This is a genomic window from Coriobacteriaceae bacterium, from assembly GCA_025757745.1.
Lineage (GTDB): Bacteria > Actinomycetota > Coriobacteriia > Coriobacteriales > Coriobacteriaceae > Collinsella.
In genome coordinates, this window is the sequence record CP107217.1 from 1,843,729 (window position 1) to 1,901,399 (window position 57,671).

Consider the following 57,671-nt stretch of genomic DNA (forward strand, 5'->3'; position numbering starts at 1 on the left):
TCTACCACATGCGGAAGCTTAGCCAGCGCCTGCTCCATATAGGCGCCAACCTTGGCAGCATGCTCGGCATAATCGCCGTGCACAAGCGCGGAGAGCGTCGCGGCACACGCCGCGATGGCCAAGCAGCTGCCACCGAAGGTCGAACCATGATCGCCGGGCTTAAAGACGTCGGCGATTTCCTTCTTTGCCACCACGGCACCCATAGGCACACCGTCGGCAATGCCCTTGGCAAGGCTCATGATGTCGGGCTCCACGCCATAGGTCTGGAACGCAAACGGCTTACCCGTACGAAAGATTCCGCACTGGACCTCGTCGGCAATAAGCACGGCACCCACCTCGTGCGCCAAGTCGCGCGCCGTAGCCATAAACTCCTCGGTCATGGGGTGCACACCGCTCTCGCCCTGAATCGGCTCGAGCATCACGGCGCAAATTTCACTGCCCAACTGCTTAAAAATTGCACGCAGTTCATCTACATCGTTGGGTGTGCAGGCCACAAAGCCACCCGGCAGCGGACGGAAACTGTCCTGTAGCCAATCCTGCATGGTGGCGGCAATGGTCTCGAGCGTACGGCCGTGGAAGCCGCCACGCATGCATACGATGGTGTTGCCGCCGTTACCAGCACGCTTGGCGTACAGACGCGCAAGCTTCATCGAGCCCTCGTTGGCTTCGGCACCAGAATTGGCAAAGAACGTCTCCCACACCTGCTCGTCCGCAGCCGGGGCACCGAGCGCAGCGGCCGTGGTCTCATCGCCGGCGACAATGGCATCGGCCAGCACGCACGCACCATCTACGTCGTCGTTGGCAAGCTTGGACAGCAGCGCCGCGACCTGTCCACGCCGCTCGATGTAGAAGTAGTTAGACACATGCAGAAGCTTTTTGGTCTGAGCCTCGAGCGCCGACAGCACTGCCGGGTTGCCGTGGCCCAGGCTGCACACGCCGATGCCGGCAAGAAAATCGAGGTATTCGCGGCCATCGTCGCCGGTGAGCTTCATGCCGCGGCCTTCGACAAACTCGACCGGAGAGCGACCGAAGGTGTGCATGACGTAGTAGGATTCGAGCGATTGTTGTGCTGCAAGTGACATGAGATACCTTTCGTTAAGCGCCAAGTAGCGCGGAGTTTGGGCGTAATGGCGTAGCAATTTTGAGCCGGCTAGACCGTTTGAAGCTTCTCGACCTCGTCGAGATTCTCGGTCAGGCGCGCCGCAAAGGTCGAAAGCGGGTGCGGGTGCGTATCGAACTCGTAGGCCGTCTCGGTAGAATGGATCACGGTGCCGACGCCGGCATCGGTCAACAGCTCAAGCAGCAGCGAATGCGGCGTGGTACCGTTAATGATATGGGCGCGGAACACGCCACCGGCAAGCGCGTCGACGGCCGCACGTAGCTTGGGAATCATGCCCTTATCGACCTCGCCACCGTAGAGCATCTCGTTAACCTCGTCGAGCGTTAGGTTAGAGATAAGCGAATCCTTATCGCTAAAGTCCTTGTACAGGCCATCGACGTCGGTCAAAAAGATCGCCTTATGCGCGTGAAGCGCTGCCGCGACGGCACCGGCGGCGGTATCGGCATTGATGTTGAAGAAACCGCCGTCCTCCCCCGCCGCGACGGTAGCGATGACGGGGATGTACTCGCTATCGAGCAAACGCTCGATATAGTCCGTGTTGACGTTCGTCACTTTGCCCACGCGACCGAGCTCGGGGTCGAGCGGCTCGGCGATGAGCGTGCCGGCATCGCTGCCCGACACGCCCACGGCCAGGTTGCCGTGGTGGTTGATAGCAGCAACCAGCTCCTGGTTAACCTTGCCGCCCAGCACCTCGCGCACGATATCCATAGTCGCCGGCGTAGTCACGCGCTGGCCGTTCTTAAACTCGACGGGAATATCGTAATGGCTCAACGCCTCGTTGATGGCCTTGCCGCCGCCATGCACGATGACGGGGCGCATGCCGATAATCTTGAGCAAAACGATGTCGCTCATCACGTCGCGGCGCAGTTGCTCATCGACCATGGCGGCTCCGCCATATTTGATAACGACCGTCTTGCCGGTCAGGTTTTTAATCCACGGCAGCGCTTCGAACAGCAGCTGCGCGGTTGCTTCGTTGGATTCGCTCGAACGACAGTCGCGTGCGAATTTCATAATCTGCCTCATCTTTCGTATCGTTATCACGCCGTGCTTCGCTGTCCGCAATGCGGCAAGATGCGCAGCGTGCCTGGAATCTAGGAACGGTAGTCGCCGTTGATGGAGATGTACTCGTGCGTGAGGTCGCAGGTCCACACGGTCGTTGCCGCGTCGCCTGCACCCAGGTCGGCCGAGATCACGATCTCGGACGCCTCAAAACGTCGCAGAGCCTCGTCCTCGTCAAAGGGAACAGTCAGACCGTCGCGGCAGACCGGCATGCCCATCATGTCGATGGAAACGTCTTCCTGATGAAACTTCACGCCGCACTTGCCGAGCGCCATGGCGACGCGGCCCCAGTTGCAGTCGTGACCGGCGATGCAGGTCTTGACGAGCGGCGAGTTGGCGACGGCACGGGCGGCGATATCGGCTTCCTCGTCGGTGGCGGCGCCGGTAACGTTAACCGTCACGAGCTTTGACGCGCCCTCGCCATCGGCCGCGATGTTGCGCGCCAGGCTCTCGCACACCTCGTGCACGGCAAAGGACAGTTCGTCAAAGGCATCAGTGCCCTCGACGATAGCCTCGGTATCAGCGGCAGCAGCGCCAGAAGCAAGCACGATGCAGGTGTCGTTGGTCGAGGTATCGGAATCGACCGTCACCTTATTAAAGGTCTGCTTAGCGATCGAGAGCAGTAGGGTGTGGAGCGCCTCCGGCTCGACGGGGGCATCGGTAGTAATGACCGCGATCATGGTAGCCATATTGGGCATGATCATGCCCGAGCCCTTGCACATGCCGCCCACCGTATAAGCGTTGCCCGCATGGCCCGCAGCCTCGCTGCGATAGCGAACGGCATACTCCTTGGAATGCGTATCGGTCGTCATGATGGCACGGGCCGCATCGGCACCGCCATGGGCAGAGAGCGCCTCGTAGGCGGACGGGACGGCTGCCTCAAACGTGTCGATCGGCAAAATCTGTCCGATCACACCCGTCGAGGCAACCAGGATCTGCTGGGGCTCGCAGCCAATAACCTGCGAGGCGATGTTGCACGTCTCGCGCGCGCAGGCTAGGCCGGTCTCGCCCGTGGCAGCGTTCGCGTTGCCGGAGTTGATTGAAACGCCGGCGATGATGCCATAGCCCTTGTCCGCACCGCCCAGGTTGGCACGGCTCACCTGCACGGGCGCCGCGCAAAAGCGGTTGGTCGTAAACACGCCGGCGCCTGGACAGGGCTTATCGGGCACGACGAGCGCATAGTCCAAGCGCTCGGGATTCTTCCGGAATCCTGCATGGATGCCTGCGGCCTTAAAGCCGGCCGCTGCCGTAACGCCACCCTCGACGGCGCGTATCTTGATATCAATCAGGTCGGTATTCATCGTCCCTACGACTCCTTATATCAGACAAAAAAGCGGGCATCGGCTGGCACGCCATACCGGTCACAACTACTAGACCAGCTTGAAAGCGGCGCCCAACTCGATACCCGACCACCAAATCGTTAACAATCGAATGTGCTACACCGGGCACGCCACTGTGGGCAAGCCTCGTCGCTCGTCAAAGCCAAAAACGATGTTGGCGCACTGGACCGCCTGGCCTGCTGCACCCTTGCACAAATTGTCGATAGCACCCGTCACCACCAGCACGCCCGCACGCTTGTTGAGCGCAAGGCCAATCTGGGCAGCGTTGGTGCCGACGACCGAAGCCGTCTTGGGCTGCTGGCCGACATCGAGCACGCGCACAAAGGTGCGACCGGCGTAGAACTTCTTGTAATGGTCGACGACGTCCTCAAGGGCCAACGTGTCGAGAGTCTGCGGCGCGAGCGGCATCGTCACCGTGGAAAGCAGGCCGCGCTTGAGCGGTGCCAAGTGCGGAGTAAAGACGACGCGATCGGTCAGGTCCAGGATCTGCTCAATCTCGGGCGTATGGCGATGTTTGCCTACGCCATAGGCCTCCAGGTTCTCGTCCGCGCTACAAAAATGGGTGCGAGCGTTGCAGGACTTACCGGCGCCCGTCACGCCACTAATGGCATCGACGATTACGGGGCCGTTCTCTGCCACCCAGCCCGCACGCACGGCAGGAGCGGCAGCGAGGCTCGTTGCGGTGGGATAGCAGCCGGCGCAAGCGACCAAAACGGGCTTTCCGGCGGCATGGCTGGAAGCAGCGGTCTCTAAGTCCTGGCAGAACAGCTCGGGCAGGCCAAAAGCGCGGGTCTTGAGCAGCTCGGGGCTCGTGTGCTCGGCGGCATACCATGCCTCAAAGACGGACGGGTCGCTCAGACGGTAATCGGCCGAAAGATCGAAGCAGGAAACGCCCGCGGCAAGGAGCGCGGGCACCTGCGCCATGGCAGCCGTGTGCGGCACGGCAAGAAAAACCGCATCGCAGCTTTTGAGCTCGGGGGCGTCATGCGTGGTGAAAACCAGATTGCTTACGCCAGCAAAGCTCGGATACACTGCGGACAGCGGCTGGCCGGCATCGGCGTTGGACGTAATGGCAACAAGTTCAAACTCGGGATGGCCGAGTACGAGGCGAATGAGCTCGGCTCCGGCATATCCAGCCGCGCCGACGATTCCAACCTTCAAAGACATATCAGACTCCTTGTCTGCGATTTATGCACCGATGCGCATTTCGCAGCGGTCATTATGAGGTGGGTTGAAACTTTAGCACCAAAAGATGCATGAATACGTAAATAGCTTGCATGTTCATGCATTGAAACATTCCCGACACATTCGCTTGAAGGAATTGACAAATAGAGCGGGCCCCGTATTGACCGGCACTCCTTACGGTGCCGGGCAACACGGGGTCCGCCCATGCGAAAACTAAGTTGTTAGGATGAGCCAGCTGGCTAGAGCTCAACCGGCACCCATTCGTCATGATTGCAGATAAATGCCTCAGGATCCTCGACGCTAAAGAAGACGAGCGCGGGGTCGTTAGGCCCCTCATAGTGCTCGCTCAAGCGCTCAAGATGCTTCCATCCGGCCTCGCGCATTTCGCTCGAAGCCCGGTCTTCCAGCCCCGCACGCCCGCGCAGGATCAACCAACCATGGCCCGGCCACCAACTCGTGACCTCAAAGCGCTGGTTTTGCAGCAGCTCCTGCCACACATCTTTGGTGCGCGCTGTCACAAACCACAGCTTGCCGTCCTGAATCTGCGCAAACGAGAACGGACGCACATGCGGCTGCCCGCCCACGCTCGTCGCCAGATACCACGCCGGCACCGACGTCAGATACTCCAGCACCGTATTCAATCCGTCCACGTTTCCTCCTGTCGCCTGACCAGTCTTTTTGGAATGGGTAGTCAATTTGGGAAATTAGAGCTCGAGGCGCTCTTCGCTGCCGTCGATATCGCAGAACCGTGCGGCGATGTTGCGGACCGAGAAGAATGCAAGGCGACCATCGTTGGCGCTATCGTGTTGCTCGCCAATGCCCACCATGTGCTTAAAGCCCGCTTGGCGCACCTTGTCGCTCACGAATGCATCGTCCTCGAGCGCGGCCTCGCCAGTTAACACGATCCAGCACTCCCCCGGCTTCCAGCCCGATACCTCAAACTTGGGATTCGCGCTCAACTCCGCCCACACGTCCTTGTCGCGCGACGTGCAAAACCACAGCTTGCCATCATCGACCATGGCAAACGAAAACGGCCTCACGCGGGGCTGATGCCCGTCGCTCGCATCGGTCGTGGCAAGATACCACGCCGGAATGCGCCTGAGATACGAGCAGGCGCGCTCGAGCTGAGCCGTGCGATCGGTGTCGGTCATAGAGACCCCTTTCTTGCGCTCGAATCGAGCTTAGACGAGTTGAAGATTGATAACGACAACGCATGTCACCAGCAGCGCCATCGCCAGCGCTGCCAGTACATCCCCCCGGCCAAACGCAAGCGCATGCAGACGCGTGCGTCCCTGCTCGCCGTGATAACAGCGCGCATCCATGGCGGCCGAAAGCGTCTCGGCATGACGGAACACGCCGGTGAACAGCGGAATCGCCACACTGCCGAGCATGCGCACACCGCCGAGCGGACCGCCCGTCACGCGCGCGCCGCGACTTGCCTGTGCATCGGCCGTCTGTTTCATCTCGGTGGCAAATTGCGGCATAAACCGCAGCGCGATACCCATAATCATGCCGAGCTCGTGCGCCGGAAGCCCCACGCGCGCAAATGGTGCGAGCAGACGTTCAAAGCCCGCGGTGAGGTCGAGCGTCGGCGTGGTGAGTGTAACGGCGCTCATGCCGGCCATCATCAACGTCAGGCGGCACGCCACAAACGCCGCAGAACGCAGCGAGCCCTCGCTCACCTGCAAAAAGCCAAGCTGCCACAGGATGCGGCCACTCTGGTCGGAAAACAGGTTGAGCACCGCGACCACCACGACAATCGCCAGCAATGGTGCCATCGATGATAGGACCCGGCGCAACGGCACCCGGGCTGCGAGATAGACCAGCACGACAAAAAATGCGACCGGAACCAGCCCGCAAAAGCTTCCGACGGTGAGCACGGTGACCAGAAATGCAAAACCTAGGAGCAACTTAGTACGCGGATCCAGGCGATGCACCGCGCTATCCCCGGGATAGTAGCTGCCAAATGAGAACGCCTCCATTAGCAGCCCTCCTCTCGCGTGGGCGCCTTGGAACCAGCCTGACACGGAACCCTCAAAGGCACGTCCGCGCAGCCCAGCAGCAAGCCGGCCAACTCGTCGGCTAGCGCCTCAACCGTATAAAGCTTGTCGCAGCGGAGCGGCACACCGGCTTGTGCAAGCGCCAGCGCCATGCGCTGGGCGGCAGGAACGCCCAGGCCGATCGATTTGAGCTCGTCCGCGTGCGCAAACACCTGCGCGGGCGTTCCCTCGGCAAACACGGCGCCCTCGTTCATCACAACGATACGGTCACAACAATTTGCCAGGTCATCCATGCTATGCGAAACCATGACAACAGTCAGGCCCTCGCGATGGAGTCGATCGATGAGCCCCAGGAAATCCCCGCGCGCAGCCGGATCGAGCCCCGCCATGGGCTCGTCGAGCACCAGCACCTCGGGCTCCATGGCGAGCACGCCGGCAAACGCCACGCGGCGCTGCTGGCCGCCCGAAAGCTCAAAGGGGTTCTTGTCGCCTATCGCGGCAAGGTCGAGGCCCACGCGCGCAAGCGATGATGCGACACGGCGTGCAACCTCGTCTTCTGGCAGGCCAAGGTTGCGCGGGCCAAACGCCACGTCCTGCGCCACGGTCTCGGCAAATAGCTGGCGCTCGGGATACTGAAACACCACGCCGACCTTGGCCTTAACCGCAGCGGCGTCTTTCTTGCTTGATAGGTCGAGCCCCAGCGCGCAAACGCTTCCCTCCTGCGGACGAATCAACCCGTTGAGATGCTGAACCAGCGTCGATTTACCCGAGCCGGTATGACCCGCCAATCCCAGAAACTCGCCGCGGCGCACCGTCAGCGAAACATCACGTAGCGCCCAGGGGCTGTTTGGATCGTTGCCCCAAAGAGCCTGTTTGCTCGATGCGTCCGCAGTGGTCGAGCGCTTGCGCCATCGACGGCGCTCGCGGGCGCTCAGCGAGTAACTATGCGAGAGGTGCGAAATCTCGATAACGGGCTCCGATGCGGCCGCCTCGTTAGTCGCGAAGAATGCATTGTCGAGCATACGAGAATCGGATGCAGAAGGCTGCACTGCGACGTCCGCCCCGCCCCGCTCGGCGTAAACCCGCGCAATCTCGGCGACCATATCTGCCTCGCGCACCTGCGCGCAAACGGGCACGCCCTTCTCACGAAGTGCCCTACCTAGGCAGCACGACGCCGGCATATCCAGGTTGAGCTGCGCAAGTTCGTCCGCCCGCGTCAAGATTTCCTCGGGCGTACCGATCATGGCAACGCGGCCCGCTTGGAAGACAGCAACGCGATCGGCCTCGGCGGCCTCTTCCATAAAGTGCGTAATCATCACGATGGTCATGCCGCGATCATGCAACGCACGGCAAGCCTTCATGAGGCCCTTGCGTCCACGCGGATCGAGCATCGAGGAAGCCTCGTCCAATATGAGCACGCGCGGTTCCATGGCGAGCACGCCGGCAAGCGCCACGCGCTGCTTTTGGCCGCCCGAAAGCGCGTGGGTCTCGTGGCGCTCAAAGCCCACCAGGCCCACGCCCTTCAGTGCCTCGCGTACGCGCTGCGCAATTTGCGCCGATGGCACGCCAAGGTTTTCAGGACCAAACGCAACGTCATCTTCGACAAGCGTTGCTACCAGCTGATCATCGGGATTCTGGAATACCATGCCCGCGGTCGAACGAATGTCGTAGACCAGCTCGGGGTCGGACGCATCCATGCCGTTGACGCGTACCGTGCCCGCATCGGGCTGCAACAGTGCATTCAGATGCTTGGTAAACGTCGACTTGCCCGACCCATTGCCACCGAGGATGCAGAAAAACTCGCCATCCTCGATGTTCAGATCGACGCCGTCGAGTGCCGGTGCGGCACCGTCATAGCTAAAGGAAACGCCCCGACACTCAATCATGCGCGGCCTTTGACCTGGTCCTTTTTAGGCGTGATGAGGTTGGAGACCGCTTTGTACACTGCAAGCGTCAACACCGAGTTAAGCACGGTCTTGATAAGGTTGAACGGCAGCACGGCAGGAATCATGAGCGGGGCGATCACATCGACCGAGCCATACCAGAACCATACGCCAATGGTAAGGTTTGCGACCATAGACAACGCCGTAGCAGCAATAACGCCGAGCACCAGGCCAATCACGGCACCCTTATAGGTATGCATCTTCTGGTAGACGATAGCCGCGGGCAGAATGTAGCCCAGCGTGGCAACCAGGTTCATAAGCGCGCCGACCCAGTCACCCGTGGTGAGTGCATGGATAACGATCGCCATGGCGGCAACGGCGGTACCGGCACCGGGGCCATATGCAAACCCACACACCATCGCCGGCACCAGCGACGGATCATAGGTCAAAAACGGCGCCGAAGGAAGAATGGGCAGCTGCACATACATAAACAGGGCGCCCAAGGCGCACATCAACGCCATGGTAACGAGCTGTTTGGTGCTCCACCTATTCGTGTTCTCAAAATGGATATGCTGCGACTGTTCAGACATAAGATCACCTGCCTCTTTCATCCGGACTCTAACCGTTGGTACTGGGGTCTCACCAGTTCAGCCGGCATGCGAACCAACACACGCACGGGTCGCGGACTCATCGGCTCGGTCGCAGACGCCTCGTCTGCGCCACGGCACCCCTTTGGCACCGCCCGATTTACCGCCAGTGGGGAATTCCACCCCGCCCTGAAACAGCAATTGCAAGTGTAGCACCAGCAGGCTTTTGCGCAAGTATGCCAAGGGTAATTTATGGCGGGGACCAGTTGCCGCAACTACCACGTTCCCCATCCATCCCAAAGTAGCGCGCCTTTCGCGGCAAAGCCGCGAAACAGCGACCGGGACACGTATCCCCATCAGCCACGATCTCCGCCCACGCCGACCTCAAGGCCGTAAACGCAGGGAATCCGGGGGCGTGACGGGGCTTCTCTCCGGAATATTCCGCAGGACGCAAAGAGGCTCCGCAGCGCGAAGCGCGATGCGGAGCCTCTTTGCATGTCCGAGGACGTTCCGGAGAGAAGCCCCGTCACGCCCCCGGATTCCCGGTGGGAGTTCTAGACCTTGTCGGCCTTAGTACATACCGCCACCCTGCTGACCAGCGGTAGCAGCAGCGATAGCGTCCTCAAGCTGAGTGTTCTTGGGCACATCGGAGACGGTGGCCTCGGTGATGAGGATCAGGCTGGCGACAGAAGCAGCGTTCTGCAGGGTGACGCGGCTTACCTTGACGGGGTCGAGGACGCCCATCTCGATCATGTCGCCCCACTCGCCGTTGGCAGAGTTGAGACCCTGGCCGGCGGGCAGCTCGGCAACCTTGTCGACCACGACAGCGCCCTCAAAGCCAGCGTTCTTGGCGATGGTAGCGACCGGAGCGGTCAGAGCCTTCTTGACGATGTCGACGCCGATCTTCTCCTCGGGGTCGTCGATCTCGACAGCATCGAGCGCAGGAACAGCGTCCATGAAGGCGACGCCGCCGCCAGCGACAATGCCCTCCTCGACAGCAGCGCGGGTAGCCTGCAGGGCGTCCTCGACGCGATGCTTGATCTCCTTGAGCTCGGACTCGGTAGCAGCGCCGACCTTGATGACGGCAACGCCACCGGAGAGCTTGGCCAGGCGCTCCTGGAGCTTCTCGCGGTCGAAGTCAGAGGTGGTGTTCTCCATCTCGCCCTTGATCTGAGCGATGCGGGCGTCGATGGCCTCCTTGGAACCAGCGCCGCCAACGACGACGGTGTTGTCCTTGGAGATGGTGACGGACTTAGCGGTACCGAGCATATCGGCGGTGATGTCAGCGACCTTCACGCCCAGCTCGTCCAGAGCGGCCTGGCCACCGGTAAGGACGGCGATGTCCTCGAGGATGCGCTTGCGGCGATCGCCGTAGCCCGGAGCCTTGACGGCGCAGACGTTGAGAGCGCCACGGATCTTGTTGAGGACGAGGGTGGGCAGGGCCTCGCCGTCGATGTCCTCAGCGATGATGAGCAGGCCACGGCCGGCGCGCTGGACAGCCTCGAGAACAGGCATGATGTCCTGAACGCTGGAGATCTTCTGGTCGGTGATGAGGATGTACGGATCCTTCATCACGGCCTCCATGCGGTCGTTATCCGTGACGAAGTAAGCGGAGACATAGCCCTTGTCGAACTGCATGCCCTCGACGGTGTCGATGGTGATGTCGAACGTCTGGGAATCCTCGACGGTGATGACGCCGTCCTTGCCCACGACCTCCATGGCCTCGGCGATCTTCTCGCCGACCTCGGGGTCACCGGCGGAGATGGTACCGACGGAAGCAATCTGCTCCTTGGTCTCGACCGGCTTGGCCTGCTTCTTCATCTCGGCGACGGCGGCGTTGACGGCCTTGTCGATGCCGCGACGGATGGCCAGCGGGTTGGCGCCAGCGGCGACGTTGCGCAGACCGTCGTTGACGATGGCCTGAGCGAGCAGGGTTGCGGTGGTGGTGCCGTCACCCACGGTGTCGTTGGTCTTGGTGGCGACCTCCTTCACCAGCTGGGCGCCCATGTTCTCGATGTTGTCCTCGAGCTCGATCTCCTTAGCGACGGAAACGCCGTCGTTGGTGATGGTCGGGGCACCGAACGTGCGCTGCAGCGCAACGTAGCGGCCCTTGGGGCCCATGGTGACGGTAACGGCGTCGGCCAGGGTGTTGACGCCCTTGGCGAGCTTAGCGCGGGCATCGGTGTTGAACGTAATGTTCTTTGCCATAGTGGGTAATCCTCCAAAAGAAATGTGACTCGCGTCGCCGCTTCCGAGTCCTATGCGACGAGCGCGTTCAAAGACGAATCAGAGATTCTGACGAGACTAGGCCTCGACGACAGCGTAGATGTCATCGGCGCGCATGAGCAGATACTTCTCGCCGTCGACCTTAACCTCGTTGCCACCGAACTTACCGTAGATGACAACGTCACCGACCTTGACGTCCATGGGAATGCGCTCACCCTTGTCGTTGACCTTGCCGGCACCAACGGCAACAATGGTGCCGCGCTGCGGCTTCTCCTGAGCGTTGCTGGCGATATACAGACCAGAAGCGGTCTTCTGCTCGGCCTCGTCGGGCTTGACCAGAACACGATCTGCAAGCGGCTTCAAAGACGACATGCTTGTCTCCTCCTTTTTGGGCCGCGCGGTTATACCACGCGAATTAACCCTTTTTGTTTGCGTACGCGTTGAATGGTACCCACGAATGGCGGGTTATACAACACGGAGTCAAAAAATCTTATTTTTTGGCACTTAGATTTTCTGAATGCCGGGGGATAACTTAGCGGTGGCTCCCGGGGCGGACCGGAGGGCATGAAGTTTACTGCTCTACAGTCCTGCGCAAGACGGAAAGCACATTAAGTGCTTTCCTTTGCGTGCGGAACTCGCGACAAACTTCATGCCCTCCGGTCCGCCCTGGGAGCCAGGTTGACTAACTAGGGCCCGGCATTCAGAAAAGTCAGTGCAGCAAAATGGCGATGCGGATGGTGCGAATAAGAAAGGGGCACGTTGCTGAAACGTGCCCCCTATGAGTGAGGTATGAGGCTAGCGCTCGTAGATTACGTTACCTGCCAGGTAGGTGACCTGGACCTTGGTGGCTTGGAGCTCTTGGGGGTCGATGGTGAGCGGGTTTTGGTCCAGGACTACCAGGTCGGCGTACTTGCCAGGCTCCAAGCTGCCGAGGTTTTGCTCGTCGCCCGCTGCATAGGCGCTGCCCAGGGTGTAGTTGCGCAGAGCCGTTGCTGCATCGATGCGCTCGCTCGGCAACCAGCCGCCCTCGGGCCAGTGGCTTTTGGGGTCCTGGCGCGTGATAGCCGTGTAGAGCACGTTCATGCTGGTAACGGGCGTGATAGGGCTGTCGGTACCGAAGGCTTGGCGAATGCCGCGCTGCTTATAGGTTGCGAACGGCCACATGATGCGGCTGCGCTCCAGGCCCAGATCGCGCTCCGGTCCACCCGGATCGAGCGTAATATGGCAGGGCTGGCTCGAGGCGACCACGTTGAGCTTGCGCAGGCGGTCGATGTCCTCGGGCAGAAGGTTCTCTAGGTGCTCGAGCGTGTTATGGCCGTGCTGGGGCAGGCCGTACAGGTCGGCCGCTTCCTCGAAGATATCCAGCGCGGCATGAATCGCACCGTCACCAATAACGTGGATGCGTACGGTATGACCGCGCTCCGCGGCCGCCAGAACCAGTTTGCGCATGCGCTCAGCCGGGACCGTCAGACGGCCCCGGTCGCCCGGGAAGCGCGGATTGGTATAGGGCTCGGTGAGATATGCCGTGTGTTCGCTCGACACGCCATCGAAGAACTGCTTAAAACCTGGCGCCGAAAGCAGCGCGTTGTTCGCGTAACGTACCTGGAGCTCTTCTAGACGCGACTGGTCATCCAGCAGCGTGGGGAACAGATGGGCACGAATGCCCAGCTTGCCGGTCGTCTGCAGCTTGTCGTAGACATCGTCGCGGATAAAATCACAGCCCAGCATGGGCATGAGCGACATATCGCAGATCGAGGTGATGCCCTGCTCGGCCATGCGCCTCATTTGATCGGCGTAAGCGCTTGCGATGCGATCTTCGCCCAGCCACTCAAGACAGCGCGGCAACAGCTGCATGGCAGCCGCTTCGTGAGCAATGCCCGTGAGCTCGCCGTTTGCGTCCTTGTCGTAGCTGCCGCCCGCCGGCGGCTCGCTGTCGCGCGTGACGCCGAGCGCCTCGAGTGCGCGGCTGTTGAGCCACAGCGTGTGGCCGTCGCCCGAATACATAACGCAGGGACGATCGGGGAATGCCGCATCGAGCGACGCCTTGGTAGGATGCTCGGGCGGGTCCCAACGGTAGTCGCGCCAGCCCTGCGTCACAACCCAAGCGTCGTCGGGCAGGTCCTGGGAAAACTCGAGCGCGTGCTGTACCAGCGCCGCCTCGGACGTGCCCATATCCATGAGCATGTACGGCGAGGAACCGACCGAGGTATGGAAGAAGTGCAGATGAGCGTCATGGAAACCGGGGCAGACAAACTGCTCGCCGTAGTCGAGAACCGGCGTGGCGGCGGGAGCGGCGGCGATCACGTCATCGGGCTTGCCGACTGCGACGATACGGTCACCTGCGATGGCAATCGCCAGCTCACGAGCAGTATCGATGCCGTCTTGCGCGGTAAAGACGTTCTTGGAGCGGATAATCCGATCGATATGTTGCATGGGCATCCCCATCTCTGGCAGGAAATTCAACACCCCCGAGTGTACTCCCCCGTCTCGGTTACAAAATGCCAAGCGGCAAACGGCAGCTTTGCCAGCCCTAGCGGCAGGTGGCATACTGGAGAGAGCCTGTACGATTTTGCGATCAACCCAGCAAGGAGCAAATCGATCATGACGAAGACCAAGGCACAGCAGATTATGGCGGCGACCGAGGCTCGCGCGGCAGACGACGTCACCGCGGCCATCCGAGATATCGCCGCCGAGTTTGAGCCCTATATCATCAAGCAGCGCCGGCACTTCCATAAGCATCCGGAGCTGAGCCTCGCCGAAGAGCGCACAACCTCCGACATCGCCAACCAGCTCGACGCCATGAATATCCCCTATGAGCGCCCCCTTAAGACGGGCCTGGTGGCGACCCTCCGCGGCACCGCACCCGACGCCTACCGCGAGGACGGCACGCCGCGCCGCCGCATCCTGCTGCGCGCGGATATTGACGCCCTGCCCGTCACCGAGCAGACCGGCGAGGAATTCGCCAGCGTCAACGAGGGCTGCATGCACGCCTGCGGCCACGACTGCCACATCGCCATGATGCTCGGCACGCTGCAGATCCTGCGCCATATGACCGACGACATCCACGGCGAGGTCCGCATCGTCTTCCAGCCCAGTGAGGAAAACGGCCAGGGCGCCAAACTCATGATCGGCACGGGCGTGCTCGACGGCGTCGATGGCGCTTACGCCGCGCACATCTGGAGCGAGGTCGACGCCGGCACCGTAAGCTGCGAGCCCGGCCCGCGCATGGCCAATACCGACTGGTTCCGCATCGATGTCCGCGGCACCTCGTGCCACGGCGCCATGCCCCAGCGCGGCCACGACGCCGTCATGGTTGCCGCCGAGATCGTCAATGCCCTGCAGACCATCGTCTCGCGCGAAATCAGCCCCTACGAGCCGGCCGTCATCACCGTCGGCGAGCTGCATGGCGGCACCGCGCGCAACGTTATCGCCGGCACGGCCTACCTCGCCGGCACGGTGCGCACCTACGGCGATTCGACCCACGAGGAAATGCCGGAGCTTATGCGCCGCATCGTGGAGCATACTGCGGCCGCCTTGGGCGCCGAGGCAGAGCTCACCGACTACACCATCGCCAACTACAAGGTCGAAAACGACGCGGGCTCGAGCGAGCGCTGCCGTCAGGCTGTAATTAAGTGTCTGGGCCCCGCCGGCCAAGGCCATTATCGTGGCACGCTTTCGGGCGAGGATTTTTCGGAGTACCTGCGCCGCGTACCGGGCGTGCTCGCCTTTGTAGGTACGCGCAACCCCAAGATTGGCGCCACGTACGCCCAACATTCCTGCTTTTACAAGATCGACGAGAGCGTGCTGGCCAAGGGCTCCATGGTGGCAGCCCAGTATGCTATCGACTTTTTGGCCGAGCCCACGCAAGAGGAGCTCGACGGCCCCGCGATTACCGCGGTCGCCGAAACCAACCCCGACTTGGCCGCCAAGCTGCGCTCTGCCAAGGCCACGGCCGCTGAGGCGCGCGACGCCATGCACGATGCTCGCACCGCCCGCCATGCTGCAATCAAGGGCATCCACGATGCGCGGGCTGCCGCTCGCCACGAGGAAAAGCGCGACGAGTAGCCGTCACGCCCATCCATAACAGCCTGGCTAAAGCAAAGCGGGGGCGGACGTTATCTCAACGTTCGCCCCCGCTTATGTGTCGACCGTTTTTCTAGCGCGTCCTCCGTCACGCCAGGTAAGAGCGAAGGATGGTGAGCCAGCGTGGGGGTTCGAGGTGGATGATATCGTCGGGAACTCCGGCGGGCGCATAGCCGCCAAAGAGCAGACCGGCATCTGCCGGATTGATGAGGCGCACGATCCATACGACGACGACCAGCACGCACAACACGGTGACCGCAATGTCGATACCACGCTTTAGCTTGCTCGATGCCACCTCCTCGCGCACGAACGCGAGCACAAACGCAATCGGCACCACCCAAAACAGCGGATGGTAGGCAAAGGCAGCCGCATAATCGAGGCGCAGCGCCGCCAGCCACGCCCTCGTCATGCCGCATCCCGGACAAGGAATGCCCGTCATCAATCGAAAAATGCAGCCAATGTCGAGCAGGTAGAGCGCGAGCCAGGCGACAAAGAGCGCGCCGGTGCAAAAAAGGGCGCGGCGAAGGAGCTCTGCCGTGCCCCTATGTCCCTGGGAGCTGTTCACGCCGCCCTTATTGTTAGGCACGAGCGCCAAGGCGAGTGTTGTAAGCCGTTGCCATGGCATTGGTATTATTGATGACGATGTTCATAGCGAAGATGGGACCAAGGCCGCACAGGAGCGCGCCGAAGATCTGCCACAGAAGAACGGTGGTGCCGTTTTCCTGGAACACCAGGCCGTAGCGAGGAGCGTTGGCCTGCAGGCGGTTGCCAATCTTGTAATACCAGTAGTACGCGTAGAAGCCGCAGGTCACAAACGATAGAAGGATGAATTCCGCCAGACCCGGCGTGTAATCGCCGTCATCCTGACACAACGTGTTGACGTCGCGTGCCAAGCAATACAGGAAGTAGAACGAATAGATACCGCAGGTCACAAGAGAGAGCAGCAGCCAGCCGATCAGGCTGCGGTCAGCCTTAATGGGGCCATAGCCCATCGGAGCGGATGCGGACTGTTGGGCGTATTGACCGGTGTACTGCTGCTGAGGCTGGGGCGCGGGCTGAATAGCCTGGGCCGGAGCGGGCTGGGGCTGCGGGGCCGCAGCGGCAGAAGCGGCACCAACGGCGGATCCGCAAACAGGGCAGAATTTGGCATCATCCGAAATGGGAGAACCACAAGTGGGACAGAACATGAGCCTCTCCTTTTCCTAAGGCGTCGCACGCCTTCAAACCTTACACGTCTACGTTCTCAACAATAGCCGCGACGTTGTTGCGCAACATTGACCAATTTCCGAGAAATTTTGCTGCAACCGTTTTCCCAGGCATTTTCTTGCTTTCGCAGTAGAAAAAGGCACCCCGGGCTCAGTTGCCCAGGGCGCCTCGACCGGCTATTCGGTTTGATTGTTTTCGGCAGCAGGATTATCGCCCGGCTCATCCGCCGGCGTGGCAACGGCATCCCAATCGGGCTCCGCAGGCGTCGCCTCGGACGCCGGTGCGGGGACAGGAGCAGGTGCCGGGGCAGGGGCAGGCGCGGGTGCCGGGGCAGGTGCAGGCGCGGGTACCGGGGCAGGCGCAGCACCAGTGGCTGCCGTGGGATTGAATCCCGCAGGAGCAGGCTTCTTCTCACCCGGGAGCACAAAAGTCAAAACGTCGTCCTTGTCCTCATCGGCCCATTCGCTTGCATAACGTGCAGCCCAATAGCCAACGGCACGGTGCTTGAGCATCTTGCCAAAGACCGTAAGGAACACCGTGACGAATGCAATCAGCACCAGGAACAATACGAGCGTGACACCACCGGCGGTAACAATCGCCTCGATACCCGTGGGGCGATAGTAATAGCCGTACGCGCCAATTCCGGCGATGGCACCAAAGACAGCTGTCAAGATCCACGTAATGGCGTTGGAAACCAGGCCCGTCAAAAACTCGGGAAGGAACGAAGCACAGAACAGCTTGGTCTTGTTGTGCTTAAAGGCCGCCCAAACCTTATCGAGCGAAAACGCGCTCTCGACGCGACCGGTCACCGCAAAGTGCATCACGGCGATGTCGGCGAACATCTTAAAGAAGACACCCAGAATCGCCGAGGCAATCAGAGCCAGGACAAGCAGGCCGAGCGAACCGAACAGCGCTGCCTCGAGTGCATAGGAGCCGTAATAAGAATACGAGCCCGCGGCGCCAATTACCACGCCCTCCACCAGCGAAAGCACTACACCGATAACGGGAATGGCAGCGATAACCTCGAGCACCACCGAGATGACGCTCGAAAAGACTCCGAGACCAAACGACGTGGAGCGCATGAGTGGACGGTCCATGCCGTCATCGACCTTGAGCGAAAGATCACGTCCCCACTCAATACCAAAGCCGGAACCGCACACGCTCGCAATGCAAGCTGCCAAAAAGCCGATGGCAGCCGCAATGCCGCCAATAACGGGAATAAACAACACGAGCACCGACACAACGCAAATCAGCGCCGGCAAAAACGCGATTTGGCATACACGCTGAAGCACGCCCGGAGTCTTTGTCATATCTTGGAACGCCTGAGCCGTGCAGCCCTTTGGCGCATTCGCCACGGGCGGTTGCGGAACAAACTGCTGAGGCTGAGGCTGACCCTGAGGGGCGGAGGCTGCAGCGCCGGCATTGGGGGCACCGCACACGCCGCAGAACTTGTCGTTATCGCCCATGGGGGCGCCACACTGCGAGCAGAACATCGAAATCATCCCTTCGTATCTTGAGCGAGTCACCTGGATCGCAAACGATGTCTTTGGCATCATTATCACCCAATGTGAGTTCAAATACTCAAAGATGACCGATTTGCAAGGTACACGGCGCCAGCAGGCGGTTCGTTGAATGCGTTCGCGCTAGTTCGTACCGCGGAAACCCTTGCCGACGATCTCGGAACTGTCGACAATCGTGATAAAGGCACCCGGATCGACTTCGCGCGCATAGCGGCGCAGCTGCACGGCCTCGCGACGGCTCAGCACGCTCATGATCACCGTCACGCACTTGCCCGAGAAGGCACCGTAGCCGCGACTGATGGTCGCCGTACGGTTGAGATGCTTGACGATAAACTCCTCGACCTTAAGGGGCTCGGAACAAATGACCGTGCAGACCTTACGAAGGTGAATGCTCTCGATGGCCTTGTCGACCACGAGCGTCTTGGCAAACAGGCCGAGCACGCAATACAGGCCGACACGCGGACCATACAAAAAGGCCGCGATGGCCACGATGCCGATATCAACCAACAGCAGCGCGCGGCCAATCTCGAGCGTGGTGCGGCGCTTGAGGATCATGGCGAGGATGTCTGTGCCGCCCGTCGAGGCGCCAATATCAAAGACGATGGCGCTGCCGAGCGCCGGCAGTATCACGGCAAAGCACAGGTCGAGCCACATATCGCCCGTCATCGAAACATCAGTCGGAATAAAGAGCTCAAAAAACGAAACATAGGCGGACAGCGCAAACGAGGCGAAGACGCTCCACAGGATTGCCTTGCGCTCCAAAAAGATAAAGCCCAAAACGACGAGAACCGCGTTGATAATCCACATAAAGACGCCGACGGGCAGGGTCGGGAACAGCGTGGACAGAATGACCGACACGCCCGAGGTGCCGCCAAAAGCAAAGTGATTAGGGGTTTTAAACGCAACGATGGCAAAGGCCGTAAGAATCAGGCCCAGATTGAGCTCGGCGAAAAAGCGCGGGAAGCCCGGCTCCTGGCTGCGCTTTTGGCCGGCACGCTCGCCGCGCTCAATATCGGTGCGATCAACCACGCGCTCCATCGGCACCACGGGAGGACGATGCACCTCCTCGGCAGCTCGCGATGCCGCCTCTGCCGCGGCAGCCTCAATTGCCCATGCCTGGCTTTCTGTTTCGTGCTCGTCAGCCATTACGGCAACCCCTCGTTAACAATTTGGAAACAATGCGCCCATTAGGGTAACGCGGAACGCGACGATTGCAACCCCTAGTTAGACGAGCGGTATGCCTACATCGGGGGCATACAAATAACGGCCGGCCGCACATACATCCGTGCGACCGGCCGTTTGACGTTTTCGCAGATAAAACCTGCCAAAATAAACCTGTCCCTTTTTGGCAGGTTACCTTTTTGGTAGGCTACTCGTGCTGGTTGGTGCGGTGCTCGTACTCCTCGGGGGTGATGACATCCTCGATGCGCAGGTTGACGCCCGCCACCTCAAGGCCGGTCATCGCAGCCAGACGCTCGGTCACGCGTGCCTTAACGTCGTCGAAAATCGCGGGCGCGTAGGCGCCGTACTCGATAATGACGGAAATGTTGACGACCACGCGGTTGTCATCGGTGACCTCGACCGTCACGCCCTTGGTCAGATTCTCGGCACCAAACTGCTCCTGCACAAAGTGCATGAGGTTGCCCTTCATGCCCAAGACGTGCGGCACCTCGCGGGTGGCCATAGCGACGATCTTCTCAATCACACCGTTGGAATAGGTCAGCGAGTCCTCGGACTCGTCTGTTTCCTCATCGTCCTCGTCCGCATCGTCGGCGGGTTCGGCCTCGACGAGCGCCTCGTCCTCGAGCGTTACGTCCTCGGCCTCGGCGGTGACGGTCTCGTCTGCCTCGAGCTCGGTATCGGCCACATCGACCTTCGTGTTAAAAGCCATGGTTCCTCCTTATGCCCACCGCACACGCGGCGGTCGAATACATACTAGCGGCCGCTAAACAGACGACCGAAGAAGTTGACGATCCCGTTCTCGCCGTCACGGATCTGGCCAATCACGGCGCCGATCAGTACAAAGAAAGCGATGACGAGCGTATCCCACAGGCCGAGCGTGAGCACCAGCACGGCGAGCACAAAACCAGCGACGGCTCCAAGCGTGGTGTTGGGATGACGGACGGCATAGCTCCAGATGGCTGCCCCCGTACCCTTGATGAGACCCATGGCCTCATCAAAATCATTGGCGACCGCGTCATGCGACTCGGTACCCTCCACCTTGGGATCGACGACCTCGCTAGCCGGCGCGGCGCTCTGATCGATAGTCAGGCGCGGAGTGCGGACGGTCTTGTCTTGATTGGTATCACTCACCGGAAACCTCCACGGTCTGGACGGTAGTCTTGGACGGCAAAAAACGAACGCGTGCGGTCGTGCCCGGCGTGCCGAGCATGGTGTCGCAGGCCTCCTCGATACGTTGCTGCATCGCGGCTGCAAGGGAGGCCACATCCCGGTCGTCGAGCGCGATGGCGTCGACCTTAAAACGGACGCGCGATTCGTCGGAGCCCTGCACGCGCGCCTCGACATGCTCGACCATCACGCGGTCGTCGCGCTCTGCCGCGGTGCGAGCACACGAGGAGAGGGCGGCGAGCGTGACCTCGATATTACGCTCCCCCGCCGGATGCACGCAGGACGGCTCGCGACGAGCAAACATCAGGCGAAAGAAACACACGAGCACGCCGAGCGCCACGACACCGCCGCACGCCGTAACAACGATGCGAGGCAGCGAATCGCGCATCAGCAGCATAAAGCGATAGGTATATGGCCCCCAAAACTGGCAGACCAACGTACCCAGCGCCACAACGGCGGCGACAAGATACACGATCGCCAGGGCTCGTTTGAGCACGCGCATGCGGCGCTCCCTTCAAATCTCGATCCAAGGAATGCAAAACGATTCGCATCATTATAAAAGAGCCGGGTCCGGTGCCTCATTGCACGCGGATCCGGCTCATCTATTCCACGAGGCTTGCATGCTCGCTTCATTATGCCCAGATATGCACGGCTCAATCCGTGCGGGCGCTACTCCTCCTCGAGGGCAGCGATGACCTCGTCGGTCATGTCCATGGTGCTGTAGACGTCCTGGACGTCGTCGAGCTCCTCAAGACGGTCGATGAGGCGCTGAACCTTCTTGGCGTCGGCACCGGAGACCTCGGTCGGGGTGGTCGGGACCATGGTGGTCTCGGAGCCCTTGACCTGGACGCCCTGCTCCTCGAGCGCCTTGGAGACAGCCATGACCTCGTTGGCAGTAGTCCAGACGATCCACTCCTCGCCGGCGTCCTCGTAGTCCTCGCCACCGGCCTCGGCGATGGCCATCATGAACTCATCCTCGTCACCGGCAGCACCGTTGGCGATCATGGTCTCCTTCTTGGCGTTCTCGTCCAGGATCTCCTTGGCGACGACGATCTGGCCCTTGCGCTCAAACTGGAAGGCGACGGAGCCGGAGGTGCCCAGGTTGCCACCAGCGTGGGAAAAGGCGGAACGGACATCAGCGGCGGTGCGGTTGCGGTTGTCGGTCAGGCAGTCGACGTAGACGGCGACACCGGCGGGACCGTAGCCCTCGTACACGATGTTCTCGTAGACGGCGGCGTCGGCACCCGAACCAAAGGCCTTATCGATAGCGGACTTGATCTTGTCCTTAGGCATGGACTGAGCCTTGGCCTTGGCAACGGCAGCGGCGAGGCTGGCGTTGTTCTCGGGCAGCGGGTCACCGCCGAGACGGGCAGCAACGGTGATGTTGCGGCTGAGCTTGGAGAAGAGGGCGGAACGCTTGGCGTCCTGCGCGCCCTTACGATGCTTGGTTGTGGCCCACTTAGAGTGTCCGGACATACGTGTCTCCTATCGGTTTCGACCTAAAGCCCAGCGTGAATGCTCGGGCAATATAAACAAACGTCGTTATGATATACCTACCGGCCTGCAAGATAAACCCCAAAATGAAGGCGTCGTGATGATACAAGCCGTTGGGGCAAAGCAACCTGTCCCCGATATACCAATCTTGGGCTAGGCCCAGAGGAGGTCGCTGCGGGTGATCGTGGCACCGATGGCAAAAGGCATGCAGGCGATGACCGGGTACAGGTAGCGCATGTAGGTCGAGCCGTTGCAGGGACCGATCAGGCACACGGCGAGCACGCCCAAAAGCGGCACCCAAATGGCCAGCGCGCGCCACGAATGGCGGCGCAACAGGTAGACCACCACGACGATCATGATCCACACGTAGGTGGCCGAGCTCATGGCGAGCGAGATAAACGGGATGCGCTGCACCGCCACGCGGTACAGGTTAATCAGGTGGTCGCACCAGCGCACGACCTTGCTATCGACCGGATGGAAGTCAAAGTACTTGAGGTTATCGGGCTTCGCCATGATCTCGGCACTGCGCGCCGTGCTGTAGACCCACGCATCGCGAGCGCTTGGATAGAAGTACCCGTAGTAGTTATTGACGAGCGCCGAGATATAGCACTCGGGGTCCTTTTTGAACATCTGGGCCCACACCTCAAAATAGGCCTTGATGTCCTCCTGCGAGGCGTACTCATTAAAGCAGTTTTTGACGGCATCCGATTTGTCGGGGTTATAGCGACGGCCCAGGTTCTCGTACTTAAGCACGCGATCGATCGCAGCGCGCTCCTCATCGGTCACCAAGCCGTCGCAGGGAGCTTCCTCAATCGTGCCATCGTCTTTGACCTTGGGGTTAACGCCCGAATTAAGGCCGTCGTGCTTTTGGACGAAGCGTGCCGTCTGTTGAAACGGAATCGAGAGGATCTCGCGCTTGGAGCCCGGCGTGATATCGTGCGCCGGCATAAATACCTTGGTGAAATACATGTTGGAGACAAGGCAGAGCGCAAGCACTGCGAGCACGCCGACCCAACGGAAGCGCGGCGTGGCGTACGAGGGCGTGACGCCAGACTGTTTGGCCACGCGACGGGCCACATGCGCGTCCCAGGCGCAAAACGCCGCCGCAATCACGCAGGCCGCTAACGGAAAGACCAGGCCGCCATTGCGCAAAAACGTGGAACCCATGGCACCCAGCACGAGCAACAGCCAGTCGTGGCGCGCAAAGAGCACAGGCGCCTGTTCACCCGCGCGCTCGGCATTGGCATCGCGACGGGGTAGGCCACATGCCACGAGCTTGACGGTCGGAACGAGCAGTACCAAAAACGCATCGGCGAAAAGTACGTCTTTGGTCAGCAGCGCCGCGTAGTTGGAGAACATCGGCATAAACGCAAAGAACAGCAAGATGACGCCGCGGACCGGCAGGCTCACGCCCAGCTTGCGCAGCGACGATATGGAATAGGCCATGCAGGCGGCCGTGATGACAAATTGGGCACAGGTGTAGATGGCAAGGCCCGCATTGGCGCTGTTGAATAGCGAAAGCCCCAGTTGCACACACGAGCCGATGATGGCCGTGTGCACCACCGGATGATGGCCGTTGAGCAGCACGTTGGGGTTAAGCAGGCGTAGGTAATCGCTCGTGCCGTTGGGGTAGTTGAACCATTGGCGGATCTGCGCGCCCGTATCTCCCATAAAGAGGCCGGGCAGCGAGGCGATAAGCGTGGGCGCCCAGACAATCATGAGCACAAGAAACGGCCCGACAAAAGGATGGACCGAGAGCACGGCGTGGGCAACACGCCACACGCGGCCAAAATGCGCCTCCGAAAACGGAATGCGGCGAGAGCTCAACCAATCCAAAAACTCAAAAGCCAGATAGAAGGCCACAATCGCCAAGAGCATCCAACCCGCGCCGCCAATCCAGGCGCAGATAACGCGTGCCTTGTCGCCCAGCACAATCTCGGCCGAATCGGTAAGGTCGTAGCTACGGCCGAACACCATGCAGACGGCAAAGAACAGCGATGGCAGCACGACCGACGGACGCCAAGCGTCACCGCGACCAAAGAACACATAGCGAAACGGCAGCGTGAGCAAACAGGCAAGTGCGAGCAGCATCACTGCGTCGGTATGGCCGGCAAACGAGAGAAGTACCTCGTAGCACACATAGAGCGTACCCGTCGCCTTGGGATCGATCGCCAGGACCGCGTTACTCGACACCGGGGCGGGATCGATGGAAAACGCCGTGGTCGCCAACAGGGCGAGCACAAATGCGACGAGCGTCTGCTTGGCGGGATAGCGTTTAAACCAGACGATGCGAGCGGCATCGCGCGCAGCCGTTGTGGAGAGGTCGGAATCCTTCACAGTCCGAATAGCCTTTCTAGAAACCTGCCAAAAAAGAACAGGTTTATTTTGACAGGTTTTATCTGGGGAAACGTTACGGTTCTGTCATCGTTGCCCGGCAAAACCACCCCCAAGGTGCCTACCCCTTTGTGGTGGTATGTGGCGGCTAGGCATCGAGGTAGACGCGCTGGGGACGGTTGCGGCGGAGGGCAAAGATGACGAGCGCCAGGCCCACAATCACGAGCGGCAGGCTCAGCAGTTGACCCATGGTGATGACGCCGCCCAGCAGATAGCCCAGCTGGGCATCGGGCACGCGCACAAACTCAATGAGGAAGCGGACGATGCCGTAGCCCATCACAAACACGCCCATAAACGTTCCCTGAGGCAGCAGCGGTTTTTTGCGGCTGAGCACCTGCAAGATGCAAAAGAGCACAATGCCCTCGAGAAACGCCTCGTAGAGCTGGGAGGGATGGCGCGGCATATCGCCCGCGGTACCGCCAAAGATCACGCCCCAGGGCAAATCGGTCGGCTTGCCCCACAGCTCTCCGTTGACAAAGTTGGCACAGCGCCCCAGGCACAGGGCCAGCGGAGCACCGATAACGGCAAGGTCGGCGATGGTCCAGGCATCGAGCTTGTACACGCGGCACACGAGCACGCCGCCGATGATGCCGCCCACGAGGCCGCCGTGGAAACTCATGCCGCCTTCGTTGGTGGCAAAGATCTCGAGCGGATGTGCCCAGTAGTAGCCGTCGCCGTAAAAGATGACGTAGAACAGGCGGGCGCCGATGATAAGGCCAAAGACCACACCGACCACGACGCTCGTCAGGTCGTCGACCGTAATGTCGAAACCCCAGCGACGCTGCGTGCGATACATGACGACCGCCGTGAGCAGAGCTCCGACCACATAGGCCAAGCCGTACCAGTAGATGGTGATGGGCCCCGCCGAAATGGCGACGGGATCAAGCATATGGTAGAGGTCGTTGAGCATATCGGTCCCCCTGCTCCCTACATACAAATGCGGCCGCGGGCCTTTCGCTCGCAGCCGCATATTTGGGCGTGACGTCTATGCGGAGCACATCGCCCGCAGCTTTCGCATCTTAGAACGGCGCGTACTCGTCGTACAGGTCCTCGGCCTCGCCGGAAGCATTGACCTGCTCAACGCGGGTAACGCCAGGCACGTGCTCCTTCAGGATGCGCTCGATGCCCATAGACAGGGTCAGCGAGCTCATGGGGCAGCCGGCGCAGGCGCCCTGCAGTTCCAGCTTGACAACACCCTCGTCGTCGACACCCACAAACTCCATATCGCCGCCGTCGGCCTGCAGGTTGGGGCGGATCTCCTCAAGAACCTTCTTAAGCAGCTCTTCGTTAACAGCCACAGGGGCTCCTTTCTCACAATAACGCGGGCGCGCCCGCAGACAGAGCTATGTTACTACAGCCGTGTACCCGCTCACGAGCCGTCCATGCGCGCGGACACGACTTTCACGAGCAGTCAATTTGGGACGGGTCTCTTTTGGCTGTTTTGCCGCCAGCTGGCGTTGGCACGCGCTACTGCCGAGTCTGCTCCCCGGTACCAATCTGGACATCGACGATAACCTGGCGGTAGCTGATGCCGCAGGAGTCGAGAATGCGGCGGCTGATACGGCCGTCGTCGGTATCGGCATACTTGTTGTCCAGGTAGACGACCTCGCCCACGCCCACCTGCGCCAGGATCTTGGCGCAGTCGTGGCACGGGAACAGCGTGACGTAGACTGTGGAACCCTCAAGGTCTTTGAGCGAGCCGCGGTAGTTGAGCACGGCGTTGGCCTCGGCATGCACCACGTAGTTGTGCTTATCCTGCAACGGGTCGTCGCTCGTGCCCCACGGGAAAAAGTCGTCGTTGAGCGCCGAGGGCGTACCGTTGTAGCCCACCGAAAGGATGCGGTGGTTGGTGTTGGCGATGCACGCGCCCACCTGCGTGTTGGGGTCCTTACTGCGGCGCTGCGCGGCGATGGCCACGCTCATAAAGAACTCATCCCAGCTAATAACGTCGCGGCGCTTGCCCGACGCGGTTTGATGAAGATCGTCCGACATGGCAGACACCTCCGAAATCGCAATAGTTTGACCCATTGTAGCAGGTGAAAGGTAGGGGAGCTTATCCCACCAGCCCCTCGCCCTACGCGCGACGAGGCTTTTGGTTGATGCGGTACAGCTCGGCGAGACCCCGTAGCGTCAGTGCATCGTCTACCGTCAGGCTGTGGCCGACCAACGCCGCGAGCGCCTCGGCATCGTCGCCGGTGATGACAATGGGCACGCTGCCCTCCCCCGCCGCCTTGGTCGCGCGCATCTCGGCAAGCACCATGTCGAGCATGCCGTCGATGCGGGCAACCTCGCCCAAGACCACGCCCGAGCGCATGGCCTCACGCGTGTTGCGACCGATGACGTGTGTCGGCGCCGAGGGCTCAACCTGGGGTAGGCGCGCTGCTGCCGCCGAAAGCGAGCGGGCGCCGAGGGCCAGGCCTGGCGCGATAACGCCGCCGACAAAGGTGCCGTGTGCGTCGATGACCTCGATATTGGTCGTCGTGCCCAGGTCGATCACAATGCACGGCGAGCCGTAGACGGCGCGGGCAGCCACGGCGTCGGCGATGCGGTCGGGACCGATCTCGGCCGGGTCATCGTAGTGCACGGGTATGCCGGTCTTGAGGCCCGGCCCCACGGTGAGCACGCGCCCCGTGCAGGTACGGGAAAGCGCTGCCTTCCACGGGCGCTCGAGCGCCGGGACCACACAGCTCAGCACAGCAGCCGCGGGCACAAGCGCACCCGGCATGCCCGCATCGGCCGCCAGTGCGGCCATGACCTGCACGAGGCGCATGCGCGCCTCGTCTGCTGTGATGCTCGACGGCGTCGTGATCTCGCATGTCGCAAGCGGACATTCCTGCGCCGCGGCCGAATCCTCTGCAAACAGGCCAAAGCGAATGAACGTGTTGCCCACGTCGACCGTCAATATATATGCGCACCCATTAAGCATCGTCGGCGCTCCTTTCGTCTGCCCAGCAGTATATCCCGATGATTATTCTGGGACGGGGATTTAAAAATCATCAGGTACGCAATGATTTTTAAATCCCCGTCCCAGAATAATCATCCTTCGGCTTCGTTTGGGATAGCTAAAAAAGCCCAGTCCCAAATTAACTGCCGTGCCGCTATACTGGTGCGCGGTCGTTTGCGAGCTCACGCGGCGGCCCTTGGTAACCCGACTTCCCGCGCCGTATCCGTAACGGCGCTCCCGGGGGAAGCGGATATACGCAAAGGAGTTTTATATGAGCAATCCCTCGAACCGCGCTTCGATGCGCGGGCAACTCACGCTGCGCGGCGTCGTCATCGGCGTCCTTGGCTGCGTGATCATCACGGCAAGCTCGGCCTACACCGCCCTCAAGATGGGCGCCCTCCCCTGGCCGATCATTTTCGCTGCCGTCATTTCGCTGTTCTTCCTGAAACTCATGGGCAACGCCAGCCTCAACGAGGCCAACGTCACCCACACCATCATGTCCGCAGGCGCCATGGTCGCTGGCGGTCTGGCGTTTACCATCCCGGGCGCCTGGATGCTGGGCTATGCCGACCAGATCAGTTGGCTCGACATGTTTATCGTGGCACTCGCCGGCACTATCCTAGGCCTGCTGGCCACGGCACTCATCCACCGTCACTTTATCGTGGACGCCGCGCTTGAGTTCCCCACCGGCAACGCCGCAGCTCAGACCCTGCGCGCGACCGAGGCCGGCGGCAAGACCGGCAAGCAGCTCTTTGGCTCCATGGCCATCGCCGGCATCTACAGCGTGCTGCGCGACGCTCTGGGCATTGTGCCCAGCATGCTGTGTACGCTCAATATCCCCGGCGTGACCTTTGCCATCTATAACTCGCCCATGTTGCTGTCCATCGGCTTTTTGGTGGGCTTCGCCCCGGTCGCCTTCTGGTTTGCCGGCGCGCTGCTGGGCAACTTTGGCATCATTGTCGGCGGCACCGCTGCCGGTCTGTTTGACGTTATGACCGCACAGGGCATTGTTAAGTCCCTGGGTATGGGCCTCATGATGGGCTTTGGCGTCGCCGTCGTCCTCAAGGACATCCTGCCGCAGGTCGCCGGTATCGTCCGCGGCCTCGCCGCCGACAGCTCCACCGACACCGATGAGCAGTCGCTCATCTCGGGCTCCCTTAAACTCGACGCCGGTATCATCGGCCTGGGCGCCGCCGCCATCGCCGTGATCGTCGCCATCGCGCTCGACCTTGGTCCCGTTCCAGCCGTCATCGTCACGCTGTTCACCTTTGTCACCACCATCATGAGTGCGCAGAGCTGCGGGCAGACGGGTATCGACCCCATGGAGATCTTCGGCCTCATCGTCATGCTCATCGTGGCAGCCTTCGCGCAGCTCGCTCAGGTCAAGCTGTTCTTTATCGCCGGCATCGTGGCTGTGGCGTGCGGCCTTGCGGGCGACGTCATGAACGACTTTAAGGCCGGCGCCGCGCTGGGCACCAACCCGCGCGCACAGTGGGTCGGCCAGGCCATCGGCGGCATCGTGGGCGCCCTGGTCGCCGCCGCTGTCATGGTCGCGCTCGTCACCGCCTATGGTCCGGACGCCTTTGGCCCCGACAAGAGCTTTGTGGCCGCACAGGCAAGCGTGGTCGCCACCATGGTCTCGGGCATCCCGAGCGTACCGTGGTTCGCAGGCGGCTTTATCGCCGGCATCGTCATGTACTGGTTCGGCATTCCGGCCATGATGATCGGTCTAGGCGTGTACCTGCCGTTCTACATGTCGCTTACGGCCTTCCTGGGCTCCTGCGTTAAACTCGCCTACGACAAGTGGGCCGCTCACCGCGACGCCGCCGCCGGTCTTTCGGACGAGGAGAAGGCCGCCAAGGACGCCGCCTTCCAGGAGCAGGGCCTGGTTGTTGCCAGCGGCCTGCTGGGCGGCGAGTCCATCGTCGGCGTTATCCTGGCGTTTGTCTCCGTCGGTCTGAGCCTGCTGGGATAAACCCAACAACAACGTACCCGTACAGAGCGCGGGGTCGGAGACCATCCGGCCCCGCACTTTTTGTCTATTTGACTCTTATGATCCTCACGGCGTTTTTAGTCATGCCGATTGGCCTGACTTCCAGGTCAACAAACCCTGTCTGACACCTCGCTCAACGCGGTGTAGAGTAAAGACGACGGGCGGGATACGCGGCACGTGCCAGAACGAGGTGGACATGGAACTCGATAAACAACAGATCAAGCGACTGCGCGAACGCCATCATCGGCGCCATGGCATCCGCCCCGCCCACAGCGAGGCCATGGAGAACGCAAGCCGCTTTCTAAAGCAGGCATTCAACATTCGCGAGGGACGCGCGCCCTATCACGTGATTCGCAAGCGCTTTGTAAACGGGGCGCGCCTGACTGGCTCTCACCTGTGCATCCTGATCATTGCCATGTTGATTGCGAGCATCGGCCTCGATATCGACTCGGATATCGCCATTGTAGGCGCCATGCTCATCTGCCCGCTCATGGGCTCGGTCCTTGCCATGGCATACGGCATCGCCACGCTCGACCGCGAGATTACCGTCGAGGCCATCGCGAGCTTGGCTCTACAGATGGCCTTTTGCCTGGTCACGTCCACGTTGTATTTTAAGCTCTCGCCCCTTGGCACCACCACGGCCGCCATCATCGACAATTCGACACCGACTGTGTGGGACCTTGCCGTCGCACTCGCAGGCGGCTTTGCGGGTGGCCTGGGCAACTCGCGCGACCAGGAACCCGCCACGCTCATCGCCGGCGTGGCTGTGGCGACCGCGCTCATGCCGCCCCTGTGCGCGGCCGGCTATGGCATCGCCATCGCAAGCGGGTCGCTGTTTCTCTCGGCGCTTTACGAGTTTGGCATCAACGTGGTCTTTATCGCACTGGCCGCCGAGGCCGTGCTGCTTCTTTTGCGCGTGCCGCTCAAGCGCGACCTGAACGGCGACGGCATTGTAACTGCTGAGGAAAATGCCGAGGTCGACGAGCTATCGCGCAAGGTGCGCCGCCGCATCATCGTGGGCACGGTGATCTTTGCCATCCCCTGCATCGTTATGACCGCGGGTTCCATTGGCTCGGCGCAGGCCGGCGTGCAGGACGGCTACGGCGTCACCGAGACCACGCGCGAGCTTGCGGCGGTGCTGCCAGGCTTTAAGGACTACACCGTCGCCGTCGAGACCTCGGCTACCGAAGGCGAGGAGGAGGGCATCGTCGAGCGCGAGATTGTCGCCCATGTGACGACAAGCGAGGCGCTCGGGGCACACGACCGCCACGTCGCTCGCAAGCTCATCGACCTCAACGTGCCCGAGCTCGATCGCGTGGAGTTTGACGTGTAGTAATGCCGGCGCGGGATAAGCGCTCGCACGGACGCAAGTTATGACGAGGCGCAGACGCGATACGGACACGAGCAAATAGCGGGGTTCAGTTCACACCCGCGCCCCGCTCGCCGTTTTATTGCCGTGAATCAACTGGCCGGATCGACATCGCCCAACTCCACCGTAAACGCAGGTTTGGTGCTCACCAGATAAAATCGGGTCACTTTGCTATGGGTCACTTTGCTATTTCTAAATAGATAGAGCTGGCCCCGCTCGCGTCGGCGCGACATATACGCCACGTGGACCGTACCGAATTCTTCGCCGTTTTCCCTCTTTAACACCAGGATATTGGGGTCGTCCATACGCTTAAACTGCCCGTCTGCGCAGATTCCGTCTTGGTCGACCAGCTGCCATCGACAGTTGTCCTCCTCAAGAAAAGCCAGGGTTTCCCGACTCGTTTTGTCATCCCGATAGTAACCATCAATGGCAAACCCTTCGGAAGCGCATTCCTGCATATAGGACGTTTCTCGGCTCATAGCAAACAGCCCTGTAGCACCCAGGAGCACAGCCAGACAGACCACTGCAAGGGTTATCGAAATAGCACTGCGACCCATAGTTAGTCCAACCGATAGTTGTTTAACGGAGCGCGAAACATACCCGGAACCTCCGATATCAGGGAGGACGTCGCCAGCAGGCTGGCGACAACTATATGTTTCTAACATCAAACCATATGGCCGCCACTCGCGGAGGGGGCATCGGCGAACGGCGTGTTTTCATACTCCATTGGTCAAACCTAAGCACAGCCCTACAGCTCGTACTTGTACACGCGGTAGATGTACTTTTCGGCTTCCATCTCGCAGGTGGCGATGGGCAGTCCGTAGCGGTCGTACTCGATAAAGGTCTTGGCCTGGCCCGATGCCACGAGCATGCTATTTGAATCGCCGACGCGCTGCGCACTGCTGACGTAGCCCGAGAACGGCACCGCGATCTGGTCTTCGAGCTCGTAGGTGCGGGCCGCCTCGTCCACTGTAAAGATGCGCCCAAACGAATGCGTGCCCTTGTTGTAGTCGGTCACCACCGCGGCGCCCAGCTGGCCCCAGTCGAACTTGGGATAGCTTTCGGCCGCGCCAAAGTTGTTGTCGTACAGCAGCACCTGGTAGCAACCGGCCGTTGCCATGTCAGAACTCGGCAGATACGTCACGCTGTGCTGGCCCGCATTGAGCGAAAAATCGCCCTGGGCCTGCAGTAACTTGTCCTCAAAGCCCGAGCCGGCCCATTGCCACTCCTTTCTATTTCTGGGTCCATCTTCTCACTGCTGGCGACCAAAAATGATCCGTTTTCCTCCGTCCCCGAGGGATCATTTTTAGTACTTGAAGAAGCCCTCGCCCGAGCTTTCGCCCAGCTTACCTTCGTCGAGCATTTTCTTGAGGGCGGAGGCCATAGCCTTAAAGTTGTAGGGCATCATCATCTTTTTGAGCAGCGGGCCCACCAGGCCCGGTACCTTCTGATACTGCATGACGATGTTGTAGGCCGTCTGGATGCCCACTGTGTCGAACACGCGGAACGGACCTTTGGGCGCGCCAGTGCCGCGCGTCCATGCGAGGTCGATGCTCTTGGGGTCACTCACGCCCGAGACATACAGGTCAAGGCCCGAAAGCAGCCATGGCACCAGCATGGAATTGAGCAGATAGCCGTTCTTTTCCTTGTTGACGGGCAGGGCGAGCATGCGGATGTCGTTGGCAAAGTCGACGAGCTCGTCGAAGTAGCGCTTGTCGGTTTGATCCTGTGCCATGACCTCGGTCATGTTGTTCTTCCAGATGGAGTTGGCAAAGTGCAGCGACAGGTACTTCTCGGGGCGGCCGGTGTATTTGGCAAAGGTGCTCGGCAGCAGCGTGGAGGAGTTGGTCACGATGACGGTCTTTTGCGGCAGGACCGGAGCGAGCTTCTTGTAGAAGTCGATCTTTGCCTGTGTGTCCTCGGCCATGGACTCGATGACCAAGTCGGCGTCGGCAACGGCCTTGGCGAGGTCGAGCTCCAGCTTGAGTGTGGAGTAGGCACGCTCAACGGCGGCGAGCGCCGCCTCCCTGTCGAAGGTCTGGTCGCTATCGGCGATGCCGGCACACCACTCGCCCGTACCATCCGCCATACCCTCGATTGCCGCGATGTACTCCTCGCGCACATGATCGATCTTGGGCTGGGTGCGGCCGATGCTGCCCTCACTGCGCAGCCAAATCGTTACATCAAAGCCGCAGTAGGCAGCCTGAAAGGCAATCTGGCTTCCCAACACGCCGCCGCCGGCAACACAAACGGTCTTGTAGCTCATGGAACGGTCCTCTCTTACGTAATTCCATAGATGTGTATTTATTCAACCGTAAGGATGACGCGCGCTGGGGGTGGGTTCTATAAACGGATGGTTTTTTGCGGCGAACGGCTACAGTTGTTCATTATCTTAGCTTTCTGTAGCCCGTTATTGGTGCCACCGGGCAACCGTTTTCGGAAGTGCGGGGAAAAATCGAATACCGCCGACCAGACCGGCTTTTTAGGCAACAAAACCGCAGGTCACAAGAGTCGAAAAGGGCGGTGTGCTCGGAGGTTCTGAGTTTTTCCCCGCACTTCCGAAATCCAAGCTCGCAGGAGGGGAAAGCGAGGCAATTTACACCACATATGTCCAGTAAAAACGGGTGGTAGCCGGTACGGCTACCACCCGTTTGTCTCACATCTAGCCCATAGCAGGCCAGTTACTTCTTAATGCCGCGCCCCAGACGCTTGGCGACCGATGCCACGGCCTCCTCGCTGGCAGGTCCGCAGCTCACGCAGCCGTCATGGGCACGCATCTGGCCGGTGACCTCGTCCATCGCGAGCGGCGCCACCTTCTCGAGCTTAAAGCCCTTGCCGGCGCGCATGTTCTCCTTAGCCACGCTGATCATGAGCTTAATGCGGTTGAGCTGATTGACTTCGGACGCGCCGGGGTCGTAGTCCACCGCGACGATGTTGCTCTCGGGATGCTGGCGGCGCAACTCCTTGATTACGGCCTTGCCCACCACGTGATTGGGCAGGCACGCGAAGGGCTGCGTGCAGATGATATTGGGTGCGCCGTGGTCAATCAGGTCGAGCATCTCGGCCGTAAGCAACCAGCCTTCGCCCATGTTGTTGCACACCGAAAGCACCGTACGGGCCTTGTCGGCCATGGTGCCGATGCGCTCGGGCGCCTCAAAGCGGCGGGACTTCTCGAGCATCTCCTCCACCGGCGTACGCATCCAGTCCACGAGCTTAATAAGCGCTTGCATGCCCGCGCGCGTAGTGGCAGAGCTTCCCAGCTCGTCCTTCTGCAGCTCGGCATTGCTCATGGAGTACAGGAAGAAGTCGAGCAGGCCCGGCACCACGGCCTCGCAGCCCTCGCGCTCGATCACGTCGACCACATGGTTGTTAGCCGTGGGGTGGAACTTGACCAAGATCTCGCCGACCACGCCCACGCGCGGCTTGGTGCCCTCGCCCACAAGCGGCATGGTGTCGAACGCGTGGATGGCCTCGCGGCACAGCTTGGTGTAGTTGTGGCGGTTGAACTTGGGCGCCAGCTTGCGGGCTCGTGCCATGTACTCCTCGTAGAGCGCGTTGGCGGCACCGGACGTGGCCTCGTACGGGCGGCAGCGATAGAGCATCTGCATCATCACGTCGCCAAAGAGCACTGCGTACACGGCCTGCTTAAGCAGCGCCGGCGTAATCTTAAAGCCGGGGTTGTCCTCGCCGAGCGCCACGGCCGAAAGCGAGATCACCGGGATCTCGGGGTGACCGCTCTCGCGCAGGGCCTTGCGGATGAGCGCGATGTAGTTGGTGGCACGGCAGCCGCCGCCGGTTTGGCTGATAACCACGGCCGTCTTGGACAGATCGTACCGACCGCTCTCGATGGCCTCCATAATCTGACCCGTTACCAGGATCGACGGATAGCAAATGTCATTGTTCACATAGCGCAGGCCAGCCTCGACGGCGTCGTGATCGGTTGAGGGCAGCAGCTCCAAGTTGTAGCCGGCACCGCGGAACACCTCTTTGACCAGGTCAAAGTGAATCGGCGCCATCTGCGGGCACAGGATGGTATAGCCCTCGTCACGCATCTGCTCGGTAAAGGGCACCTTGGGCCATGCGGTCGAGGCGCTCTCACGCTGCGCCTCGAACGTGTACTTGCGGCTCGCGAACGCGGGGGCATCCGTGGAAGGCGCCACCGGCGCGGCATCGCCCTGCTCGTAGGCCTCGCCCGCGGCCGTGGCCTCTGCCAAGCGCTCGGCCTCCTGGTCCTTGAGCGCCGCCATGAGCGAGCGGATGCGGATGCGCGCGGCGCCCAGATTGGACACCTCATCGATCTTGAGCACGGTGTAGATCTTGCCGCTGGCCTCAAGGATTTCCTGCACCTGGTCGGTGGTCAGGGCGTCCAAGCCGCAGCCGAAGGAGTTGAGCTGAATCAGGTCCAGGTCGTTGCGCATCGTCACAAAACGGGCGACGGCGTACAGGCGGCTGTGGTACATCCACTGGTCGACGACGCGAATCGGACGCTCGGGCTTCACCAGGTGCGCAAGCGAATCCTCGGTAAAGACCGCAAAGCCAAAGCTCGAGATAAGCTCGGGAAGGGCGTGGTTGATCTCGGGGTCGTTGTGGTAAGGACGGCCGGCGAGTACGATGCCGTGGCCGCCGTGGTCCTCGACCCACTTAAGGGCCTCCTCGCCCATGGTCTGGATATCCTCGTGGAAGCGCGCATCGGCCTCAAAAGCAGCGTTGACGGCGGCATCGACCTCGGAGCGCGTGATCTTGGGACCGCGCACACGACCGCGACCGGCTTGCGCATCGGCCACACGGTCGACGGCGAGCACCTGGTATAGACGGCGCTTGAGCTCGGTCTTGTCGTGATAGGGCACAAACGGGTACAGGAACTCGATGTTCTGCTCGCGGATCTCGTCGATGTTGAGCGCCAGCGCCGTGGGGTAGCTCATGACGATGGGGCAGTTATAGCAGTTGCCGGCGGTCGGATCCTCCTTGCGCTCCCAGCGCACGCACGGCATCCAGATGAAGTCGACGTCACGGTCGATGAGGTTCATCACGTGGCCGTGGCTCATCTTGGCCGGGTAGCACACACTCTCGGACGGCATGGACTCGATGCCCGCCTGGTAGGTCTTTTTGCTCGACTGATCGGACAGCTGCACGCTAAAGCCCAGGCGCGTAAAGAACGCATGCCAGAAGGGGTAGTTCTCGTACATGTTGAGTGCGCGCGGGATACCCACGGTGCCGCGCGGGGCCTCGTCGGGGCTCAGCACCTCGCGGTCAAAGAGCAGCTCGTTTTTCTTTTTGAAGAGGTTGGGGGCCTCGGTCTTCTGCTTTTTGTGACCGGCGCCCTTCTCGCAGCGGTTGCCGGTAATGAAGCGCCTGCCGCCGCCAAAGTCGTTGACGGTAAGCTGGCAGTTGTTAGAGCAACGGCCGCAGCGGACATGCTTTTGCGTCACGGTGAGGTGCGCGATGTCTTCGGCAGAAAGAATGGTCGAGGTGCCGTTCGCGCCGGCGCGATCGCGGGCGAGCAGGGCCGCACCGTAGGCGCCCATGCAGCCGGCGATGTCGGGGCGCACGGCGTGAACGCCGGTGAGCTGCTCAAACGCGCGCAGCGTGGCATCGGACATAAAGGTGCCGCCCTGGACGATCACCTGGCTGCCGATCTCCTTGGGATCGCGCAGCTTAATGACCTTGAACAGAGCATTCTTGATGACGGAATAGGACAGGCCGGCCGCGATGTCGCCCACCGTGGCGCCTTCCTTTTGCGCCTGCTTGACGCGCGAGTTCATAAAGACCGTGCAGCGACTGCCCAGGTCGACCGGGGCCTTGGCATGGATGGCGGCGTTGGCGAACGCGTGCACGTCCATGTTCATAGAGACGGCGAAGCTCTCGATAAAGCTACCGCAACCCGACGAGCAGGCCTCGTTGAGCATGATGTGCTCGATTACACCGTCCTTGACGCGCAGGCACTTCATGTCCTGGCCGCCAATGTCCAGAATAAACTCGACGCCGGGCAGGAACGCCTTGGCGCCGCGCAGGTGCGCAACGGTCTCGATCTCGCCGGAGTCGGCCTTGAGGGCTTCGATGAGCAGTGCCTCGCCATAGCCGGTAGTGGTCACGTGGCCGATGGTGCAGCCGGCGGGAATGTGGTTGTAGAAATCGGCCATGATGACCTTGGCCGTGCCCAGGATGTCGCCGTTGTTGTTGCCGTACCAGGTGTGCAGCAGCTGACCGTCCTCGCCCACGAGCGCGGCCTTCATGGTGGTGGAGCCGGCGTCGATGCCGATGAACACGCGTCCGGTGTAGCCTTCGAGCTTGCCCTTGGGGACGACCTCTGTGTCGTGGCGGGTCTTGAACTCGGCAAAGTCCTCGTCGGTGGCAAAGAGCGGATCCAGACGCTCGACCTCGGCACCCTGCGTGTCACCCAGGGCATCGATGGCCTCGATGAGCTGCGGGAACGTGCTGAGCTTATTGGACTCGTGCGCCATGGCGGCGCCGCTCGCCACAAACAGGTGAGCGTTTTGGGGCACGATACGGTGCTCCTCGTCCAGGTTGAGCGTGAGGTAGAAGCGGTGGCGCAGCTCGGAGAGGTACTGCAGCGGGCCGCCCAGGAAGGCGACGTTGCCGCGGATGGGACGGCCGCACGCCAGACCCGAGATGGTCTGGGTCACGACAGCCTGGAAGATGGAGGCGGCCACGTCCTCGGGGCGGGCGCCCTCGTTGAGCAGCGGCTGGACGTCGGTCTTGGCAAAAACGCCGCAGCGGCTGGCAATGGGATAGATGGTGGTGGCGTTGGCCGCGAGTTCGTTAAGGCCGCTGGCGTCAGTGTGCAGCAGGGTTGCCATCTGATCGATGAACGCGCCCGTGCCGCCGGCGCAGGTGCCGTTCATGCGCTGCTCAATGCCATTATCGAAGTAGATGATCTTGGCGTCCTCGCCGCCCAGCTCGATGGCGACATCGGTGGCCGGGATGAGGGTCTCGACGGCACGCTTGCTGGCGATGACCTCCTGGACAAACTCCAGGTCGAGCCACTGGGACAGCAGCAGGCCACCCGAGCCGGTAATGGCGCAGGTCATCTGGGCCGTCGGCAGCACGGTCACAGCGCCCTCGAACAGGTCGCGGGCGCAGGCACGGACGTCGGTGTGGTGGCGCTGGTACTTGGCGTAGACAATCTGGTTGTCGTCGTTGAGCACGGCGAGCTTAACGGTGGTGGAGCCCACGTCGATGCCCAGGTGCAGGTTGCCGTGGGCGTTGCCGGGGTTGAAGATCGCGCCTTCGGGGGCGTGGGCGGCGGCTACGGGCTCAGCGGCGGTGGCGGGCTCGCTGGCAACGGACGTCTCCCCTGCCGCGTTCTTGGCATCGGCAACTGCCTCGGCGACCTTCTCGGCAGCGGCAGTCGCGGCCTTCTGCGCGGCGTCCACCACGGCGGGCGCGGCCTCGCGTGCGGCAGCGACCATGCGGTCCTTGATGCCCTCGACGAGTTTGCTCATTGTCTCTCCTCTTAGTTGTTGGACTCGACGGTTGCGGCGGTGTCGGCCGCGTCCTCGAGCTGCAAGTTCAATAGCTTCATGCCGTATTCCGGCACGTTGATATCGATGGGTTGGCCATACAGGTCACCGGGGCGCACAAAAGCGAGCACCGTCATAATGCGCGCCATGGCCTCAGGCGATTCGGTGAGTCCACGCTCAAACCAGCGCTGAATCATGCCGACCTCGGCACTTACGACGTAGGTAACGTAGTAGTCAAAGAACGTGCCCAGCGCCAGGCCCAAAATGCCCGTCTGCGCACGCGGCACCACAGCCTCACGAGCGGTGTCGATGATCCTTTTAATGAAGGCCTGGTCGCCGCCCGGACCCAACAGCGCACCGATTAAGTCGCGGTTGGCCGCAAGATAACGCAGCAGCTCAACCGAACCGGGCGCCGGCTCGAGCTCATCTATGTTGTGATAGAGATCGGGCAGCTGAGCTGCGGTGATGAGCTCAATGCGCTCACGGATCTCGGCCAGCAAGCCGTCCTCGATTTGATTGATAAAGTCAGGGATATCGCGGTAGTGCGAATAGAACGTGCGGCGCGTAAGACCGGCGCGCTCGGTGAGCGACGCGACATTAATGCGCGAAAGGTCGCCGCTTTCGGCAAGCTCGCTGGCAAGTGCCTGGCGAAGGGCACGCTGCGAGCGAAGGGACCGGCGATCGCATTTCTCGAGCTGGGACAAGCGTCCTCCTTGTTACTCAGCCTGTGCGCTATTGCACAGTGCGAGTATTATTGCACACCGTGTGCATCAACACGTAAAGGCAATATTTGGGATGTGACGAAAGGGCAGTCCCTTTGTCACATCGAGCCGCCACTTGGTCCCGTTAATGGGACCGACAGCCCCCGTATCTGTCGCATCATGCCGGTAACGATCGATAAGGAGGCCGACATGAACAACCAGGCAAACGATAGCATCAGCGATACCGGCAAGGACCTTGTCCTCAGCTGCATCAAAAGCCAAGAGCTGCGAGACCACATGCGCAAATACTTATACTGGCCAGCGCCGATCATCGCCGGGTCGCTGAAGACACTTGACAAAAAACGCGCCATGCTCGAGCAACTTCGCAAGGAGGTTTCGTCGGAGCTGACCGAAGATATCGATTCGCATCTCACCCAGCTCAACAGCGCGCTTAAAATGCTCGACAACGTCGAACGCGACCGCGGCATCCTTCTTCTCTCTGCCATTTGCTACTGCGAGGAGGAACGCGGGACCGACACCTTCGATGGCCCCTTCCCCACCGCATCGTGGGAAGCCGCGCAAAACCTCATGAAGCGCTACATCGAGGAGTATCCCGAAGACGACTGGTCCGAATCATTCTGGCAGGTCGATCTCTACACCTCGGAAGACCTGCACGAGCATCAAACGGCGCAGCCCACTCTGTCGTTTGCGGCAACCAAGGACGGCGAGCTCATATTCCTCCGCGATCTGCGCAATCACCGCACTCGCAAATCGCATGCCGAAAGCGTCTGGCGAAACGATAGCAGGCGGTTCTGCGCGAACAACGAGCCAATATACACGCCGTGGGTACCGGGCGACATCCTCAAAATCGACGGTCGCCCCTTCGACCACGGACCCCGCTTTGCCATTGTGCTCGAAAACGACTACGAGCACACACTCCGTGGACAAATCTGGTGCGCAGGGCCCAACAGAGATCATGGCGTTAAGGAAGGTTCGCTTTCATCCGGCACCTATAGCGACAGCCTCTTGGACCCCTTCATCCCCTCTGCCCTCTACACCGCCGAGCGCTACACCGGCGACCTGCCGGACGACTGCGCTTTTATGCTCGAGCTTTCGCAGAAGCTGCACGACAACCCTGACTACGGCAAGCAGTGGTCCGAAGGCTCGGTCGGACACGATTGCCTACAGCCGTATCGCAAGCCTACCAGCCAAAGCGAGCTGGATATTCGTCCGGGCATCTTTGAGTTTTTGGACTCGCGCAGCATTAAGGAGCATCTTCAACGAATCGACTACGAGCTCACCACGCCCGTAGCGGCTTTCATCGTCAATTGCTCACATAAAGCGACGCTGCAGCAAAAGCTCGAAGGATGGCAAAAGATCATCGATAATATGCCCAATTGCACCATGAGCCGCAGAAACGACACGGTCAACATCCCGGACTTCCATGCCTTTCTGCACAATGTCATCAGGCAGGAGCAACGAAAACTCGCACACTTTATAAGGACGGACGGCAAGAGTCTGTATTTCTTAGAGGACTACTCATGGGACCGGCGCGGGCAGGGCGGCTGTCTTTACGGCCCGTACAGCAGTTATCAAAAGTGCTTCGATGCAATCTGGAAAGAGCTCGACGGTGACGATCCCAAAGCCATCAGGATCACTCGTCGTCCCATCGACCCGGACGAAGACCACTATGCCGACGACATGGTCTTACTCAATGCGAACGGCGAAGTAATGTCTTGCGATTACCGCAACAAAAGCGAGTGGGACGAGGCGGGCACCGCCAGCGATTTCGAGGACATGTGGTTTGATATCCCAACGCCCTTCCATGCCGGAGACATCGTCTGCAACCTCCAACGCCCCGACGAGCCGATGGTGCTGTTTGACCTGCAAACTTGGGGATCCGAACGAGTCGACAAAGAGCTGGCCTCCTCCGTCTACAAAGAGCGCCTCGTTCAAAAGGCCGACAAGCTATTGCGCTGGCACCGATATGACGGCGACACCAGCGACATGTACGCGTACGGCTGCCAAGTCTCATCCGCCTTGCATTTCCCCTTCTACATTGGGGAGCCTGAGGGCTTTCTTTTGGACATCGACTATTACCGCAAGCCGCTCAAGTCGGAGGAGCGAATCCTTTACGGCGTCAGGGCATATGTCAAAGGCGACCTGGCGGTTGACTCACTCGCCGCGATGGCCAGCGCATGCGAGCTACAGGCGCTGGCGGAGAAAAAGGCACGCGGCTTCGAGGACACAGACAGTTGGCTCAAGGACCGCTACCCAGAGCTGTTCGATACGACGGTTGACCCGGTCACGGCCGGTCCCTTATAGCCCCTGAAAGCGTCTTCCCAGGCCTCCGCCATACCGACGCTATTCGTCACAAGGGCAAGCATCATATTCTGAATGGCAATCCTTTCAACACGCAGCCACCCATGCACCAGCGGCGTTTCCAAAAGTATGTTTGACGCGAGATTCATATCAGACCCGTTAATGGGACTGCAAAGCACAACCTCCGGCGGATGCTAACGGCAACGATCGAATTGGAGGTTGCCATGAACATCTTGGATTATGTCGACTCCCGGGACATTCGGGAGCACCTGCGCAGTATCGACTTCCGGCCTAGCACCGTCGAAGCCGCCTATCTGGTTTGGTTTTCGAAGACCGCCACGCTCGATCAGAAATGCGAAGCTTGGCAGGAGATCGCCCGAACCATGCCCAATTGTTCGCTGGAGGCAACCCATGCCGGTCTTGGAAGGCCGGCCATCCCCGATTTCCATGCTTTTTTGCGTTGGACAATCGATTACAACAAGCGGTGCGTCGATGCGTTTGCGAGTGGGACGGGCTACGTTTATCAGTATGAAGAGGAGATTGTGCCCGACGGGCAACTTTGTGGGGCCTTCGGCGCGCCATTCAGCTGTTATGAGAAATGTGCCGAAGCGTTGCGCGGTGATGATGAACTGGCGAGCCGTCCAGAGGCACGCGTACGCATCACCCGGTGCCCGCTCGATGCCGATGAAGAACATCACCGGGAAGATTGGCTCATGGTGAACGGTAAAGGCGAGGCCCTTGCCGTTTATTGCCCTTCAGCCGGCCCCGTTGAGAACGATTGGGAGATCGCATTCGAGTTCATCTGGGTCGATATCCCCACGCCGTTCCACACCGGCGATATCGTCTGGACGCCGCAAGGCAGTGCCCGCGAGCCGTTCACGTTGCTCGATCTGCCCACGTGGGACCGGACACGGCTTGAGGCAGAGCTTCGGCAGGTAGACCGTTCTAACGAATGGCTTGATCATGCACAGCAGCGCCTCGAGCACTATCGCAATGCGGGAGATATCAGCAACATGTGCGCGACCGGCTGTTCGATTAGCTACAACGAGACGTTTCCCCTCTACATCGGCGAATCGGAGCCGCTCTACCTAAATCTTGAGTACTACCGCAAGCCGCTCAAAGACGAGCAGCGGATTTTAATCGCCGCCCAGGCCTACCTGCGCGGCGACCTGTATGTCGACTCACTCATCGCGTTTATCGACACCATAAGGATGGAGTCCAAGGCAAAGCGCAACCTGGAAGAGCTGCGTCTGGATCAGACGCCGCTCAAGGAGAAGTATCCGCAGTTATTTGAGTAGAGGCCGCCATGTCCGAATCCACGAGAAGTCGCACCAATAACTCGGAGGCTATCGTGCACGAAGAAATAATCAACTTGATCGACTCTCCGGAGCTGCGAAAGCATTTGCTGCATAATCCGCAGCTACTGAGTGGCGATCATTACGCGCAAATCATCGGTGGCGCGTCGATAGAAATCAACCGCAAACGAGAGATGCTCAGCAGGCTGGTTGCTGCCGAGCGCAGCTCGTCAGACGAAACCTTTGATTGGTACGGACCAGAAATTTGTATCGACTACATCGATGACTGCCTGAACGCGCTAAAGGCCGTCGACGGAAACAGGAAAGTTCTGCTTATTAGCGAAATTAGCTTTGTCGACAACGAAGCGGAATCCGCCATCACGCATGGCCCCTTCCCCGTAGCATCGTGGCAGGCAGCCCTTGCGGCAATGAAGGCATACGCAGACAAGTGGAGCGAAATGACAGACCTGTCGTCCTCATACTGGATGATCGAGCTGTTCAACCTTGCCAACGACCCGAGCTGCTCATATCCATACGACGGCTTTCTGCAGCCGGACTACACTTACTACGCCAATGCCGCGGGCGAAATTCAATACATCTGCAGGGAAGAAGAGGGTGAATGCGGCGAGGTGCTCGACTGCATTGTGGGTGGAATCTTTGGCCCGTGGTTCAAGGGGGCATATGTCGACCTGCCCACGCCGTACAGAAAGGGCGACATTCTTGAGATCGACTGCAGGCCATGGGCGCCGGGACCCTGTTATTGCCTGGTAGCAAACTCGAAATTGGACTGCCTGTACCTCGATGCCGATGGGCAGATTAGCTGCGGCTCTATCCCCTACGGCAGTTGCTTTGCCGGATGGGCGCATACGAACCTGATGCTGTCGCCCGTATTCAGAGCGAGAAAGGTAACGCAGCCCTTGCCGAAAGAATACGCAACCCTGCAAGCGATCGAGCTGAACCGGATAGAAGACCTGTTAGAAGAGTGCTCCAGTCACAAGGAGACGGAGCCTATTTGGCTGGACATATATCGGCATCGCGCTCGATGATAAATAAATAGATAAAGATTAAGGGCGAGAACGAAGCAGCAGCAATCATTACAGGGCCGCCAGACATATGGCCTGAAATCTACAAAGTGCAAGGTGGCACCCTCGCAGCCTTCAGAAGACAGTATTCCAAGCCCTTGATCCCATCACCGTATATAACTGGATGCATTTCATTTCACGTGAAGGACATCTTGTTTTCAACTCGCATCCTCAGACGCGCATAGCGCATCGACAAATTACTAATTGCAGCGCAAGCTCTCTATTTACTCCTCTGTCGCTTTAGATGGTGGGGTTGCGAGCAATATAGCGAGCCATTAGTCAAACCTGTAACCTTACGGAAAATCGCCAAGTCAAAACCAAAAGCACCTGTCAGGAAGTCCGTTCATGCAATGAAAAGCAGGTTGAGATGAATTACTATAGTTAAACGAACGCTGGGGATTGGCAAGGCGATTCCCAAACCATAACCGCAAGGGACACTTAGGTAAAGGAAACGAACCAATGCCGCAACAGCAACAATTGCAGTTAGAAAATGTCGTAAATGGTTATACAGAAAAAGATTATCTCACCAAGCAAATAGTCACCTATTTGGGGAACAAGCGGTCGCTTCTCCCTCTAATCGATTATGCAACCGGGCTAGTGTCCAAGGAACTAGGCACCGATCAACTTTCCTTCCTTGACGTGTTCTCTGGCTCGGGAATCGTCTCAAGATTTTTCAAAACAAAAGCGAACTACTTAATGTCCAATGACTTAGAGCCCTACGCGGAAATCATTAACCGCTGTTATCTCTCCACCTATACGAACGAACTATGGGATGAACTAGTTACTAGTTATCAACAGCTAACCCAACTCATCGAGAAGGAATGGGTTAGCGATGGCTTTATTGCTGAATTGTATGCGCCAAAAGACGACAACAATATCATGAGGGGTGAGAGAGCCTTTTACACGAGGAGAAACGCTGAATATCTGGACACCGCGAGAAAGGCAATAGCGAAGCTGCCCCCATCGAAGCAATTTTTTTTCTTGGCTCCCCTTCTATCAAGTGCCTCCATTCACGTAAACACATCGGGAGTATTCAAAGGCTTTTATAAGGACGCCAATGGGATTGGCTGTTTCGGGGGCCGAGGGAAAAATGCGCTGTCTCGTATTCTAGGAAATATCGAAGTCGAATTACCAACCCTATCTCCACATGAGTGCGAGATTAACGTAACGAGACTGGAAGCATGCGATGCCATCCGCGAGGCTCCGCATGTAAATGTTGCATATTTCGACCCACCCTACAACCAGCATCCATACGGATCGAATTACTTCATGCTAAACCTGCTGACACGCTACGAGCGGCCACAAGACATCAGCACAGTATCTGGAATCCCTAAAGAATGGAACCGCTCCAATTTCAATAAAAAGGCGAAAGCGAAAACTGAGCTTTTCCAAATCATTGAAAAATGCGACGCCGATTTCATACTAGTTTCGTACAACAGCGAGGGTTTTATTGAATATGACGATTTTATTACTTTTATGAGCACGCTTGGTGATTTACGAGTAATAGAAACTGACTACAATACGTTTAGAGGCTCTAGAAATCTTCGGCAGCGAGATATCCACGTGAAAGAGTATCTCTTCCTTTTAAGGAGAAACTAAAATGGCACATAAAGATGACCTGCGTGAATCTAGAAAAGGAACGGTTATTAACAAGACCTCGAGCAGGCAAGAAAAAGCAATGACAAGGGCCGTCGAAGCAGTTAGAGTGAATCTAGAGTCCGCCTTTCCGGGTATTAGCATCGAATGGAAAAAACGCATTTATCTTAAAGAGGTTACGGCGCACATCAATGAGGCTTTTCCTGAAGTCGACACCTTTTACTATCAAGATTCGTCATTCATGACTCCCGACGGCGGTTTTCTATATCTTGTCTCAAAAGATGGAAAACGTTTCCCCATCTTAATCGGCGAAAAGAAAAACCAGGGGACAAATGACCTTCGCGCAGCAGAGGGTAAAAGCAAGCAGGCTAAAGGTAACGCAATCGAGCGCCTGGGGAAAAACGTTATTGGACTCAGAGCATTGATGGCAGATGAAGATATTTTTCCTTTTGTTTGCTTTGGAGATGGCTGCGATTTTGCAGCAGACTCAAGCATACTAGACCGGGTGGTTACAATTGCAATATTTGGAGAATTAAACAAGGTCTATCTTCATGATGTTGCAAACTTACCGCAGTTCAAAAGAGGAACGTTTTATTTCCGCGCCGAAGAGTGGACGGAAAACGAAATGTATGACAGATTCTATGAAATCGCCAAGCGCTCTATCCATTACTACTTCTCGAAATACGGAGAGAACTGCTTTTTCAATGACTAGCCATCCGACAGGCTACCGCTCATCCATATAAAACCATTTAAATCACATTTAAGCCCTCAAAACACGGCAGACCACGAGGGCTTAAGGTTATAGTTGTCTTACCGTTGAAATCCCGGCAACTATTACTTGCAGAATCTGTCAGACCCAGACGCAAACAATCACATGCCTCCATGATAGCCTGCCCGCATTACTGGCTCCCATAATTTGCTGTCAATACTCTTGGCCCTAGCCAAAGACTCGCACGCAGGCGGGATTTTCGCCATCGGAGCTCATACAGACCAGGACGTCCGCGTTGCAGTGGGTCTCGGCGAATGCCACATGGTTGTCTCGGCCCTCAGCCGCAAAGCAGCCCGCTAGAATTGCAGATGTCGGGCTGAGCATGTTACGTAGATCACGCAGGACAGCGTTTACCGGGCGGTTGTCGTCGAGCATTTCGAGTCCGTCGATTGCGACTACGACGTCCTTTAGCACCGCCCTATTCCACGTCTGGTCGCCGAGCAACCAGCTCGTTAAAAGGTCCATGGTCATGTTGTCTTCGGCAAAGATGCCCAAGTTGCGCTGCTTGAGGCGCATCGTTGCTCGGATTCCCTCAACCTGTTGCTCCTCAAGATCTGCCGGCAGCTTGACGCCCATCTCAGCGCGAATAAGCCGGGCGATCGCGTCCTCTTCACGCTCCCGAATCGGCATGTAGAGCACGGCGCATTGCTCACTCAGGCGCAAGGCCGCATACGCCAGCACGTTCGAGACATCTTCATGCGCGCCGCCAATCACGCTGAGCTTACCCAGCCCAACGCCGCCACCTAGGGCATCATCGACCGGCATGCCGGTCTTCAACACTCGCGGGGCTTCAAGCACCGACGTCTCCATAACGCGATCGAGCCCAGAAACCAGCCGACTGTGAAAACCGCTGAGGTCAAAACCCTCGTCATCACGCTCTCCACGATTCCCGCCGCACCGATTCGCGGACGGCGACATCACGCCCGGGAAGCTCATCAGCTCGCCCATACTCGCAGAACGGCCAATTCGGTCGTCCCTGGAGTCCATCTTTAGCGTCATCGCAACCCTCCTAACGCCTACCGCGCTTACCAGTAGCCTTAAAATTCCAAATCGGCTTGAGACGGTGAATAACATCAACAGTCGGGTCCATGAGTCTCAGTACATCATCCGCAGGCTTATACGCTTCGGGCGACTCGTCGAGCGTCGTCTCGCATGCGCTTGGACAGTAGATGCCGGCATCGCGCATCTCGTTAACGAACGACCTGGTATCGAGCGTTTGGAACGCTTTGGTGCGGCTCATCGCACGACCCGTCCCATGCGGCGCCGAGCAGTTCCAGTCCTCGTTTCCCTTGCCGCGCGCAATAACGGCACCGTCGCGCATATTAAACGGAATCAGCACCATTTCGCCCGCATGAGCGCTAATAGCGCCCTTGCGAATCATGCCACCTTCCGAGATGTAGTTGTGCATGGTGGTAAAGCCGTCTCCATCGAGTCGAATTCCCGTACGCTCAACAATCTGTGCGACAATCGCCTTGCGGTTCTGGTTTGAAAAGCGCTGGCAGTTGTGCATATCGACGAGATACTCGGCAGAAAGATCATCCTCAAGATACTTAAGCTCGTCGGGGATATCTGCCGTGCACGTCTTCTGCGCCAGCGCCTGATGGTGCTCCGCCGTCTGCTTGCCCATGTTGCGCGAGCCGGTGTGCACGACCAGATATTGGCACCCATCCTCGTCCTCGTCGAGTTCAATGAAGTGGTTGCCGCCGCCCAACGTACCCATAGAGCGCTCAACCTTGCGCTTGTCCTGAAGCCAATCGCGCGACTCCATGTCAAAGTCCGCGAGTACGCAGGCAGGATCGCGATGAAGGCTAAAGCCCGTAGGCACCGCGCGCTTCACATCGCGATTGAACTGAATGAGGTCGTCGCGCGCGATGGTTTCCGCAAGCGGCACACAGTACATCCCGCATCCGATGTCGACCCCCACCAGGTTGGGAATCACCTCGTCGCCCAAGTTTGCCGTAAAGCCAATCACGCAGCCCTTGCCCTTATGGGCATCGGGCATGATGCGGATCTTGGCGCCTTCAAACGCCGGACAGTTGGAAATCTCCTCGATCTGCTTCTTGGTTGAATCCTCAAGATTCTCGGCAAAGACTTTGATGTCTGCCATCGCATTTCTCCTGTTCTGATCCTTGTAAACCGGAACCGGCCCCAAGCCAATAGAGTGCATGTCACACCAGCCAGCCAAACCGCCGATCTCCGTTTAACCACCTTTCGCCCTATTCGAGCTCTTATTGCTGCAAATACTACGGTCGCGCGGGCTACAATGAGTCCCAATAACGGGTCTTGTTTTGTATCTTCGGCTGTTACCCTGCCGGCGAAAGGAGACAACGTGGCGAACAGACCAAATCAAAAGCTCAGGCTTCTGTTCCTGCTTAAAACCTTGATGGAAAAGACCGACAGCACGCACGGGCTCACGACGCAGCAGATCATCGAGGAGCTCTCCTATCACGATCTCGAGGCCGAACGAAAGGCCATCTATCGCGATCTGCAAACGCTTCGCGACTTTGGGCTCAACATCGACCAGCGCGGTGGCAAGGAATGGGCGCTGGTCTCACGCCCGCTCGACCTGCAAGAACTCATCATGCTTGTTGACGCCGTGCAGAGTTCGCCGTTTTTGACCGATGAGTTGACCGACCACCTCATCGGCAAGCTGCAGAGTCTCGCCAGCCTGGGCGAACGCGGGCTTATGCACAAGCGCGTCGACGTGCCTTCGCGCGTGAAGATGCAAAACTCCGATGCTCTGCACAATATCGACCTTATCCAGCGAGCCATGCGCGAAAAGCGCAAGATCCGCTTCCGCTACTTCCACTACAACGCCGCCAAGCAAAAGGCCTTCAACCATGACGGAAAGACCTACGAGCTCACACCCGTGCGCCTTATCTACTCCGACGAACTCTATTACATGATTGGGTTTAGAGATAAATGGGCCAACGCCGGCTCGGACCATCAGCCGTTCACGCCTTATCGCGTCGATCGCATGCTCGACGTTGCGGTATCCGAAGAGCCCGCGACCAGGGATCCGCGCATTACCGGCTATGTGCTCGAGGACCACGTTTCGCCATCGTTTGGAGTCTATGCAGCCAATAAGACCGCCGTGGTGCTGGAACTCGACGACCGCGCGATGAATCCACTCATCGACAAGTTCGGACTGGACGCCGTTGTGTTTGAAAACCAGGATGGGCGCCTGTTAGCAACTGTCAAAGCCCCGCTGTCGCCGCAGTTCTTTGGCTGGCTGCTGCAGCTCAGCACCTTCATTAAGATTGTTCAGCCCCAAAGCGCCATCGATACGTATCTCAAATATCTCGACGACACTCGGGCACTTTACCAGGAAGACAGGTAATATTTCATGGCTACAACCCCTAAATTCGATGAATCGTTTAAGAACCTGAACCCAGAACAGCGCGAAGCCGTCGAATGCCTAGATGGCCCGCTGCTCGTCATTGCCGGTCCCGGCACCGGCAAGACGCAGCTACTGAGCCTGCGCGCGGCGAACATCCTGGCCGAATGCGATGTCGCCCCGCGCAACATCCTCTGCCTCACCTATACCGAGGCGGGCGCAGAAGCCATGCGCAAACGCCTGATTGAGCTCATTGGGCGCGACGCCTACGGCATCGAAGTCAGTACGTTCCACGGATTTGCAAGCAGCATCAGGTCGCGCTATCCCGAGTACTTCATGCGCCCTTCGACCGACACACTTGTTACCAGCCTGCACCAGCAAGAGATTTTTGATCGGCTGCTCAAATCGCTGCCCTTTTGGTCGCCCTTGGGCGGAGGGTCGCCCGATATGCCCGCGCAAAACATCGGCAAGATGATTGGCTTTGTCTCCAAGATCAAACGCAGTGGCGTGGACTACGACACGCTGGGCGCCATCGCGCAGCAGAATATCGACGCCGCTGCCTGGCTCACCGAGCATTCCGAGCTGCTTACGCTCGCCTGCGAAAGGGCAAGCGCCGCGTTGGCAGAACGCTTTGAGGAGGAGGTCGAGCGCGCCTGCGGCATGGCGCCCACATCGCTCACCCACCCGATCGAGTGCCCCGCCGGCACGTATGTGCCCTATATCCTTGCGCTGCGCGATACCGTTCGCCGCACCGAGCTCATCGATGAGAAGGGCAAATCCTCGGGATACACCAGAGTGCGCGATGCCTTCTTTGGAGGCAGCAACTCTCAGGGACGCACCTTTAAAATTGCGGAGCAGAGCGAGCGACTTAAGACCGCTTGCGACGTCGCGCGTCGCTACCAGAGCGAGCTCGACCAGCACCATCTCTACGATTACGACGATATGATCGGCGATTTTGTCGACGCCGTCGAACACAATGACGCGTTGCGCCAAGTGCTCCAGGACACCTATACCTATATCCAAGTTGACGAGTTCCAGGACACCAACGGTGCCCAGATGCGCATCATCGAGCTGCTCTGCGACGGCGTTGATGCGCCCAATATCATGGCCGTCGGCGATGACGATCAGGCCATCATGCGTTTTCAGGGCGCCACGATCGAATGTGCCAACCAGTTTGCGGCCGAGTTTTCGCCCCGGAGCATCGTGCTCAAGACCAACTATCGCTCCACGCCCGCCCTCATTGAGCTTGGTCAAGCCATCGCACGGCAAATTGAATATCGCCTCGACGCCAGCTCGAATAAGTCAATCGAAGCCTCCAAGCCTCAGGGTGATCAGGTCGGCTTTAGCGAGAACGTCTACGCCGGCAAAGCCGAGGAATACGCCGCTGTCGCCGCGAGCATTAAGCAGCGGCTTGTTAATCACTATCTCGATGAATGCGAAGATCCCAACGAAGGAATTGCAGTCATCTCTGCTAAGCACGCCGCCTTGCGCTCGCTGATTCCCTTCCTCGTTAAGGAGAAGGTGCCCTTTTCGTATCGCGAGCGGCAGAATCTCTTTGCTTCCGAGCGTATGCAGACGATGCTGGCACTGTTGCGCTGCGTTACCGCGCTTGCTCGCGGGCAGAAGGAGCTCGCCTGTAGCTATCTTCCGCAGATTGTCTGTGCCGCCGAGCTGGGCGGCGACCATCCATCGTCCGTGACGTTCGCGCTCAGCGCAAAGCGCGAACATCGCGGCGACTGGATGGCCGCCATGTGCGAGAGTAATAGCGCCCGCGTCAAAGAGCTGTACGACGACCTTATGCAGTGGGCGGCCGAGGCCGGCGCCTCCCCGGTCAGAGCGTTGCTCTTTAAGATTGCCAAACGCAGCCTTGACTATTATCAGGATCATAAAAAACAGGATCCGCTGGGCGCCGCCGAATTCAATGCCGGCATCCGCGCCCTACTCACCTTTGCTGAGGGTGAAATGGGCGACGCGCGCCGCATGGGACGCACGCTTCGCCTGCCCGATATTGTCGACAAACTCGACGCCGCGCAAAAGTTTGGCGTGAGCATCGACGCATCGATCGATCTTGGCACACCGGGAGCCGTTCGCCTTACTAGCGCTCACAGTTCGAAAGGTCTGCAGTTCGATTGCGTCTACCTGCTCGACGCCGACAACTCCACCTGGCACAAAGGTGCTGGCGGCATGAGCTTGTACCCGTCCAATCTGCTTATTCGCGACGAAAAGGATGACGACGATGCGCGCCGCCTGCTGTTTGTAGCCATTACGCGCGCTAAGCGACACCTCGAGCTGTACCGCGCCGGCGGATCGGCGCTGCAGGAGCTCACGGGGCTTATCGACTCTTGCGAGGTTTCTGCTGAAGCGGACCAGCTCAGTGCCGCCATCGAAACCGAATGGCGCGACAACTACGTGTTTGATACGCCCGAGCTCCGTGCGCTATTGGAGCCTCACACCGACGTAAAACACCTCTCTGCCACGGCACTCAACAACTTTGTGACCTACGAGCCTGGGTGTGCAAATACCCAGCACTTCCCCGAGAAGCAGATTGTGCGTCTGCCCACAGCGCCCACGATCCAAACCGAATTCGGCACTATCGTTCACGCGATGTTCGAAGAAATCGTTAATCGGATGGCAACCGATGGCGAGGCGGCAATTGAGACAATTGAGGCCGAGTATCGCCAGCAGATTTCGTGGCTCGATTTTGCCCCCGAGGACGTCCATCGCTATTCGGACCGCTTCGAACGCATTTGTCATGCATTCGTCCCTTGGCTTGTCGAGCACGTACGTGGCTACCGTTGCATCACGGAAGCGAACATGCAGTGTCTAACTGCCGGTGGAACTCCACTCTTTGGTTTTCTTGACCTGCTCCTCGTTGACGATGCAGCTAAGACGGTGCAGATCGTCGACTACAAAACTGGCTTTGGCAAAGAAGTCCCTGCAGGTTACCATCGTCAGCTCAAGTTTTACAAACTGCTGGTCGAAGCGTCACCCGAGTTTTATGGCTACACCGTCACCTCCATGGGCGACTACTATGTAGAACCCGACAAGACAACGGGCGAGCTCCGTCCGCCGTTCGCGACAACCGCCAACGCCGATGACATTGCCGAACTCGAGCAGCTCATCGATGCCACATGGGCTCGCATTGAACACGGTGCTTGGGATACCAGCGCTTTTGAGCAGAGCGATGCCCATGAGCTTGCCATCGAGGAGCAGAAGGGCTGCCGCAAAAAAGCCGATAAAACCGAGGTCATGCAGCGCGCCTACGAGCACTGGCTAATTGAGAACTCTAGAATGTGACAAAGGCGCTGCCCCTTTGCCACATTATTCGATGACGGTGCGAGAGCTTTGCTTGCGCATGGTGGCGAGCATGTGTTTGGGGACGGCGTGGACCATGCAGCTGCCGATGGTCGCGCTCGCGGCGGCCTTAGCTGCATCGCTTGCGTTTTTGGTCGCGTAGCTGTGGCGGAAACGCTTGAGCATGGCGATGTCGTTGCCGCCGTCGCCATAGACCGCGACCTCGTCCTCGGCAATACCGTAGTAGCCCGCCAGCCAGGCCACGCTCTCGCCCTTGTTGCACGCCACGTCCGTGATCTCGAACATCACCGGATCGAACGGCGCGTTGACCACGCGGTCCGAGCGCTCGGCCAAATATGCCTTAAGGTCGCGCTCCAGCTCGGACGAGGTCACACGGCAGTTGATCTTGCACACGTCATGACGCAGGATGTCACCGATCGACTGGTCGAAATACTGCTCCTCGTGATACCCGCCACGCGCACGCATACCGCGCATCACGATGCGCTTGATAGGACTGTCCTTTTTAAAGCCCGTCTGGTGCATCTCGAACGAACCGCTCGAAAACATTCCATCGGGCGTGGAGCAGTCAAAACAGATATCCGGAAACTCCTTGAGCAGCTCCTCGGTAATCTGCGGGTCGATAGTCCAGGTCTTGAGCACCTCGCCATGGCTGTCGCGCACGATGGATCCGTTGGAGCAGCAGGCGTCAAGCGCTAGGCCCGTAAAGCCATGCACGCCGATCGGCAGCGTCGAGCGTCCGGTCGCGGGAACCACATGCAGGCCAGCCTCGGTCAGCTCGCGAATGGCGCGGCGAATGGTTCCGTCCGCCTCGTGCAGGGCGTTCAGCAGCGTTCCGTCTAAGTCACTCGCAAACATCTTGATCATGGGCATGCCTCTCCTTCGTCTGCACGATATTGTAGACGAGAACGGGCGCGCCCCAAGAGAGGCGCGCCCGTCAGTCGAAAGATTGTCCTACACCGCAGAAGGGCCGTGTTCGCCGGTGCGAATGCGGATGACTTCTTCGACCGGCTCGACCCAGATCTTGCCATCTCCAACGGCACCGGTGCGGGCGGCGCTACAGATGATGTCAACAATTCCGTCGACATGTTCATCGGCGCAGATGAGGGTGAACTGCACCTTGGGGATCGTGTTAACAAGCAACTCGTTGCCGCGCACGTATTCCTTCCAGCCATGCTGTGCGCCGCAGCCCTGCACTTGGTTGATAGTCATGCCGCGAACATCAGCAGCAAACAGCGCGTCTTTAAGAACCTCAAGCTTTTCGGCACGAACAATCGCCGTAATCTTCTTCATAGTGAATTCCTCTCTTTAATAAAGAAATGAATAGCCATTCAATGACGCGGGTTTTCCAGGTGCCGCAGATTGGGTTGAAAGAGGAGCGCCGCGTACTTTTGTACGCAAGCGACGGTTTGAAACCCAAGGTGCGGTGCCTGGGGAAGCCGCGCGACGGTTTGAAGGGCAAGGTGCGGAGCCTGGGGAAGCTGCTAATCGAGTCCCGAGAAGGAGGGGTAAGCGCTCTCGCCGTGCTGACTCGCGTCCAAGCCCAGCGCCTCGTCGGCCTCGTCCACACGCAGGCTGCCGTGGAACAGCGTCTTGACCACCGCGGCGATCACCAAATCGAGCACCAGCACAATAGCGACCGTCACCACAATGCCCAAAATCTGCGAGATGAGCAGCGACACATCGCCCGTGTAGAACAGACCGCCCTTACCGGTCCACGAGAGCTCCGGCACACAGAACAGGCCCGTGAGCACGCCGCCCAGGATGCCGCCGATGCCGTGGCAACCGAACGCGTCGAGTGCATCGTCGTAGCCAAACTTGGTCTTAAGATGGCTGATGGCCAGGTAGCAGACGGGAGACACGATCAGGCCCATAACCAGCGCTGCCCACGGCTCGACAAAGCCCGCGCCCGGCGTGACCACCACAAGGCCCGCAACCAGACCGGTGCTGGCACCCACCAGCGTGGGGCGACCGGTGTGCACGCGCTCGACGGCAAGCCACGAGACCATGCCCGCCGCGCTGGCCGTCACGGTGTTGAGGATGGCGAGCGCCGCCACGGCGTTGGCCTTAAACTCGCTGCCACCGTTAAAGCCAAGCCAGCCAAACCAAAGCAGGCCGGCGCCCAGCGCCACAAACGGCACGTTATGCGGACGGTAGCTCACCACGCCAAAGCCACGACGACGGCCGAGCATCAGGCAGAGAATCAGGCCCGTCAGACCGGACGAAATATGTACCACGTCGCCACCGGCAAAGTCGAGTGCGCCGATGATGTCGCCGATAAAGGAGCCCTCGCCGCCCCAAACCATGTGAGCAAGCGGCGCATAGACCGCGAGCAGCCAAATGCCCAGGAAGGTTGCCATGGCGCTAAACTTAACGCGCCCGGCCAGGCTGCCCGTAACGATAGCGGCGGTGATCATGGCAAACGCCATCTGGAATGCGATGTTGATGATCTGAGGATAGACGGCACCGTCCGCAGCATTGCCCTCGGCCGCCAGCAGCACCTGGTTGAGCACCGGCAGGCACAGCAGCTGGTCAAAGCCTCCAATAAACGGGCTGGAACCGTCGCCGCCGTAGGCCAGCGACCAGCCGGCAACAATCCACAGCACACCAACCAGGCCAATGGCGCCAAAGCACATGAGCATGGTGTTGATGACATTTTTGCGCCTGGACAGGCCACCATAGAAAAACGCCAGGCCCGGTGTCATTAAAAACACGAGCATGGTGCAGATGAGCATAAACGTTGTCGATCCCGTATCGTACATTCGCTCCCCCTTGGTCGTATGAACGTTGTCGGCGCCCATAATGCGGCCGAGGGGCAACTGGTGTAGACCAGATACGGCGTTGTTAAACGCTGTGTTGTCGAATGGAAACGGCGCCGCAATCTTGGAAACGGCGCGGCAACGGACACGAAACCAATGGGAAACGTGCGAACGAGAAGGGCGCGCTTGGCCCCGCTCTGGCTAGCGCCGGAACAGCTCGCGGGCTCGATCGCGGAGGTCGGTAGCTCGGATGACGCCCTCGTAGCGATTGATGCGCAGACGCGGGAAGGCGTTAAAGAAGCGTAGGTCGCGGCGGCTGAGCGACACGCTCGGCACCGGACGGCTCATGCGCTTGCCGGCACGGAGACGGGCGAGCGATGGATGGGGCACGCTCGGCGCGGCATCGGCCACGCGGCGGGCGGCAAGCGCCAGACCGCGCGCGCCGTCCGAAATAAACGTCGGCATCGAAGCCTTCTCACGCAGGGCATCGAGCGCGGCATCGCCCAGCTCCGCCAGCCACGCGTTAACGGCACGACTGCGGATATGCGTCTGTGCCACCGAGTCAATCGTCGAATCGGGAATACGTTCGAGCATTGAGTCCGAGGCGTCGGCAAGCGACTCATTGATGCGGTCAGCAAGGTCGGCACGCACACGCTCCAGTTGATCGGACAGGCGGCGCCAACTGGCCAACGAGCACACCGCGTCGACCATCATCGCGACCGCGACGATAAAGGCGGACAGCCGCACAATCAGCACCGGCAGATGGCCAAGCAGCCCCAGCAATGCCGGCTCCACTAAACGGCAAATGCACAACGCACCCAAGCCAAATGCGCAAGCCCAGTACAGGCAGATACGTCCATGCAGGTTAAACGGTAGGTGCGAGTAATCCCAAAAGCGCGCGCCTGTTGTTTTTTCCAATAGAAGGCCCACACCGTACTCGATTACGCTGCAGACAAGCGCCGCAGCGACAAACTGGCTCGAGGCATCCGGAATCCCGCGCAGCAAAAGCCAGCAGGCTATGCCGCCCACACCATAGATAGGACAACACGGCCCCAGCAAAAATCCGCTGTTAGCAAATCGTCCGTGATTGAGCATGGCGCAGACTGTCGACTCCCACGCCCAGCCGCAAAACCCGTAAAAGGCAAACGAGAGCACCAGTGCCGAGAGCGGACAGGAGGCAAGCGTCGCGCCGTCAAATGCCATGTCGATCGCGGTCCCCACCGTCTACCCTCTCCTCTTCTCGCTCGATTCGCCACTCATGCCATCGTCCGCCTCGTCCTTGCGCGGCAGGCGGCCGGCAACCGTCTCGCGCAGAGCGCACCATTTATCTGCCAGGCATACAATCCAAGCTTCACGACACGTCGGCGGCACTGGCACCAGCGGAAACATATGGCGCGCGATGATATTCCGCTCGCGCGGCGTCAGCTCAAAATCCTCTTCGGCTCGCGCCAGGGCAAAAAACGGATGGCGAAAGCCATGCAGCCGATGGCTTGGGTCGGGATCGTGCCAATCGTAGAGAAAGTAATCGTGTAACAAGGCTCCGCGCAGCAACGAGGCGCGGTCGACCGAGACACCGACGCGGCCCAGGCGCTCGGCAAAGGACAGGCTTGCCCGCGCCACCGAGGTCACATGCGTATACACCGTCACATCGCCATGCTGGATAAACTCGCGCGTCAGGCCCAGACGGCCCGCCTGTGCCAGTTGACGGGCAGCATGGTCTACTTCGCACGCGATTTTCTCGGCACGAACGACATCGGACATGCTGCCTCCTTCCAGCGACTCACGGCGACAAGCCACGGCCTGCACGCATGGAATAAAATCATCATCGAATCTACCAGTATGGCATCGGACAAAACGTTTTGCCCCGCCAGTTGGCGAATTACCGCGCCGCCGTCACATATCAAACGCCAAAATGTGCGAGACTGTTTTGTGCAATTGTGCCGGCCGAGGGAGCGCCGGCGCTCGATTCGCATGGAGTAACCCACAACGATGCTGCTTACGCAAACGACAACGCCCGAGGACGTCAAGGCTCTCGACCGCGCCGAGCTTCCGCTGCTCTGCGGCGAGATCCGTCAGGCAATCCTCGAAAGCTCCGCCGCTGTCGGCGGACACGTTGCCCCCAACTTGGGCGTCGTTGAGCTTACGGTTGCGCTTCATCGCGTGTTTAACTCCCCCACCGACAAAATTGTCTTTGACGTTTCGCACCAGACCTACGCCCACAAGGCGCTGACCGGGCGCGCGTACACTTATATCGATCCGGAGCGT

At 59.6% G+C, this 57,671-nt stretch carries 47 protein-coding genes, 1 pseudogene and 1 riboswitch (2 of these 49 only partly in view); of the genes and pseudogenes, 11 read left to right on the forward strand and 37 right to left on the reverse strand.

From position 1 onward, the window contains the following. From OGM60_08085 to OGM60_08140, 12 genes are all read right to left on the reverse strand, one after another. Positions 1 to 1,082, reverse strand: partial view of an aminotransferase class III-fold pyridoxal phosphate-dependent enzyme gene (locus OGM60_08085; protein UYI98838.1) — the 5' portion only. 202 nt of this gene lie to the left of the window's left edge; the window shows 1,082 of its 1,284 coding nt (coding positions 1-1,082); it begins with the start codon at positions 1,080 to 1,082; the stop codon falls past the left edge of the window. A gap of 68 nt (positions 1,083 to 1,150) precedes the next feature. After that, a complete protein-coding gene (gene argB, locus OGM60_08090; protein ID UYI98839.1) occupies positions 1,151 to 2,143 on the reverse strand; it encodes an acetylglutamate kinase in 993 nt (330 codons plus the stop codon). Between the two features lie 68 nt (positions 2,144 to 2,211). Next, complete coding sequence (argJ, locus tag OGM60_08095; protein UYI98840.1) at positions 2,212 to 3,480, reverse strand: bifunctional glutamate N-acetyltransferase/amino-acid acetyltransferase ArgJ; 1,269 nt, start codon at positions 3,478 to 3,480, stop codon at positions 2,212 to 2,214. A 135-nt stretch (positions 3,481 to 3,615) separates the two neighbouring features. Beyond that, a complete protein-coding gene (argC, locus tag OGM60_08100; protein UYI98841.1) occupies positions 3,616 to 4,686 on the reverse strand; it encodes an N-acetyl-gamma-glutamyl-phosphate reductase in 1,071 nt (356 codons plus the stop codon). A 257-nt stretch (positions 4,687 to 4,943) separates the two neighbouring features. After that, positions 4,944 to 5,354 carry a pyridoxamine 5'-phosphate oxidase family protein gene (locus OGM60_08105; GenBank protein UYI98842.1) on the reverse strand — a complete coding sequence of 137 codons (411 nt, stop codon included), beginning with the start codon at positions 5,352 to 5,354 and terminating at the stop codon, positions 4,944 to 4,946. A gap of 54 nt (positions 5,355 to 5,408) precedes the next feature. Beyond that, complete coding sequence (locus OGM60_08110) at positions 5,409 to 5,855, reverse strand: pyridoxamine 5'-phosphate oxidase family protein (protein UYI98843.1); 447 nt, start codon at positions 5,853 to 5,855, stop codon at positions 5,409 to 5,411. Positions 5,856 to 5,885: 30 nt separating this feature from the next. Beyond that, entirely contained in the window at positions 5,886 to 6,686 is an 801-nt protein-coding gene (locus OGM60_08115) for an energy-coupling factor transporter transmembrane protein EcfT (GenBank protein UYI98844.1), read from the reverse strand. After that, positions 6,686 to 8,590, reverse strand: coding sequence for an energy-coupling factor transporter ATPase (locus OGM60_08120; protein UYI98845.1), 1,905 nt, complete (start codon positions 8,588 to 8,590; stop codon positions 6,686 to 6,688). Before OGM60_08120 ends, OGM60_08115 begins: the two co-directional genes overlap by 1 nt. After that, a complete protein-coding gene (locus tag OGM60_08125; GenBank protein ID UYI98846.1) occupies positions 8,587 to 9,177 on the reverse strand; it encodes an ECF transporter S component in 591 nt (196 codons plus the stop codon). The genes OGM60_08120 and OGM60_08125 overlap by 4 nt, the downstream gene beginning before the upstream one ends. Positions 9,178 to 9,182: 5 nt before the next feature. Then, positions 9,183 to 9,375, reverse strand: a riboswitch (FMN riboswitch). Positions 9,376 to 9,744: 369 nt separating this feature from the next. Next, positions 9,745 to 11,382 (reverse strand): chaperonin GroEL, encoded by a 1,638-nt coding sequence (groL, locus tag OGM60_08130; GenBank protein UYI98847.1) that lies wholly within the window; start codon positions 11,380 to 11,382, stop codon positions 9,745 to 9,747. A 96-nt stretch (positions 11,383 to 11,478) separates the two neighbouring features. Then, the gene (gene groES, locus OGM60_08135) at positions 11,479 to 11,772 is read right to left on the reverse strand and encodes a co-chaperone GroES (protein ID UYI98848.1); all 294 of its coding nucleotides are present in this window, start codon (positions 11,770 to 11,772) and stop codon (positions 11,479 to 11,481) included. 423 nt (positions 11,773 to 12,195) lie between these two features. After that, positions 12,196 to 13,839 carry an amidohydrolase gene (locus OGM60_08140; protein UYI98849.1) on the reverse strand — a complete coding sequence of 548 codons (1,644 nt, stop codon included), beginning with the start codon at positions 13,837 to 13,839 and terminating at the stop codon, positions 12,196 to 12,198. Positions 13,840 to 14,001: 162 nt separating this feature from the next. Between OGM60_08140 and OGM60_08145 the strand changes: the two genes are divergently transcribed. After that, positions 14,002 to 15,465 (forward strand): M20 family metallopeptidase, encoded by a 1,464-nt coding sequence (locus tag OGM60_08145; protein UYI98850.1) that lies wholly within the window; start codon positions 14,002 to 14,004, stop codon positions 15,463 to 15,465. 106 nt (positions 15,466 to 15,571) lie between these two features. Here the strand turns inward: OGM60_08145 and OGM60_08150 are convergent, their stop codons facing one another. The 13 genes from OGM60_08150 to OGM60_08210 all read right to left on the reverse strand — a co-directional run bounded on the left by OGM60_08150 (position 15,572) and on the right by OGM60_08210 (position 27,372). Further along, the gene (locus OGM60_08150; GenBank protein UYI98851.1) at positions 15,572 to 16,069 is read right to left on the reverse strand and encodes a DUF2752 domain-containing protein; all 498 of its coding nucleotides are present in this window, start codon (positions 16,067 to 16,069) and stop codon (positions 15,572 to 15,574) included. Continuing rightward, positions 16,062 to 16,670: a DUF4234 domain-containing protein gene (locus OGM60_08155; GenBank protein UYI98852.1), complete on the reverse strand. Its 609-nt coding sequence runs from the start codon at positions 16,668 to 16,670 to the stop codon at positions 16,062 to 16,064. Before OGM60_08155 ends, OGM60_08150 begins: the two co-directional genes overlap by 8 nt. A 195-nt stretch (positions 16,671 to 16,865) precedes the next feature. Continuing rightward, positions 16,866 to 18,182, reverse strand: coding sequence for a zinc-ribbon domain-containing protein (locus OGM60_08160; protein UYI98853.1), 1,317 nt, complete (start codon positions 18,180 to 18,182; stop codon positions 16,866 to 16,868). A gap of 150 nt (positions 18,183 to 18,332) precedes the next feature. Beyond that, positions 18,333 to 19,355 (reverse strand): YitT family protein, encoded by a 1,023-nt coding sequence (locus OGM60_08165; protein ID UYI98854.1) that lies wholly within the window; start codon positions 19,353 to 19,355, stop codon positions 18,333 to 18,335. Between the two features lie 223 nt (positions 19,356 to 19,578). Continuing rightward, positions 19,579 to 20,100, reverse strand: a complete 522-nt coding sequence (locus OGM60_08170; protein ID UYI98855.1) for an Asp23/Gls24 family envelope stress response protein — start codon at positions 20,098 to 20,100, stop codon at positions 19,579 to 19,581. Between the two features lie 44 nt (positions 20,101 to 20,144). After that, positions 20,145 to 20,522 (reverse strand): DUF2273 domain-containing protein, encoded by a 378-nt coding sequence (locus OGM60_08175; GenBank protein UYI98856.1) that lies wholly within the window; start codon positions 20,520 to 20,522, stop codon positions 20,145 to 20,147. Next, positions 20,515 to 21,060, reverse strand: coding sequence for an alkaline shock response membrane anchor protein AmaP (locus tag OGM60_08180; GenBank protein UYI98857.1), 546 nt, complete (start codon positions 21,058 to 21,060; stop codon positions 20,515 to 20,517). Before OGM60_08180 ends, OGM60_08175 begins: the two co-directional genes overlap by 8 nt. Before the next feature lie 167 nt (positions 21,061 to 21,227). Further along, a complete protein-coding gene (locus OGM60_08185) occupies positions 21,228 to 22,034 on the reverse strand; it encodes a YebC/PmpR family DNA-binding transcriptional regulator (GenBank protein ID UYI98858.1) in 807 nt (268 codons plus the stop codon). 171 nt (positions 22,035 to 22,205) lie between these two features. Then, positions 22,206 to 24,389, reverse strand: coding sequence for a DUF6020 family protein (locus OGM60_08190; GenBank protein ID UYI98859.1), 2,184 nt, complete (start codon positions 24,387 to 24,389; stop codon positions 22,206 to 22,208). Positions 24,390 to 24,534: 145 nt separating this feature from the next. Beyond that, positions 24,535 to 25,356, reverse strand: coding sequence for a prolipoprotein diacylglyceryl transferase (gene lgt / locus OGM60_08195; protein ID UYI98860.1), 822 nt, complete (start codon positions 25,354 to 25,356; stop codon positions 24,535 to 24,537). Positions 25,357 to 25,465: 109 nt separating this feature from the next. Then, entirely contained in the window at positions 25,466 to 25,744 is a 279-nt protein-coding gene (locus OGM60_08200) for a NifU family protein (protein ID UYI98861.1), read from the reverse strand. 169 nt (positions 25,745 to 25,913) lie between these two features. Then, complete coding sequence (locus OGM60_08205; protein UYI98862.1) at positions 25,914 to 26,438, reverse strand: dCMP deaminase family protein; 525 nt, start codon at positions 26,436 to 26,438, stop codon at positions 25,914 to 25,916. A gap of 82 nt (positions 26,439 to 26,520) precedes the next feature. Beyond that, on the reverse strand, positions 26,521 to 27,372 hold the full coding sequence (locus OGM60_08210) for a type III pantothenate kinase (GenBank protein ID UYI98863.1): 852 nt from the start codon (positions 27,370 to 27,372) through the stop codon (positions 26,521 to 26,523). A 289-nt stretch (positions 27,373 to 27,661) separates the two neighbouring features. On the opposite strand from OGM60_08210, the gene OGM60_08215 reads away from it, so the two are divergent. Both OGM60_08215 and OGM60_08220 read left to right on the forward strand, forming a co-directional pair. Continuing rightward, positions 27,662 to 29,365 (forward strand): OPT/YSL family transporter, encoded by a 1,704-nt coding sequence (locus tag OGM60_08215; protein ID UYI98864.1) that lies wholly within the window; start codon positions 27,662 to 27,664, stop codon positions 29,363 to 29,365. Positions 29,366 to 29,579: 214 nt separating this feature from the next. Then, complete coding sequence (locus OGM60_08220; protein ID UYI98865.1) at positions 29,580 to 30,716, forward strand: DUF389 domain-containing protein; 1,137 nt, start codon at positions 29,580 to 29,582, stop codon at positions 30,714 to 30,716. A 128-nt stretch (positions 30,717 to 30,844) separates the two neighbouring features. On the opposite strand, the gene OGM60_08225 is transcribed toward OGM60_08220, so the two are convergent. The 5 genes and pseudogenes from OGM60_08225 to OGM60_08245 form a co-directional block, all read right to left on the reverse strand. Further along, a complete protein-coding gene (locus tag OGM60_08225) occupies positions 30,845 to 31,309 on the reverse strand; it encodes a hypothetical protein (GenBank protein ID UYI98866.1) in 465 nt (154 codons plus the stop codon). 191 nt (positions 31,310 to 31,500) lie between these two features. Beyond that, positions 31,501 to 31,959 (reverse strand): annotated as a pseudogene (locus OGM60_08230) (aryl-sulfate sulfotransferase). Between the two features lie 99 nt (positions 31,960 to 32,058). Continuing rightward, complete coding sequence (locus OGM60_08235) at positions 32,059 to 33,018, reverse strand: 3-hydroxyacyl-CoA dehydrogenase (protein UYI98867.1); 960 nt, start codon at positions 33,016 to 33,018, stop codon at positions 32,059 to 32,061. 415 nt (positions 33,019 to 33,433) lie between these two features. Beyond that, entirely contained in the window at positions 33,434 to 38,215 is a 4,782-nt protein-coding gene (locus OGM60_08240; protein ID UYI98868.1) for a 2-hydroxyacyl-CoA dehydratase, read from the reverse strand. Between the two features lie 11 nt (positions 38,216 to 38,226). After that, positions 38,227 to 38,937, reverse strand: coding sequence for a TetR family transcriptional regulator C-terminal domain-containing protein (locus OGM60_08245; GenBank protein UYI98869.1), 711 nt, complete (start codon positions 38,935 to 38,937; stop codon positions 38,227 to 38,229). Positions 38,938 to 39,144: 207 nt separating this feature from the next. Between OGM60_08245 and OGM60_08250 the strand changes: the two genes are divergently transcribed. From OGM60_08250 to OGM60_08270, 5 genes are all read left to right on the forward strand, one after another. Further along, positions 39,145 to 41,259 (forward strand): hypothetical protein, encoded by a 2,115-nt coding sequence (locus OGM60_08250; GenBank protein ID UYI98870.1) that lies wholly within the window; start codon positions 39,145 to 39,147, stop codon positions 41,257 to 41,259. 221 nt (positions 41,260 to 41,480) lie between these two features. After that, positions 41,481 to 42,554, forward strand: coding sequence for a hypothetical protein (locus tag OGM60_08255; protein ID UYI98871.1), 1,074 nt, complete (start codon positions 41,481 to 41,483; stop codon positions 42,552 to 42,554). Between the two features lie 8 nt (positions 42,555 to 42,562). Next, positions 42,563 to 43,597 (forward strand): hypothetical protein, encoded by a 1,035-nt coding sequence (locus OGM60_08260; GenBank protein ID UYI98872.1) that lies wholly within the window; start codon positions 42,563 to 42,565, stop codon positions 43,595 to 43,597. Between the two features lie 495 nt (positions 43,598 to 44,092). Further along, entirely contained in the window at positions 44,093 to 45,232 is a 1,140-nt protein-coding gene (locus OGM60_08265; GenBank protein UYI98873.1) for a DNA adenine methylase, read from the forward strand. Between the two features lies 1 nt (position 45,233). Continuing rightward, positions 45,234 to 45,941, forward strand: a complete 708-nt coding sequence (locus tag OGM60_08270) for a hypothetical protein (GenBank protein UYI98874.1) — start codon at positions 45,234 to 45,236, stop codon at positions 45,939 to 45,941. Between the two features lie 225 nt (positions 45,942 to 46,166). Here OGM60_08270 and OGM60_08275 read toward each other — a convergent pair whose 3' ends face one another. Then, complete coding sequence (locus OGM60_08275) at positions 46,167 to 46,997, reverse strand: hypothetical protein (protein ID UYI98875.1); 831 nt, start codon at positions 46,995 to 46,997, stop codon at positions 46,167 to 46,169. A gap of 10 nt (positions 46,998 to 47,007) precedes the next feature. Continuing rightward, positions 47,008 to 48,105 (reverse strand): RtcB family protein, encoded by a 1,098-nt coding sequence (locus tag OGM60_08280; protein ID UYI98876.1) that lies wholly within the window; start codon positions 48,103 to 48,105, stop codon positions 47,008 to 47,010. Between the two features lie 222 nt (positions 48,106 to 48,327). Here OGM60_08280 and OGM60_08285 point away from each other — a divergent pair, with 222 nt between their 5' ends. Together OGM60_08285 and OGM60_08290 are read left to right on the forward strand one after the other, a co-directional pair. After that, on the forward strand, positions 48,328 to 49,338 hold the full coding sequence (locus OGM60_08285; GenBank protein ID UYI98877.1) for a WYL domain-containing protein: 1,011 nt from the start codon (positions 48,328 to 48,330) through the stop codon (positions 49,336 to 49,338). Positions 49,339 to 49,344: 6 nt separating this feature from the next. After that, positions 49,345 to 52,632, forward strand: coding sequence for an ATP-dependent helicase (locus tag OGM60_08290; protein UYI98878.1), 3,288 nt, complete (start codon positions 49,345 to 49,347; stop codon positions 52,630 to 52,632). A gap of 24 nt (positions 52,633 to 52,656) precedes the next feature. Here OGM60_08290 and OGM60_08295 read toward each other — a convergent pair whose 3' ends face one another. From OGM60_08295 to OGM60_08315, 5 genes are all read right to left on the reverse strand, one after another. Further along, entirely contained in the window at positions 52,657 to 53,514 is an 858-nt protein-coding gene (locus OGM60_08295; GenBank protein UYI98879.1) for a Cof-type HAD-IIB family hydrolase, read from the reverse strand. An 87-nt stretch (positions 53,515 to 53,601) separates the two neighbouring features. Next, positions 53,602 to 53,940, reverse strand: coding sequence for a P-II family nitrogen regulator (locus OGM60_08300; protein UYI98880.1), 339 nt, complete (start codon positions 53,938 to 53,940; stop codon positions 53,602 to 53,604). A 191-nt stretch (positions 53,941 to 54,131) separates the two neighbouring features. Beyond that, positions 54,132 to 55,409, reverse strand: a complete 1,278-nt coding sequence (locus OGM60_08305; GenBank protein ID UYI98881.1) for an ammonium transporter — start codon at positions 55,407 to 55,409, stop codon at positions 54,132 to 54,134. 198 nt (positions 55,410 to 55,607) lie between these two features. Next, positions 55,608 to 56,627 (reverse strand): putative ABC transporter permease, encoded by a 1,020-nt coding sequence (locus OGM60_08310; protein ID UYI98882.1) that lies wholly within the window; start codon positions 56,625 to 56,627, stop codon positions 55,608 to 55,610. Between the two features lie 3 nt (positions 56,628 to 56,630). Then, positions 56,631 to 57,167 carry an HD domain-containing protein gene (locus OGM60_08315; GenBank protein ID UYI98883.1) on the reverse strand — a complete coding sequence of 179 codons (537 nt, stop codon included), beginning with the start codon at positions 57,165 to 57,167 and terminating at the stop codon, positions 56,631 to 56,633. A gap of 228 nt (positions 57,168 to 57,395) precedes the next feature. Here OGM60_08315 and OGM60_08320 point away from each other — a divergent pair, with 228 nt between their 5' ends. Then, a protein-coding gene (locus OGM60_08320; GenBank protein UYI98884.1) for a 1-deoxy-D-xylulose-5-phosphate synthase crosses the window boundary here: on the forward strand, positions 57,396 to 57,671 show its start. The gene runs 1,506 nt beyond the window's last position; only the first 276 of its 1,782 coding nucleotides appear in the window; it begins with the start codon at positions 57,396 to 57,398; the stop codon falls past the right edge of the window.

Coding starts and splice junctions, on each gene's coding strand:
- argB (UYI98839.1), bottom strand. CDS start 2,143: ATGAGGCAGATTATGAAATTCGCACGCGACTGTCGTTCGAGCGAATCC.
- argJ (UYI98840.1), bottom strand. CDS start 3,480: ATGAATACCGACCTGATTGATATCAAGATACGCGCCGTCGAGGGTGGC.
- argC (UYI98841.1), bottom strand. CDS start 4,686: ATGTCTTTGAAGGTTGGAATCGTCGGCGCGGCTGGATATGCCGGAGCC.
- OGM60_08110 (UYI98843.1), bottom strand. CDS start 5,855: ATGACCGACACCGATCGCACGGCTCAGCTCGAGCGCGCCTGCTCGTAT.
- OGM60_08115 (UYI98844.1), bottom strand. CDS start 6,686: ATGGAGGCGTTCTCATTTGGCAGCTACTATCCCGGGGATAGCGCGGTG.
- OGM60_08120 (UYI98845.1), bottom strand. CDS start 8,590: ATGATTGAGTGTCGGGGCGTTTCCTTTAGCTATGACGGTGCCGCACCG.
- OGM60_08125 (UYI98846.1), bottom strand. CDS start 9,177: ATGTCTGAACAGTCGCAGCATATCCATTTTGAGAACACGAATAGGTGG.
- groL (UYI98847.1), bottom strand. CDS start 11,382: ATGGCAAAGAACATTACGTTCAACACCGATGCCCGCGCTAAGCTCGCC.
- groES (UYI98848.1), bottom strand. CDS start 11,772: ATGTCGTCTTTGAAGCCGCTTGCAGATCGTGTTCTGGTCAAGCCCGAC.
- OGM60_08140 (UYI98849.1), bottom strand. CDS start 13,839: ATGCCCATGCAACATATCGATCGGATTATCCGCTCCAAGAACGTCTTT.
- OGM60_08145 (UYI98850.1), top strand. CDS start 14,002: ATGACGAAGACCAAGGCACAGCAGATTATGGCGGCGACCGAGGCTCGC.
- OGM60_08155 (UYI98852.1), bottom strand. CDS start 16,670: ATGTTCTGTCCCACTTGTGGTTCTCCCATTTCGGATGATGCCAAATTC.
- OGM60_08160 (UYI98853.1), bottom strand. CDS start 18,182: ATGTTCTGCTCGCAGTGTGGCGCCCCCATGGGCGATAACGACAAGTTC.
- OGM60_08165 (UYI98854.1), bottom strand. CDS start 19,355: ATGGCTGACGAGCACGAAACAGAAAGCCAGGCATGGGCAATTGAGGCT.
- OGM60_08170 (UYI98855.1), bottom strand. CDS start 20,100: ATGGCTTTTAACACGAAGGTCGATGTGGCCGATACCGAGCTCGAGGCA.
- OGM60_08180 (UYI98857.1), bottom strand. CDS start 21,060: ATGCGCGTGCTCAAACGAGCCCTGGCGATCGTGTATCTTGTCGCCGCC.
- OGM60_08185 (UYI98858.1), bottom strand. CDS start 22,034: ATGTCCGGACACTCTAAGTGGGCCACAACCAAGCATCGTAAGGGCGCG.
- lgt (UYI98860.1), bottom strand. CDS start 25,356: ATGCTCAACGACCTCTACCATATGCTTGATCCCGTCGCCATTTCGGCG.
- OGM60_08205 (UYI98862.1), bottom strand. CDS start 26,438: ATGTCGGACGATCTTCATCAAACCGCGTCGGGCAAGCGCCGCGACGTT.
- OGM60_08210 (UYI98863.1), bottom strand. CDS start 27,372: ATGCTTAATGGGTGCGCATATATATTGACGGTCGACGTGGGCAACACG.
- OGM60_08215 (UYI98864.1), top strand. CDS start 27,662: ATGAGCAATCCCTCGAACCGCGCTTCGATGCGCGGGCAACTCACGCTG.
- OGM60_08220 (UYI98865.1), top strand. CDS start 29,580: ATGGAACTCGATAAACAACAGATCAAGCGACTGCGCGAACGCCATCAT.
- OGM60_08225 (UYI98866.1), bottom strand. CDS start 31,309: ATGGGTCGCAGTGCTATTTCGATAACCCTTGCAGTGGTCTGTCTGGCT.
- OGM60_08235 (UYI98867.1), bottom strand. CDS start 33,018: ATGAGCTACAAGACCGTTTGTGTTGCCGGCGGCGGCGTGTTGGGAAGC.
- OGM60_08240 (UYI98868.1), bottom strand. CDS start 38,215: ATGAGCAAACTCGTCGAGGGCATCAAGGACCGCATGGTCGCTGCCGCA.
- OGM60_08250 (UYI98870.1), top strand. CDS start 39,145: ATGAACAACCAGGCAAACGATAGCATCAGCGATACCGGCAAGGACCTT.
- OGM60_08255 (UYI98871.1), top strand. CDS start 41,481: ATGAACATCTTGGATTATGTCGACTCCCGGGACATTCGGGAGCACCTG.
- OGM60_08260 (UYI98872.1), top strand. CDS start 42,563: ATGTCCGAATCCACGAGAAGTCGCACCAATAACTCGGAGGCTATCGTG.
- OGM60_08265 (UYI98873.1), top strand. CDS start 44,093: ATGCCGCAACAGCAACAATTGCAGTTAGAAAATGTCGTAAATGGTTAT.
- OGM60_08270 (UYI98874.1), top strand. CDS start 45,234: ATGGCACATAAAGATGACCTGCGTGAATCTAGAAAAGGAACGGTTATT.
- OGM60_08275 (UYI98875.1), bottom strand. CDS start 46,997: ATGACGCTAAAGATGGACTCCAGGGACGACCGAATTGGCCGTTCTGCG.
- OGM60_08280 (UYI98876.1), bottom strand. CDS start 48,105: ATGGCAGACATCAAAGTCTTTGCCGAGAATCTTGAGGATTCAACCAAG.
- OGM60_08290 (UYI98878.1), top strand. CDS start 49,345: ATGGCTACAACCCCTAAATTCGATGAATCGTTTAAGAACCTGAACCCA.
- OGM60_08295 (UYI98879.1), bottom strand. CDS start 53,514: ATGATCAAGATGTTTGCGAGTGACTTAGACGGAACGCTGCTGAACGCC.
- OGM60_08300 (UYI98880.1), bottom strand. CDS start 53,940: ATGAAGAAGATTACGGCGATTGTTCGTGCCGAAAAGCTTGAGGTTCTT.
- OGM60_08305 (UYI98881.1), bottom strand. CDS start 55,409: ATGTACGATACGGGATCGACAACGTTTATGCTCATCTGCACCATGCTC.
- OGM60_08315 (UYI98883.1), bottom strand. CDS start 57,167: ATGTCCGATGTCGTTCGTGCCGAGAAAATCGCGTGCGAAGTAGACCAT.